The sequence below is a fragment of the Gammaproteobacteria bacterium genome, from assembly GCA_016195665.1.
In the GTDB taxonomy this organism is placed as follows: Bacteria; Pseudomonadota; Gammaproteobacteria; order SURF-13; family SURF-13; genus JACPZD01.
The window spans coordinates 286,298-343,082 of record JACPZD010000001.1; the positions used below are offsets into that span (position 1 = coordinate 286,298).

The 56,785-nt window shown below is 58.5% G+C and carries 60 protein-coding genes, 1 tRNA gene and 1 pseudogene (1 of these 62 only partly in view); 25 read left to right on the forward strand and 37 right to left on the reverse strand.

From position 1 onward, the window contains the following. Positions 1-115 precede the first annotated feature (115 nt). The 5 genes from HY028_01455 to HY028_01475 all read left to right on the forward strand — a co-directional run bounded on the left by HY028_01455 (position 116) and on the right by HY028_01475 (position 5,991). A complete protein-coding gene (locus HY028_01455) occupies positions 116-2,602 on the forward strand; it encodes an esterase-like activity of phytase family protein (protein MBI3343538.1) in 2,487 nt (828 codons plus the stop codon). A gap of 115 nt (positions 2,603-2,717) precedes the next feature. Beyond that, positions 2,718-2,858, forward strand: a complete 141-nt coding sequence (locus HY028_01460) for a hypothetical protein (protein MBI3343539.1) — start codon at positions 2,718-2,720, stop codon at positions 2,856-2,858. A 53-nt stretch (positions 2,859-2,911) separates the two neighbouring features. Further along, the gene (locus HY028_01465; protein ID MBI3343540.1) at positions 2,912-3,094 is read left to right on the forward strand and encodes a hypothetical protein; all 183 of its coding nucleotides are present in this window, start codon (positions 2,912-2,914) and stop codon (positions 3,092-3,094) included. Between the two features lie 31 nt (positions 3,095-3,125). After that, on the forward strand, positions 3,126-4,994 hold the full coding sequence (locus tag HY028_01470) for a bifunctional metallophosphatase/5'-nucleotidase (protein MBI3343541.1): 1,869 nt from the start codon (positions 3,126-3,128) through the stop codon (positions 4,992-4,994). Positions 4,995-5,019: 25 nt separating this feature from the next. After that, positions 5,020-5,991, forward strand: a complete 972-nt coding sequence (locus HY028_01475; GenBank protein MBI3343542.1) for a metallophosphoesterase — start codon at positions 5,020-5,022, stop codon at positions 5,989-5,991. A gap of 115 nt (positions 5,992-6,106) precedes the next feature. Here the strand turns inward: HY028_01475 and HY028_01480 are convergent, their stop codons facing one another. Both HY028_01480 and HY028_01485 read right to left on the reverse strand, forming a co-directional pair. After that, on the reverse strand, positions 6,107-6,790 hold the full coding sequence (locus HY028_01480; GenBank protein MBI3343543.1) for a phosphatidylserine decarboxylase: 684 nt from the start codon (positions 6,788-6,790) through the stop codon (positions 6,107-6,109). Further along, a complete protein-coding gene (locus tag HY028_01485; protein MBI3343544.1) occupies positions 6,790-7,506 on the reverse strand; it encodes a class I SAM-dependent methyltransferase in 717 nt (238 codons plus the stop codon). Before HY028_01485 ends, HY028_01480 begins: the two co-directional genes overlap by 1 nt. Before the next feature lie 227 nt (positions 7,507-7,733). Between HY028_01485 and HY028_01490 the strand changes: the two genes are divergently transcribed. Continuing rightward, positions 7,734-8,063, forward strand: coding sequence for a hypothetical protein (locus HY028_01490; protein ID MBI3343545.1), 330 nt, complete (start codon positions 7,734-7,736; stop codon positions 8,061-8,063). Positions 8,064-8,127: 64 nt separating this feature from the next. Beyond that, the gene (locus HY028_01495) at positions 8,128-9,921 is read left to right on the forward strand and encodes a GGDEF domain-containing protein (GenBank protein MBI3343546.1); all 1,794 of its coding nucleotides are present in this window, start codon (positions 8,128-8,130) and stop codon (positions 9,919-9,921) included. Positions 9,922-10,059: 138 nt separating this feature from the next. On the opposite strand, the gene phoB is transcribed toward HY028_01495, so the two are convergent. The 5 genes from phoB to HY028_01520 form a co-directional block, all read right to left on the reverse strand. Next, a complete protein-coding gene (gene phoB / locus HY028_01500) occupies positions 10,060-10,806 on the reverse strand; it encodes a phosphate regulon transcriptional regulator PhoB (protein MBI3343547.1) in 747 nt (248 codons plus the stop codon). A gap of 364 nt (positions 10,807-11,170) precedes the next feature. Continuing rightward, positions 11,171-11,671: a histidine phosphatase family protein gene (locus tag HY028_01505; protein ID MBI3343548.1), complete on the reverse strand. Its 501-nt coding sequence runs from the start codon at positions 11,669-11,671 to the stop codon at positions 11,171-11,173. Beyond that, positions 11,668-12,486 carry a sterol desaturase family protein gene (locus HY028_01510; GenBank protein ID MBI3343549.1) on the reverse strand — a complete coding sequence of 273 codons (819 nt, stop codon included), beginning with the start codon at positions 12,484-12,486 and terminating at the stop codon, positions 11,668-11,670. Before HY028_01510 ends, HY028_01505 begins: the two co-directional genes overlap by 4 nt. Before the next feature lie 108 nt (positions 12,487-12,594). Beyond that, positions 12,595-12,668, reverse strand: a tRNA-Gly gene (locus tag HY028_01515). 37 nt (positions 12,669-12,705) lie between these two features. Then, entirely contained in the window at positions 12,706-14,514 is a 1,809-nt protein-coding gene (locus HY028_01520) for a long-chain fatty acid--CoA ligase (GenBank protein ID MBI3343550.1), read from the reverse strand. A 74-nt stretch (positions 14,515-14,588) separates the two neighbouring features. Here HY028_01520 and thiS point away from each other — a divergent pair, with 74 nt between their 5' ends. Continuing rightward, positions 14,589-14,789 carry a sulfur carrier protein ThiS gene (gene thiS, locus HY028_01525; GenBank protein ID MBI3343551.1) on the forward strand — a complete coding sequence of 67 codons (201 nt, stop codon included), beginning with the start codon at positions 14,589-14,591 and terminating at the stop codon, positions 14,787-14,789. 3 nt (positions 14,790-14,792) lie between these two features. Beyond that, positions 14,793-15,602 carry a thiazole synthase gene (locus HY028_01530; GenBank protein ID MBI3343552.1) on the forward strand — a complete coding sequence of 270 codons (810 nt, stop codon included), beginning with the start codon at positions 14,793-14,795 and terminating at the stop codon, positions 15,600-15,602. A 14-nt stretch (positions 15,603-15,616) separates the two neighbouring features. Here the strand turns inward: HY028_01530 and HY028_01535 are convergent, their stop codons facing one another. Then, positions 15,617-15,955, reverse strand: coding sequence for a type II toxin-antitoxin system PemK/MazF family toxin (locus tag HY028_01535; protein MBI3343553.1), 339 nt, complete (start codon positions 15,953-15,955; stop codon positions 15,617-15,619). Next, positions 15,955-16,197, reverse strand: coding sequence for a hypothetical protein (locus tag HY028_01540; GenBank protein MBI3343554.1), 243 nt, complete (start codon positions 16,195-16,197; stop codon positions 15,955-15,957). Before HY028_01540 ends, HY028_01535 begins: the two co-directional genes overlap by 1 nt. Positions 16,198-16,249: 52 nt before the next feature. Here HY028_01540 and trmB point away from each other — a divergent pair, with 52 nt between their 5' ends. Then, the gene (gene trmB / locus HY028_01545; protein ID MBI3343555.1) at positions 16,250-16,942 is read left to right on the forward strand and encodes a tRNA (guanosine(46)-N7)-methyltransferase TrmB; all 693 of its coding nucleotides are present in this window, start codon (positions 16,250-16,252) and stop codon (positions 16,940-16,942) included. Positions 16,943-16,966: 24 nt separating this feature from the next. Here trmB and HY028_01550 read toward each other — a convergent pair whose 3' ends face one another. From HY028_01550 to HY028_01560, 3 genes are all read right to left on the reverse strand, one after another. Next, entirely contained in the window at positions 16,967-17,737 is a 771-nt protein-coding gene (locus HY028_01550) for a hypothetical protein (GenBank protein ID MBI3343556.1), read from the reverse strand. Between the two features lie 98 nt (positions 17,738-17,835). Next, complete coding sequence (locus HY028_01555; GenBank protein ID MBI3343557.1) at positions 17,836-19,698, reverse strand: S8 family serine peptidase; 1,863 nt, start codon at positions 19,696-19,698, stop codon at positions 17,836-17,838. A 403-nt stretch (positions 19,699-20,101) separates the two neighbouring features. Continuing rightward, positions 20,102-20,815, reverse strand: coding sequence for a ComF family protein (locus HY028_01560; protein ID MBI3343558.1), 714 nt, complete (start codon positions 20,813-20,815; stop codon positions 20,102-20,104). A gap of 43 nt (positions 20,816-20,858) precedes the next feature. Between HY028_01560 and bioB the strand changes: the two genes are divergently transcribed. The 5 genes from bioB (at position 20,859) to bioD (ending at position 25,492) form a co-directional block, all read left to right on the forward strand. Next, entirely contained in the window at positions 20,859-21,899 is a 1,041-nt protein-coding gene (gene bioB, locus HY028_01565; protein ID MBI3343559.1) for a biotin synthase BioB, read from the forward strand. A 99-nt stretch (positions 21,900-21,998) separates the two neighbouring features. Next, entirely contained in the window at positions 21,999-23,159 is a 1,161-nt protein-coding gene (gene bioF, locus HY028_01570) for an 8-amino-7-oxononanoate synthase (protein MBI3343560.1), read from the forward strand. Then, complete coding sequence (gene bioH / locus HY028_01575; protein ID MBI3343561.1) at positions 23,156-23,923, forward strand: pimeloyl-ACP methyl ester esterase BioH; 768 nt, start codon at positions 23,156-23,158, stop codon at positions 23,921-23,923. Before bioF ends, bioH begins: the two co-directional genes overlap by 4 nt. Continuing rightward, a complete protein-coding gene (gene bioC, locus HY028_01580) occupies positions 23,916-24,818 on the forward strand; it encodes a malonyl-ACP O-methyltransferase BioC (protein ID MBI3343562.1) in 903 nt (300 codons plus the stop codon). Before bioH ends, bioC begins: the two co-directional genes overlap by 8 nt. After that, positions 24,815-25,492, forward strand: coding sequence for a dethiobiotin synthase (gene bioD / locus HY028_01585; GenBank protein MBI3343563.1), 678 nt, complete (start codon positions 24,815-24,817; stop codon positions 25,490-25,492). The genes bioC and bioD overlap by 4 nt, the downstream gene beginning before the upstream one ends. A 171-nt stretch (positions 25,493-25,663) precedes the next feature. Here the strand turns inward: bioD and rpoH are convergent, their stop codons facing one another. The 5 genes from rpoH to ftsY form a co-directional block, all read right to left on the reverse strand. Then, positions 25,664-26,518, reverse strand: a complete 855-nt coding sequence (gene rpoH, locus HY028_01590; protein ID MBI3343564.1) for an RNA polymerase sigma factor RpoH — start codon at positions 26,516-26,518, stop codon at positions 25,664-25,666. 146 nt (positions 26,519-26,664) lie between these two features. Further along, positions 26,665-28,101 (reverse strand): response regulator, encoded by a 1,437-nt coding sequence (locus HY028_01595; GenBank protein MBI3343565.1) that lies wholly within the window; start codon positions 28,099-28,101, stop codon positions 26,665-26,667. Positions 28,102-28,172: 71 nt separating this feature from the next. Then, positions 28,173-29,219 (reverse strand): ABC transporter permease, encoded by a 1,047-nt coding sequence (locus tag HY028_01600; protein ID MBI3343566.1) that lies wholly within the window; start codon positions 29,217-29,219, stop codon positions 28,173-28,175. Then, positions 29,194-29,883: a cell division ATP-binding protein FtsE gene (gene ftsE, locus HY028_01605; GenBank protein MBI3343567.1), complete on the reverse strand. Its 690-nt coding sequence runs from the start codon at positions 29,881-29,883 to the stop codon at positions 29,194-29,196. Before ftsE ends, HY028_01600 begins: the two co-directional genes overlap by 26 nt. Before the next feature lie 47 nt (positions 29,884-29,930). Further along, a complete protein-coding gene (gene ftsY, locus HY028_01610) occupies positions 29,931-31,013 on the reverse strand; it encodes a signal recognition particle-docking protein FtsY (GenBank protein ID MBI3343568.1) in 1,083 nt (360 codons plus the stop codon). 81 nt (positions 31,014-31,094) lie between these two features. On the opposite strand from ftsY, the gene HY028_01615 reads away from it, so the two are divergent. The 7 genes from HY028_01615 to HY028_01645 all read left to right on the forward strand — a co-directional run bounded on the left by HY028_01615 (position 31,095) and on the right by HY028_01645 (position 37,938). Beyond that, entirely contained in the window at positions 31,095-32,477 is a 1,383-nt protein-coding gene (locus HY028_01615; GenBank protein MBI3343569.1) for an insulinase family protein, read from the forward strand. Next, positions 32,467-33,864, forward strand: a complete 1,398-nt coding sequence (locus tag HY028_01620; GenBank protein ID MBI3343570.1) for an insulinase family protein — start codon at positions 32,467-32,469, stop codon at positions 33,862-33,864. Before HY028_01615 ends, HY028_01620 begins: the two co-directional genes overlap by 11 nt. Before the next feature lie 13 nt (positions 33,865-33,877). Beyond that, entirely contained in the window at positions 33,878-34,438 is a 561-nt protein-coding gene (gene rsmD, locus HY028_01625; protein MBI3343571.1) for a 16S rRNA (guanine(966)-N(2))-methyltransferase RsmD, read from the forward strand. After that, a complete protein-coding gene (gene coaD / locus HY028_01630; GenBank protein ID MBI3343572.1) occupies positions 34,435-34,914 on the forward strand; it encodes a pantetheine-phosphate adenylyltransferase in 480 nt (159 codons plus the stop codon). The genes rsmD and coaD overlap by 4 nt, the downstream gene beginning before the upstream one ends. A 1-nt stretch (position 34,915) precedes the next feature. Continuing rightward, positions 34,916-36,586 (forward strand): gamma-glutamyltransferase, encoded by a 1,671-nt coding sequence (gene ggt, locus HY028_01635; GenBank protein MBI3343573.1) that lies wholly within the window; start codon positions 34,916-34,918, stop codon positions 36,584-36,586. A 324-nt stretch (positions 36,587-36,910) separates the two neighbouring features. Next, positions 36,911-37,423 (forward strand): cytochrome oxidase, encoded by a 513-nt coding sequence (locus HY028_01640; protein ID MBI3343574.1) that lies wholly within the window; start codon positions 36,911-36,913, stop codon positions 37,421-37,423. Next, complete coding sequence (locus tag HY028_01645) at positions 37,420-37,938, forward strand: hypothetical protein (protein MBI3343575.1); 519 nt, start codon at positions 37,420-37,422, stop codon at positions 37,936-37,938. Before HY028_01640 ends, HY028_01645 begins: the two co-directional genes overlap by 4 nt. Before the next feature lie 112 nt (positions 37,939-38,050). Here the strand turns inward: HY028_01645 and HY028_01650 are convergent, their stop codons facing one another. The 15 genes and pseudogenes from HY028_01650 to HY028_01720 form a co-directional block, all read right to left on the reverse strand. After that, on the reverse strand, positions 38,051-38,416 hold the full coding sequence (locus HY028_01650) for a hypothetical protein (GenBank protein ID MBI3343576.1): 366 nt from the start codon (positions 38,414-38,416) through the stop codon (positions 38,051-38,053). 97 nt (positions 38,417-38,513) lie between these two features. Beyond that, on the reverse strand, positions 38,514-38,921 hold the full coding sequence (locus HY028_01655; protein ID MBI3343577.1) for a hypothetical protein: 408 nt from the start codon (positions 38,919-38,921) through the stop codon (positions 38,514-38,516). A 2-nt stretch (positions 38,922-38,923) separates the two neighbouring features. Beyond that, positions 38,924-40,273, reverse strand: a complete 1,350-nt coding sequence (locus tag HY028_01660) for a 4Fe-4S binding protein (protein ID MBI3343578.1) — start codon at positions 40,271-40,273, stop codon at positions 38,924-38,926. A gap of 117 nt (positions 40,274-40,390) precedes the next feature. Further along, a complete protein-coding gene (locus HY028_01665; protein MBI3343579.1) occupies positions 40,391-43,141 on the reverse strand; it encodes a spermine synthase in 2,751 nt (916 codons plus the stop codon). Between the two features lie 95 nt (positions 43,142-43,236). Then, on the reverse strand, positions 43,237-43,599 hold the full coding sequence (locus HY028_01670; protein ID MBI3343580.1) for a hypothetical protein: 363 nt from the start codon (positions 43,597-43,599) through the stop codon (positions 43,237-43,239). A gap of 9 nt (positions 43,600-43,608) precedes the next feature. Then, a complete protein-coding gene (locus tag HY028_01675) occupies positions 43,609-43,821 on the reverse strand; it encodes a hypothetical protein (protein ID MBI3343581.1) in 213 nt (70 codons plus the stop codon). A gap of 9 nt (positions 43,822-43,830) precedes the next feature. After that, positions 43,831-44,883, reverse strand: coding sequence for a formylglycine-generating enzyme family protein (locus tag HY028_01680; GenBank protein ID MBI3343582.1), 1,053 nt, complete (start codon positions 44,881-44,883; stop codon positions 43,831-43,833). 13 nt (positions 44,884-44,896) lie between these two features. Next, complete coding sequence (locus tag HY028_01685; protein ID MBI3343583.1) at positions 44,897-45,385, reverse strand: cytochrome c; 489 nt, start codon at positions 45,383-45,385, stop codon at positions 44,897-44,899. Positions 45,386-45,401: 16 nt separating this feature from the next. Beyond that, complete coding sequence (locus HY028_01690; protein ID MBI3343584.1) at positions 45,402-45,650, reverse strand: hypothetical protein; 249 nt, start codon at positions 45,648-45,650, stop codon at positions 45,402-45,404. A gap of 80 nt (positions 45,651-45,730) precedes the next feature. Then, positions 45,731-45,991, reverse strand: coding sequence for a hypothetical protein (locus tag HY028_01695; protein ID MBI3343585.1), 261 nt, complete (start codon positions 45,989-45,991; stop codon positions 45,731-45,733). Between the two features lie 450 nt (positions 45,992-46,441). Further along, a pseudogene (locus HY028_01700) lies at positions 46,442-47,053 on the reverse strand (hypothetical protein). Between the two features lie 11 nt (positions 47,054-47,064). Beyond that, a complete protein-coding gene (locus tag HY028_01705; GenBank protein ID MBI3343586.1) occupies positions 47,065-47,955 on the reverse strand; it encodes a cbb3-type cytochrome c oxidase subunit II in 891 nt (296 codons plus the stop codon). 203 nt (positions 47,956-48,158) lie between these two features. Further along, positions 48,159-49,565, reverse strand: coding sequence for a cbb3-type cytochrome c oxidase subunit I (locus HY028_01710; protein ID MBI3343587.1), 1,407 nt, complete (start codon positions 49,563-49,565; stop codon positions 48,159-48,161). 99 nt (positions 49,566-49,664) lie between these two features. Continuing rightward, a complete protein-coding gene (locus HY028_01715) occupies positions 49,665-49,823 on the reverse strand; it encodes a hypothetical protein (protein MBI3343588.1) in 159 nt (52 codons plus the stop codon). 66 nt (positions 49,824-49,889) lie between these two features. After that, the gene (locus HY028_01720) at positions 49,890-50,162 is read right to left on the reverse strand and encodes a hypothetical protein (protein MBI3343589.1); all 273 of its coding nucleotides are present in this window, start codon (positions 50,160-50,162) and stop codon (positions 49,890-49,892) included. 133 nt (positions 50,163-50,295) lie between these two features. Here HY028_01720 and HY028_01725 point away from each other — a divergent pair, with 133 nt between their 5' ends. Further along, positions 50,296-50,496, forward strand: coding sequence for a hypothetical protein (locus HY028_01725; GenBank protein ID MBI3343590.1), 201 nt, complete (start codon positions 50,296-50,298; stop codon positions 50,494-50,496). Positions 50,497-50,597: 101 nt separating this feature from the next. On the opposite strand, the gene HY028_01730 is transcribed toward HY028_01725, so the two are convergent. The 5 genes from HY028_01730 to HY028_01750 form a co-directional block, all read right to left on the reverse strand. After that, on the reverse strand, positions 50,598-51,053 hold the full coding sequence (locus tag HY028_01730) for a hypothetical protein (GenBank protein MBI3343591.1): 456 nt from the start codon (positions 51,051-51,053) through the stop codon (positions 50,598-50,600). Continuing rightward, positions 51,050-51,556 carry a thioredoxin family protein gene (locus HY028_01735; GenBank protein MBI3343592.1) on the reverse strand — a complete coding sequence of 169 codons (507 nt, stop codon included), beginning with the start codon at positions 51,554-51,556 and terminating at the stop codon, positions 51,050-51,052. Before HY028_01735 ends, HY028_01730 begins: the two co-directional genes overlap by 4 nt. Next, on the reverse strand, positions 51,553-52,080 hold the full coding sequence (locus HY028_01740) for a cbb3-type cytochrome c oxidase subunit I (protein MBI3343593.1): 528 nt from the start codon (positions 52,078-52,080) through the stop codon (positions 51,553-51,555). Before HY028_01740 ends, HY028_01735 begins: the two co-directional genes overlap by 4 nt. Beyond that, the gene (locus tag HY028_01745; GenBank protein MBI3343594.1) at positions 52,077-52,685 is read right to left on the reverse strand and encodes a cytochrome c; all 609 of its coding nucleotides are present in this window, start codon (positions 52,683-52,685) and stop codon (positions 52,077-52,079) included. Before HY028_01745 ends, HY028_01740 begins: the two co-directional genes overlap by 4 nt. A 131-nt stretch (positions 52,686-52,816) precedes the next feature. Further along, positions 52,817-53,785, reverse strand: a complete 969-nt coding sequence (locus HY028_01750) for a c-type cytochrome (protein ID MBI3343595.1) — start codon at positions 53,783-53,785, stop codon at positions 52,817-52,819. Positions 53,786-54,275: 490 nt separating this feature from the next. Here HY028_01750 and HY028_01755 point away from each other — a divergent pair, with 490 nt between their 5' ends. Together HY028_01755 and recQ are read left to right on the forward strand one after the other, a co-directional pair. Beyond that, positions 54,276-55,055: a hypothetical protein gene (locus HY028_01755; GenBank protein MBI3343596.1), complete on the forward strand. Its 780-nt coding sequence runs from the start codon at positions 54,276-54,278 to the stop codon at positions 55,053-55,055. Between the two features lie 94 nt (positions 55,056-55,149). After that, positions 55,150-56,785: the 5' portion of a DNA helicase RecQ gene (gene recQ, locus HY028_01760; GenBank protein MBI3343597.1), read on the forward strand. It continues 497 nt past the right edge of the window; 1,636 of the gene's 2,133 nt are visible here — the first part of the coding sequence; it begins with the start codon at positions 55,150-55,152; its stop codon lies beyond the right edge, outside the window.

Genomic DNA, 56,785 nt, shown 5'->3' on the forward strand with positions numbered 1-56,785 from the left:
ACTTCACAAGACCTTCATGAGACGGCCATCTTTCGCAGTTAACCTGCCGCAGTATTACTCGCCCGGCATTGGGGCGAATCTAATCTACGATACCTATTCCATCACAGGAGGCAACATGAAACCCAGACTGCTTACGTTAGCGATTTCGCTCTCGGTGGCGAGCGCAGCCGCCCAGGCCGACGTCACCTTGCAAGGCCGGGCCATACTCCCCGCCGACACCTTTGCGGCAGGCCCGACTTCCGGCGCCCATATCGGCGGCGGCGCCAATGGCCGAGCGGCCCCCTTTATCAACAAGCAGCCGGTGCAGGGCTTTTCCGCCGTGCTGAAAAATAACGACGGCACGTTTTACGTCATGTCCGACAATGGCTTCGGCAGCCTGGAGAACTCCGCCGATTATAATTTGCGCGTGTATCACATCCGCCCGCAATTCAAGACCAAGGAAGGCGGCTCGGGTGAGATTCAGGTCATGCACCATTTTGAATTGCGCGATCCTGACCACAAGATTCCGTTCGCCATCACCCACCATTTCAGCAGTGCGCGCGTTCTCACCGGCTCGGATTTTGATATCGAGTCCATGCAGCGCACGGCGGACGGCACATTCTGGTTTGGCGATGAGTTCGGCCCGTTTTTGATCCACACCGATGCGACCGGCAAGGTGCTGGAAGCACCGGTTGCCTTACCCGATTATGCTAATGACGTACAGGGACGTACTAATGTCGCGGGAGGCAGGATGCCGGGAGCGACCTCCGGCAAGGAAATACGCTCGCCGCAAAATCCCTACAATGAGGAATCAAGCGCGGTGCGGGTGATGAACGCGGTGCGCGCGCATGCTCAGGCAAATGGCGCGAACAGTGCGGTGGTGTTCTCGCCCTGGCACGTGATGCTGGATGACGCCAACTCCAATACCTTTGTCGACAACCGCAAGACACCGCCTCTGGGCTCCGGTTTAGCCGCGGCATCGAGTGACATTTTTAATGTGAAATCCATCAAGTCGGCGGGGTACCCCGTGGTCACCTGGACGGTGAATGACAAGCCGCGCATGCTGGAGCTGATGAAGCTCGGTGTGAACGGCATCATCTCGGACCGTCCCGATGTGCTGATACAGGCCGCTCAGGAATTCGACGCCAACGGCGACGGCGCGCCTGGCGATTTCATTGGCGCCGATGGGCTGATTGACATCAGCAAATTCGACGCGCAAGGCCATCGCGGCGGGCGCAACCTGCGCCCGGAGAATACCCTGCCCGCAATGGAGGCGGCGCTCGATAATCTGATGACCACGCTGGAAACCGATAACGGCGTGAGCCAGGACGGTGTGCCGGTACTCAATCACGACCCGCACATCCAGGCGCAAAAATGCCGCCGCGCGGATGGCACGGCTTACACGGAGGCCGATGAGGTGCTGGTGAAAGACCTGACGCTGGCCGAAATACAGACCCAATTCATCTGCGACAAGGTGTTCCGCGGCCCCGATCAGCAGAACAATCCTGCTCTTTCGCCGGTGGCGGTAGCCTTCGCCGCCTCGCACGGCCTCACGCATCCCTACGTCATGCCGTCCACACAGCAACTGTTCGATTTTGTGAACACCTATGTGGATTACTATCGCAGCGGTATAGGCAGTGCACACCCCAACGCCGCGAAACGCTGGAAGAATGCGCTCAAGGTGCGTTACAACATCGAGACCAAGATCAACCCGCGCGCCGAGTTCGCAGCCCGCACCATCGGGCACGAACCGTTTGCCGCCACGGTCGCGACTGTGATCGCCGACAACGGTTTGCAAACCCGTGCCGACATTCAATCGTTCGATTTCCGCACCCTGCTCGACGTGCACAAGACCTATCCCGGCATCCGCACGGTGTTTCTGTTCGGCGATTTTCCGATCTACGCCGATTCGGCCATCGCCGGTTCCGATGACGGCACCAACTTGCAGGACGAACACGGCGCCAACACACCGTGGCTGGCCGGTCTGCAATGGCCGTATCGCGTCACCAAAGACAGCGCGCCGTTCCGCGCGCAACAGAGCGGCGGATTTGAAGGCATGGCGCTGTCCAGCGACGGGAGCAAACTCTACCCGCTATTGGAACGCCCGCTCGCCGGTGACGACGCCAAGACCTTGCTGATTCACGAGTACGACATCGCCGGCAAGTCCTACACCGGTAAGCAACATAAATACCGTCTGGATACGCGCGGCACCAATATCGGCGACTTCATCCTTTATAACAAGGAAGAAGGCCTGGTGATTGAACGCGACGGCACACAGGGAGACCTCAACGGCTTTAAAAAGCTGTTCAAGATCGAGCTGGAGGATCACGGCGAGTATGTGGAGAAGAAAGAGGCTGCCGACTTGCTGCGCATCAAGGATCCGCATCGCATCAGTGAACCGGTGCAGACGGGCGATGTCGGAACCGGCTTTAACTTCGCCTTCCCGTTCGTGACCATCGAGGACGTGGTGGTGCTCGACAGCAAGACACTCGGTGTACTGAACGATAACAACTATCCGTTCAGCGTGGGTCGCCATGTCGGCACAAGCCAGCCGGATGACAACGAATTCATCCTCATCAAGCTGGAGCAGGCCCTGGATAGCAAGGAAAAGGACAAGAAGTAACGCTGACTAACGGCACGGCCGCGCCGAAGGCGCGGCCGGAGCCCTTCGATTTCGCCACTACGAGCGGTCCTTGTGTTGGGCCTGTGGCAGTACCGGACTCAATGGGAGGTTGATGATGATTAAATTGACGATGATTAAACCCGTTTGGCTGTTTTATCTCTTCTTGGGTGTCATTTATATCCTGGGCGCTGCTTACGTCGCCATCGCTGGTGACATAACTCCGGTCGTAACCCATGGAACCGCGCCGGAGATGTGACTCCCAGCAGCGGGGTCATTTGGGCGCGAGGAAGCAGTGCGGGATTTATGCACGTGAGCATATCGCGAAATCCTAACGGGCTGGGTTCCGCCCGGCAGAGTGTGCGCGTTCACAGCACGGACGATTACACCGGCAAGGTATTGTTGAGCGGTCTGGAGGCCGATACGGCGGCTATCCGCGATATCAACGGCACAATCAAGTATCAAACCACGCTGGCGCCCGTCATACAGCATTAACCTAAACCACAACTTTTAGAGAGAGGTCATCATGAAGACAAGCATTGTTATCAAATCCTGGCTGGTTGCCCTGCTCCTCACCGCAACAACAGGTGCGCAGGCCCTGGACAACATCAACGCCATCGAGGCTCACCAAGAACACCCCGATCTGCACGGTGATGACGATGATGCCGCACTTCGCGAAATCGCCGCGCAGCGTGTGCACTGGCTGCGTGCGGGACCGATTGCCAACCCGGAGTCGTGGCTGCACGTCAAAATCCTCGGCATCAACGACTTCCACGGCCAATTGTCCACCGGACGGCGCGTGGCTAACCGTCCGGTGGGCGGCGCTGCGATACTCGCGTCGTATCTCCATGCCGCACAACAGGGTGTCAACGACCGCGCCGTGATCGTGCATGCGGGCGATCATGTCGGCGCCTCGCCGCCCGCCTCCGCCTTGCTGCAAGACGAACCCTCCATTCAGTTTTTGAATTTGCTCGCCAACGAGGATTGTGAGTTCAGCGAGAATGACGATAGACCAGAAAAGGACGACGTGAAAAAGATTCATGAAGAGCAGCATGAACACGAACGGGATGATTTTGACCCGCGCTGCAATCTGGTGGGCACGCTCGGCAATCACGAGTTCGACGAAGGCGTGACCGAATTGCAGCGCCTGCTGCACGGCGGCAACCACGTAAATGGCCCGTATCTCGAAGACCCGTATCGCGGCGCCAGCTTTCCGTACGTGTCGGCCAACGTGGTGGACGCGGTAACCGGCAAACCCATTCTGCCGCCCTACGTCATCAAAAAAGTGCGCGGCATGCCCATCGCCTTCATCGGCGCGGTACTGAAGGAGACGCCGACCATCGTTACTCCGACAGGCGTTGCGGGCTTGCGCTTCCTCGATGAGGCGGACAGTATCAACGCCTATATCCCCGAACTGCGCGCGCAGAAGGTACGCGCCATGGTGGTGTTGATCCATCAGGGCGGGCGTCAGACCAGCTATCAAGGCCCGACGCTGCCCAACGGCATGGTGAGCGGCGAGATTGTGAACATCGTGTCGCGCCTGGACGATGAAGTGGACGTGGTGATGTCCGGCCACTCGCATTCCTTCACCAATGCAATTCTTAAGAATAATCGCGGTAAAGACATTCTCGTTACTCAAGCCTTCTCGGCGAGCACCGCTTATGCGGACATTGATGTGGAGATTGATCCGGCGACCAAGGATATCGTGAAAAAATCCGCCCGGATCGTCACAACCTACGGCGACTCCGGGCCGGGCCTCACGCCGGACAGCCAAGTCGCCGAGCTGGTCGCCCAGGCCGAGCAAAAGGTCGCCCCGCTCGTCAACCGCGTGATCGGCACGGCACAAGCCGACATCACCCGTACCCAAACCAGCGCGGGCGAATCCGCGCTGGGTAATTTAATCGCCGACGCCCAGCGCACCGCGATGCAAACGGACTTCGCCTTCATGAATCCGGGCGGCATCCGCGCCGATCTCGATGCCGGACCGGTTACTTGGGGTGAACTATTCACCATACAACCGTTCGGCAATAGCTTGGTCAGGATGGAACTCACCGGTCAGCAGATCTACGACCTGCTCAATCAACAATGGCTCAATCAGCCCTTCCCGCGCATCCTGCAAATTTCCGGCCTGACCTATACGTGGGATAACGCACGACCCGTCGGCAATCGCATTGTCGAGGTGCGCAGGAACGGCGCGCCGATCAATCTCGTGCAGTACTACAGCGTCACCGCCAACAGCTTCATCGCCGCAGGCGGCGACAATTTCACCGTCTTTAACCAGGGTCTCACCCGGGTGGGTGGGCCGCTCGATCTCGACGCATTGATTGTCTACATCAGTGCCCTGCCGCAGCCGTTCAGCGCCACGCTGGAAGGCCGCATCGCGCGAATCAATTAACCACTCTCTCACACAGGAGCAGATCATGCACAAGCTGATATTTCTTATACTCACCGCTGTTGCGGCCGTTCAAACGGTATATGCCGACCCCACCGAAAAAGAGGGCCTGAATACACCACGGTTCGCATTCGCCCTGATTGGCGACCTGCCATATAACCAGCGTCAACTGCAAACTTTTCCGGACTTTCTGCGCACCCTGGATGCCGAGAAATTGGCCTTTGTGGTGCACGACGGCGATTTCAAAAACGGCAGATCGCTGTGCGACGACGCCACCTTTTATCAGCGCAAGACCTTGTTTGACGCCTCCGCCCATCCGTTCATTTTTATCCCCGGCGACAATGAATGGACGGATTGCCACCGCGCCAACAACGGCGCCTACGATCCGCTGGAGCGCCTCAATAAACTGCGTGAATTGTTTTTTGCAGGCGATTACAGCCTAGGGCAGCGCACCTTGCAACTCACCCGCCAGAGCGCCGATCCCCATTATGCCAAATTCCGCGAGAACGTGATGTGGAGCTACGGTGACGCGATCTTCGCCGGATTGAATGTCCCCGGCAGCAACAACAACCTGGGACGCACCCCGGCGATGGATGCCGAATATCAGGAACGCAACGCCGCCAACCTGGCTTGGCTGAAGCAAGCCTTCAGCACCGCCAGGCAACACAGCAGCCTGGGCGTGATGATCATCATCCAGGCTGATCCGGGCTTCGAGCTTGCGTCCACCGACCCGCAGCGCACCGGTTATAACGATTTTCTAAAGGCACTGGAACAAGAAACTCTCGCCTACGGCAAACCGGTGGTGCTGGTACACGGCGACAGCCATTATTTCCGCATAGATAAACCGCTGCTTGACAGCCGTGCTCAACAGCGCATCGCGCGCTTCACGCGCGTAGAAACCTTTGGCGAAGCGGATACCGGCTGGCTGCGGGTTGAGGTGGATCCCAGGGATGCGAACCTGTTTGTGTTTAAACCCTATTTACTGGAATCCGGGGAATAGGAGAATTGCAATGGATCGCCGCGCATTTCTAAAGTACTCGATTAGCACCAGTATTATCCGGGATATGCCCGGCAAGCTGGGTATGGGCTAGGCAGAAGCGGGGACGCTGTTCGCCTCACCGGATCAGGATGGTTTCCCCGGCACGGACCCGGTCGCCCGGCCGCACGCGCAGCGTAAGCCCGGACTGCCACGGGACGATCAGGTCCACTTGCGAGCCGATGCGGATCATGCCAAAGACGGCGCCTCGCTCCACGCGCTCGCCTTCCCGGTAGTAGCTGTCGATGCCGTTTACGGTGCGCGCCCCGATCTGCACCACATAGTAGGAAAGCGGCGCACCCCGATACTCGCCGACGAAGCGTGTTACCGTGCGCTCGTTCTGCACGATGTGCCCACTGCCGGCGTAGCGCGGCGCGAGATCGAAAACGGTGCGCCAGTGCATGGCGCCCATGTACGCGTTCTCTCCGATTGCCGGATGCCGGCGGATGAAACCGACGATGGCGGTGAGCGGCGCGCGGTTGTAATGTACGTCGAAGGGGCTCATGAAGACCCCGATGACGAGCATGGGCTGGTCCACGTCCTGGCGCAGGATGTCCTGCACCGTGGCGCGTAGGCCTTGCTTGATCACCACGACATCCTCGCCCGGCTCGACCTTGCGCACGTAGACCACGGTACCGTCTGCCGGGCTCAGAAACCCTTCCTCGGCCGGCGGCGTGCGCGGCGGATCGCGGAAAAACCACACGTAGCGCCAGAACAGGAAACCGCCGGTGAGGACTGTGACGGCCACCAGCGCGGCGACGATTACTCGACGTGTTGCCACGGTCCTTCGCGCAGTACGCGCACCAGTGCCACGCCCGAGGAGAACGGAAAGTCAACGACCTCGAAGCGCTCCTGCTCGCGGGCAATCACCTTAAGCCAGCGCTTGACCCCGGCGTGACGCACGAGCTCGCGCACGTAGATGTGGGTGTCGTGCAGCAGGATATAGCTGTTGCGGTGTGCATGATGCAGGGTGGCGAGGAAGTCGTGGCGCACGTCGGCGTAGGCGTGGTTGCCGTCAATGAACGCGAGATCAATCTCCGGCAGCCCGCGCTCAGCATAGCCGGCGAAGAACTCCGCGCTCGTGAGCTTGTAGTGCGTGATCAACCGCTCGACGCCGAAGCGCCGGAAGTGCGCCTGCACCTTTTGGACGTCGTCCCACTGTGAGGTCCCGCCGATGGTGCGGAAGGGGCCGTGCTTGAGCATGGAGTACGACGGGTCCACGAAGCTGAGACGACCGCAGGCGTTGTCCTTGAGCCCGAGGGCGAGGCAAGCGACGCTGAAACCGTAGCCCGAACCGATAACCAGCACGTGGCGCGGGCGCAGCGCGCGTACCAGGCCATAGTAAAGAAAGCCGAAGCCGAGGTTGAGATTGTCCGGCTCCTCGTTATGTCCGAGCGGCTTGGCGTGATCGAGAACCGCGCGCAGTATCGCGGGATTGAGGCTGAACTGGGCTTCATCGGTCCAATCAAGCTTTAGCATGTCGTGATTGCTTCTTATGACCAGCGGTCGCGCCGGATTTTTTCTTCATCTCATTACATTACACATGTACTGTTTCAGTTCGGTTACATACAGATGACAGCGCTGTGACCGCCGCGCTATTTCCAGTACCGGTAATTTTTGTCATAAATATTTAATAAATCTTTAATAATTTTTTCCCTCTCGGTACCGATAATGTTTCGGCAATCTAGGATTTTAAGGAACACATCATGAGCAACGAGCGTTTTTTTATGGAGATCTCCGGGCCTGCCGGCAGGCTGGTCAGGCTGGGCGACACTTTCGTGAACCGCCAGGGCATCGAACTGGTGGTATCGAGCATCTGCCGCCCGCTCGACTGTGAAGATATTTTGCTGGGACTCGCGCCCGTGAATACCCTGCTCAATGGTGGAAATTGGTATAACGAAATCCTGATGGACTGCGAAGAACCCGGCGTCCTTGCCAACAGGATTTACAGCGAACACCCCAGTATCCGTCTTGACCACCTGGACAAGATGAGGGCAGTGGAAGATTTTCCCCTTGACCGACGGATCGTGGCTTAAGAAACAAGCCTCCTTTGAGTTGACCACCATGACTGCCTGTACTCAGGGTTTAACCCAACATGCCATGAATGAAGGTCCGGGGGCCTATCTCAAGTCGCTGCAAGAGATTTTAGAGCACCGCCGCCTCACACCGCTTTTCCAACCCATTATTTCACTTCATACCCAACGTATCTACGGTTATGAGGCGTTGATCCGCGGCCCGTCCAACAGCCCCCTGCATGCGCCACTCAAGCTGTTTGACGCCGCCGGCCGTGCGGGCCTGCTGGCGGAACTGGATATGCTTTGCCGGGAGGTGATCTTAGAAGGCTTCCGGCGCCTTGATCTGCCCGGCAAGCTGTTTGTCAACGTCTCGCCGGAATGCCTGCTACAGCCCGGTTTCAGACCAGGAAAGACTCTAGAACTACTGCGCGCGCATAATCTTACCCCTGAGCGTGTCGTCATAGAGTTAACCGAACACAACCCGGCCAATAATTACACCGTGTTGCGCGACGCCGCCGAGCACTACCGCCAGATGGGTTTCGAAATCGCCATTGACGATCTCGGGGCCGGGTATTCGGGTTTGCGGCTGTGGTCGGAATTGCGCCCTGAATATGTCAAAATTGACATGCATTTCATCCAGGGTATACACGAAGACCACGTCAAGCAGCAATTCGTGAAATCTATCCAGGAAATTTCCGGCAGCCTCAACTGCCGTATCATCGCCGAGGGTGTGGAGTGTCGAGAAGAGTTTCTCGCCGTCCGCGAGATGGGCGCCCCTTTGGCGCAGGGCTATTACTTCGCCAAGCCGCGTCCCCAGCCTCCGGTATTATTGCCGCGTGAATTATTTCTTACCCGCCAGGAAGGCCCGGGCAGCCCTTATCTCAAAAGCTCGTCGCGCTACGGCACGGCTGCGAGCTTGATACGCGCGAGGATCACCGTCACGCCCGATGCCACTTTTCAACAGGTAGGCGAGATGTTTTGTAACGCCCCGGAACTGACTTCCATCCCGGTAGTTCAGGATGCGGTCCCCATAGGGCTGGTGAAGCGCCATCAATTCATGAATATGTTCGCCAGCCATTTCGGGCGTGATTTACACGGCAAAAAGCCGATCTCGCGCTTTATGGACAATAATCCGGTGGTGGTGGATAAGAATATGCCGTTTGAGAACCTGAGTAAACTGTTGGTGGGTTCGACCCAGGTCTCCGCCGCCGATGAGTTCCTCATCACCGCGCGCGGACGTTATGTGGGGGTGGGAACCATCGCCCAACTACTGCAGAAGCTCACTGAACTACAACTGCGCAACGCACGCTATTCCAACCCGCTCACTTTGTTGCCCGGCAGCGTACCGATCAATGAGTGTGTGGATGGCTTATTGCACAAACGCAGACCGTTCACCCTGTGCTATTTTGACCTCGACAACTTCAAGCCCTTTAACGATGTGTACGGCTACAGCGCGGGTGATGAAGCCATCAAGTTACTTGCCGAAATCATTACCGAAGTCTGTGGCAAGCGCGGCGATTTTGTCGGCCATATCGGCGGCGATGACTTCGTGGTGGTGTTTCTGAGCGAGAGTTGGCGTGAGCGCTGCCAGACTATCCTTAATATTCTGGCCGACAAAATTGTCCGGCTTTACCAGGGACCGCATATCGAACTGGGTGGGATCTCAACCAAGGATCGGCGTGGCCAACCCTGTTTTTATCCGATCATGACGCTTTCCATAGCCGCTGTGGAGGCGCTACCCGGCCGTTTCCTGACTCACCACGACATCTCCATGCGTCTCAGCCAGGTGAAGCAGCAAGCCAAGAGCGTCCCCGGCAATGTGCTGTTCGTGGACCGACGCGAGTCCGAAGCGGACGGCCGGCTTAGAGCATATCCATAAATAGTTCCCCTGCGCCCCTTGCGGTGAAAAAGCTTCACCGCGGAGGACGCGGAGGAGAAACAAATCCTTCTTGATTCCTCTGCGCCCTCTGCGGTAAATTATTTATGGATAAGTTCTTAATCTGCTCAAGTAACCCCGTCAGGGCGAAATTGAGGTTTCGGCCTCGATCTGGACCCTGATGTCGGGGAGTTTCATGCCGCGGGTCGAAAAGCGATAACCCGAGCCGCGCACGGTCTGAACACACTGCTCATAACCGTACTCTTGCAAGACCTTGCGCAAGCGGCGGATGTGCACATCTACGGTGCGCTCTTCCACGTAGACGTTACTTCCCCATACCTGATCGAGCACTTGCGCACGGCTGTAGACGCGCTCGGTGTGCGTCATGAAGAAGTGCAGCAGGCGAAACTCGGTGGGGCCCATTGGCACCATTTGATCCCCCACGCTGATCAGGCGGTTAGCCGGATCGAGTTGCAGACCGAACAGGTTTATCACCTCGTCGGTCGCCTGCGGCGTGGTGCGGCGCAACACCGCCTTGATGCGCGCCAGGAGTTCTTTGGGTGAAAACGGTTTGGTGATGTAGTCATCCGCGCCGCTGTCCAGGCCCCTGATCTTGTCGCCTTCCTCGCCGCGCGCGGTGAGCATGATGACGGGGAGTTGGCTGGTCGCGGGGTCGCGCTTAAGGTTGCGCGCAAACTCCAAACCGCTTACACCGGGCAGCATCCAGTCCAGCAACAGCAGCAGCGGGATCTCTTTGTTAATGCTCGCGCGCGCAGCCTCGGCGCTGTGCACCGCTTCGCATTGATAACCCGCGCGCGTCAGGGCAAAGCACAGCATCTCGCAGATGGCGGGCTCGTCGTCTATTACTAATACCTTATTCATCTTCATAATTGAAACCTAAAAATGTGACATCTATGTTACAAAGGATAGTATATATCCAATATAGCCCTTGACATTTATAGGTAATGATTTTCATTTGCTAAAATTTGGCTTAACCTTGCCGCCAGCGCCGGGGCTTCTAGCACTTACCACACCATAGATTTATTATCATAAATATCAAGGAGATATTTGTATCATGTCTGCCCGGTGTTTGGCCTTTATGCCGTCACCCATAACGACAGCCAGGCCGCCTACCACATCCGGCACGAACGGGGTAACGGCGCAAAGCGCGGCCGGACAGGATGTCTCCTCTTTTTCCGTAGGCATCAATCACAACTTCTGATTTGTGGCCAAGGGGGCCAATACGGCCTCCTCAGTCCAGCGCAATAAGGTCCTGGGGGCGGTAAAAATAAATCAGGGTGGCTGTTCCCGGCTGGGGAGGCCCGTCAAATTTGACAGCCATCACCCCGCTCTTCACGAATTTGATACCGAGGCCGTGGCCGGGGCTCAGTAATGCCCCGCACAGTTCGCTCAAATCCGGCTCATGCCCCACGCACAGCACCGTTTCCTCCGCTCCGCAGCCGGCCAATAGCTTGAGCACCGCCTTTACGGAATACTCCTTGCCGAGCGCCGGGCTCTCCATCAAGACCGTCTGTAACCCCAGTGTCTCCGCGGTGATCTCAGCGGTTTGACGCGCCCGCAGACGCGGACTGGTAAAGATGCGGGCGGGCTTTAGGCCAATGCGCTTCAACGCCTTGGCAACCTTGCCCTGAATCTTGACGCCGTCCTTGCTGAGCGGACGCAGACTGTCATCGGGATAATGCAGCGGGTCAAACTCTCCGGCGTCCGCGTGTCGCATCAAGATGAGTTTCACCGGCCCTCCTCTTTCTTGAAACTATACTGACCGAACCGGCCGCGTAGCGGCAACAAGAGCAACCCCCAAAAACCCAACTGTTGCGGGTCACGAAATTCTTTGAGGCCGATCTCAAATCCCAGTTGACCCAGCGCCGGCTGCGCGCGATAGGTGCCGCACAGGCGATCCCACAGCGAGACGGAAAATCCAAAATTGGAATTGGTTTCGTTAACGACGCTGGAATGATGCACCCGATGCATGTCGGGCGTGACGATAATCAACCTGAGCCAGCGGTCTATTTTCTCCGGCAGATGCACGTTGCCGTGATTGAACACCGAGGCGCCGTTCAGCACTACCTCGAAGATCAGCACCGCCCAAGGCGGCGCACCCAGCGCGGCGACGGCGGCCATCTTGTACAGCATGGACAAAAAAATCTCCACGGGGTGAAAGCGCACGCCGGTGGTGAGATCGAAGTCCAAATCGCTGTGATGCACGCGATGCAGCCGCCAGAAGATGGGGAGCGCATGTGATAGCACATGTTGTAAATAGAGCGCGAAGTCGAGCAACAGCCAGGCGAGCAGGAATTCCAGCCAGTAGGGCCAAGACGTTAGATTAAACAAACCCCAGCCATGCTGCCCGGCGTAGAGTGCCGTGGCAAATGCCCCCACGCCCAACAGCAGGCGCAGCGCCAGCACATTCACAGCGAGCAGCGAGAGGTTGGTAAGCCAGTGCCGGCTCTTGGGCTGCGTAGATGAGCGGCGCGGGCGCCTGGCCTCCCACAGCGCCATGACGATGAATACGGCGATAAAACTGCCAAAGCGGATTGCGGTTTCCATATTAGAATCAGATACAAGAGAAAAGATACAGTAAAATCAAAATCACACGCTAAGGAGAGGGGTTCTACTTGTATCTTGTATCTTGCATCTTTTCTCTGCCTTAAAATTTGGAGCGGGTGATGGGAATCGAACCCACGCTATCAGCTTGGGAAGCTGAAGTTCTACCATTGAACTACACCCGCGTGATGTGAATTTTATCATAGCCCGAGCAGCGGGGGCTCAGGCTTTGTCAAACAACCCCCGGATAAGCTCGGCGTGGCGCTCGATGACTTGGCTGCGCTTGAGTTTCAGGGTGAGAGACAACAAGCCGTTTTCAACCGTCCACGGATCCAGCAACAAGGCGGCACGCCTTACCTTGGCATAGGCCGGAAAACTGCGCAATTGTTCCGCCACGCGCGCCAGCACGGCGCTCTGGGTGCGGCTGTCCGTGAGGCTGGCGCGATCCAGCGGGTCGAGCTTGAGATGTTTGGCGAATCCGTCCCATTGCTCCGGGTTCAGCACCAACAACGCGCCGAGCCAGGCCTGGCCTTCGCCGACGATGAGCGCCTGCTCGAACAGGGGGTCGAGGGTAATGGTTGCCTCCATGTCGGTGGGCGGTACCTTTTCGCCATTGGACAGCACCAGGATATCCTTGATCCGCCCGGTAAGATAAATATGGTTGTTCTCGATGCGTGCCTGATCGCCGGTGTGCAGCCAGCCGTCGGCGTCTATCATCTGATAGGTCGCCGTGTGATTGTTCCAGTAGCCCTGCATTACACCGGGGCCGCGCGCCAGCAGCTCACTCTGCTCGCCGATGCGCACCTCCATGCCCGGGATGGGCACGCCGACGCTGGCGGGATCGTTGTCGTCCAACCGGTTGCCGCTGATGAGCGGGCTCGTTTCAGTGAGTCCGTAGCCCTGCGCGATGGGTAATCCCAAACCGATAAACATGCGCGCAACCGGGGCCGGCAGCCCAGCGCCGCCGCTCGCGGCCCAGCGCATGCGCCCGCCCAGCCGGGCCAGAAACTTGCGCGCCACCAGCCTCTCCAGCAGCGGCCAAAGCAGCAGGCCGGGGGTGCGCGATGCGCGTCCTTGCGCCACCTCGAAGCGCCGCCAGCCGATGTCTATCGTCAGGCAAAACAAGCGGCGGCCCAGCCAGGAACGTTTTTGCAACTGACTCTGAACCCGGGTATAGATCCGCTCGAACACCCGCGGCACACAAATCATTACCGTGGGACGCACCGCCAGCAGATCCTCGGCTAATTGCGGGATAGAGCGGCAATACGCCACCGTGGCGCCCGCCATCATCGGCGAGTAATAACCCAGCGTGCGCTCGAAGGTGTGCGATACGGGCAACATGGACAAAAACACATCTTGCGGATAGACCTCCAGCACCCACAATCCCCCTGCGGCGCTGGTCAGTACATTATGGTGACTCAACATCACACCCTTGGGCCGCCCCGTCGTGCCGGAGGTATACACGATGTAGGCAAGCTGTTGCGGACCGTGGTCGTGCGACTCCACCGCGGCCTCGGCTGCTTGCGTAAGCCAGTCCGACAGGTTCTGTATCCTCGCGTCATTGTCGAACTGCTGCCCACTGCCGCCGATGAGAATACGGCTGAGGCCGGCCAACGGCTGTACAGTCGCCTGCAGACGCCGCCATTGCGTGGCATCCTGCACCAATAGCAACCTGGCTGCGCTATCGTCCAACATATAGGCGGTATTGTCGGGCCGGTCATCGGTATAGAGCGACACCACGACCAGGCCCAACGATAGCGCAGCCTGCTCGAAGATCACCCACTCCCTGCTGTTGCGCATCAAGATCGCCACCCGGTCGCCCGGCTGGAGATCCTCGGACGCCAGCGCCGTACGCCAGCGCGCTACCTCACCGGCTGTCTCCGCCCAGGTACTGTCTACCCAAGCGCCGGTGGCCTTGTCATAGCTGCGGTAGGCAGGTGCCTGAGGGCTGCGGCGCACCCGCTCAAGGAACAGGCCATCGAGGGTGCTCGCCTGTTCCAGGGGAATGATGTCCTTTATCCATTGCGTCATGAGGCGGATACCTTCAAAATAACGTGTGTCATGGAATGTGGCCGAACCGCGCGAGGAGCAGAAAGGTGGGTTTTATCGAAATCTTTGTCAATGGTCAAGCGCGCCAAGTGCCCGAGGGCTGTAACGTCTCGCGCCTGCTCGACGAATTGGACCTCACCGGCCAGCGCATCGCCGCCGAGGTCAACCGCGAGATCGTGCCACGCAGCCATTACCCCTTGCACACCCTGCACTCCGGCGATCGGTTGGAGATCGTGCGTGCTATTGGGGGCGGGTAAACCATGAGCGCTGTTTTGGTTACTGAAATCACCGGCAGTGACCCGCTGGTTATCGCGGGCAAGCACTATCACTCGCGGTTACTGGTCGGCACCGGCAAATACCGCGACCTGGACGAAACGCGCCACGCCATCAAGGCCAGTGGCGCGGAAATCGTCACCATCGCGATCCGCCGCACCAACATCGGTCAAAATCCCAACGAGCCCAACCTGCTCGACGTGCTGCCGCCTGACAAATATACCATACTCCCCAACACTGCCGGCTGTTACACCGCCGAGGACGCGATCCGCACCTGCCGTCTCGCGCGTGAACTGCTCGACGGCCATGACCTGGTCAAACTCGAAGTGCTCGGCGATCCGAAGACGCTGTTTCCCGACATCACGGAGACCCTCAAGGCCACCGAGACCCTGGTTAAGGACGGCTTCAAAGTCATGGTCTACACGACCGACGATGTGCTCATCGCCAAGCGTTTAGAGGAGATGGGCTGCGTTGCAGTCATGCCGCTCGCCGCGCCAATCGGTTCAGGACTCGGCATACGCAATCCCTACAACATCCGCATGATCGTCGAAAACGCCAAGGTACCGATTCTGGTGGACGCAGGCGTCGGCACCGCCTCGGACGCGGCGATTGCCATGGAACTCGGCTGCGACGGCGTGCTCATGAACACCGCTATCGCCGCGGCGAAGAACCCGGTGCTGATGGCCTCTGCGATGAAGAAGGCCATCGAGGCCGGCCGCGAGGCCTATCGCGCCGGTCGCATGCCGCGCAAGCTGTACGCCAGCGCCTCGTCGCCGATTGATGGTACGTTTTTCTAGTTCAAGCACGCGCGTTAAAGCGCGAGAACCAGCCGTAAACCTTCCTCCAACTCTTGCAAGAGCTTAGCCGGTAACTTACCGGTCTTCTCGGTTAAATAGGACTTATCAACGGTGATGAGTTGGGAGACATTGATGACCGAATCCTTCTTCAGCCCGGCAATTTTGGCGGAAACCAGCACATTAGCGGGCGCATCAGCCAGCCTGAGATTGGAAGTAATCACCGCCGCAATAATAGTGCTGATGCGGCTTCGGTTAAAGCTGTCCGACTGGAGGACAACCAACGGGCGGCGAAACCCCGGAGCAGAACCGCTGGGCTCGGGAAGTGACGCCCACCATATCTCTCCCCGTTTGATCAACGCTTTTTCTTGGTCAAGGTCTTGAATTGCAGCCGCTCCACAACCTTGTCCAGCCCGGCTGATTGTATATCCGCGTCATAGATCTGATTAAGCCGCTCCGTCACACCATCAGTGGAATATCGTTTAATAAGAGCCAGCACCGCAGTGGAATACAGCTCACTGCGCGACACCCCCAGGCGGCGGGCCAGTCGCTCGGCGGATTGAAAAACAGGTTCTGGAATTGAAATAGCGGTTTTCATAAACCTAGTATAACAATAGTTATACCCGAGTCAACAGGGTGGGAACGTCACTATGCAAGACACCGAAAAACCACTGCGTACCGTCCGCAGCTACGTGCTGCGCCAGGGGCGCATGACGTCCGCTCAGCGCGAGGCGCTGGACACGCTTTGGGGGTGTTACGGCGTAAATCCGATGAATACAGATCTTGATCTTGATGTCTTGTTCGGAAGGTGCGCTCCGCGCGCTGTGGAGATCGGCTTTGGCATGGGCGATGCGCTGGCGGCGATGGCCGAAGCCCATCCCGAGCAGGATTATCTTGGCATCGAGGTACATCGTCCCGGCGTAGGCAGTCTATTGCGGCAGATCGAATGGCGGGGCTTAAGCAATGTGCGCGTGATGTGCGCCGATGCGGTACAGGTGCTGGAACAGCAAATTCCTGACAACAGTCTTGACGCCGTGCATTTATTCTTTCCCGATCCGTGGCCCAAGCGCCGCCATCATAAACGGCGCCTGGTGCAAGAACAATTTGTGGAGCTGATCGCGCAAAAGCTTAAGCCGAACAGGGTATTCCATTTCGCCACCGACTGGCAAGAGTACGCCGAACAGGCGCTGGACGTTATGAGCAACGCGCCCGGGTTCGTCAACGCCGCCGGCGCCGGCAATTACTCACCCCGCCCGGATTATCGTCCGCTCACCAAATTCGAACGACGTGGCCAACGGTTGGGTCATGAGGTGTGGGATCTGATCTTTTCAAAACAGCCGTGATTATCCAACCGGGGTAGTTTGATCTCAAAACTCAAACCGTATTATGTTCTTGGAGCCGGTGATGCCTTCGATGGTGTAGTCAAACTTGGCCTGGTTGTAACTGGTGAAGGTCAGCTTGCCCGTACCTACTTGGGTGGTACTCACTGACGAGGGGTTGAATGGGTTGGCCCAGTAAGGGCCGGTGGTTTTGTAAACTTTACCGCTGTAAGCGAATTTTGAAGTGCTCGAGGTAAAAGTCTCCGCGATTTCCCAGGATCCAGGCTGTAGGGTGTACCAAGTGGCTCTGCCCGCCGGATCATAGACATACCAGGCGGCAAACAATTTATCGTTCATCTGAGTGATGCTGAGACCCCAACCGGATTCAGCCGTGTTCCACCATAATCCTGTGTAATCAAGCAGCGGAAAGGACGCGGGACGGTTGATATTTTCATCGCTAACAGTGAACTGGCGGGTTCCCACCACGGTGAAGAAATTCGCATTCCCTGATCGTAACTCTACTTGATAGCTTCCGGCGGGAAATCGTCCCAGAGTGACATCGAGTGGTAATGGAGCCTGGCCGAGAAACTGAACCTCTACTTCATAATATACAATGATTTTATTGGCCACCATAGACACCCGTACAGTAGACGAGGCTACGCTACCAATTTCTGCAGCTAATGCTTGCAAGTAAACAGTATCCTGCCCCTTAGGATTGGCCGGAAGTATGGTTAAATTTGCCGCCGAGGCTGGGAACATGCTACCTAACAACAGCACGAGCAGCAGGCAACGCGATAGCGATATCCGTGACGTGTTCATAGATTCTCCATAATGAAGTCGCGCACCGGGCATAAGCCATTGTTCATGAGTAAATAGCTCTTGGCCGTGCTTGAGGCAAGCCCTGATGGGGCATCAAATCAATAACTTGGGCGATAGCCATTGTTGCGATACACATAACCCAAGTAGCCGATGTAAGAGGTATAACCTTGGGCCGCCATGTTGGCCTGTTCACTTTGGGGGAAGATCGCATGGTCATCTATGCTAGTTTTATAGGCCCGGATTAAAAGCTCCGTGCCCGGCGGCTGTGCATAGCCATACGGGTACACATAGCCCTCGATGCCGTCGTATTTGTAGCCGGCGGCGATATAATTTTTGGCTTCGTTGTAATCCGTGCTGTAAACGTGATCCACATGGTAGGGGTATTGGCTACAAACTGTTGCCCCCTGTACCGGATCGCCGCACTTGTAGCTCAGGCGGTACAGCGGCCTTAACTCAACACTGGAATTATACGGATTGCGGTGAGTGGTAAACACCCATGCCTGGGCGCGCGCTGGTCCGGAGTTTGGAAAATTTGGATACTCCGAAATGGTGTTGCCGATATTACTGTAAAGGTTTACTGGTGAGAATGAGGTAACGTAAGGAGGCAGCGTCCCCGACATTGCCGCCAAGGCCATCTGCGGCACGGTGGTGTAGAAATAGTCATACACATTGACGCCATAGAAGGCGAATAGCGGGGTAAGCCGGTTAGTAGTCGACAGCACCGAGGTTACGGCGGAATAAGCATTAGGAAGGCCGTAGCCGATCTGTTGATTGGGTGCATAGGCATTATTTGAGGCCCCCAATAAACGACTGCGAATATCGGTGGCCGATAAGAGTGGGTTGACCGAGCGCATCAAGCCCACCAGCCCGGTGATATGCGGCGTCGCCATGGAGGTGCCGGTGCAGTTGCCATAGCCCGATTGATCGTTCGACCAGCTCCACGAACCGTAGTCCGCGCAGCGTAACCCTGAACTCCACGTAGCTCCCTGATAAAAGGTTGAAAGGATATCGCGGCCAGGCGCCACCACGCCACGAGTGTCCATGCCCGGACCCTTGGTTGAGCCACTTTCACCACTTGGAGCCGGCGGATTTTCAACCCATAGTGCGCCATTGCTTTGAGTTGCTCCGACTGCGATGGTTCGACTGTCATTCGCAGGAAACTGGAGTATGGTATCTTCCTTAAAATTTCCAGCCGCAGCCGCGATAACCACGCTGCGGTTCGCTGCAAATTGCAGGGCCTGACAGTAAGCTTCATAGGGGTTAGCTGGGCAATTTTTGTTGAGGTTTCTCTGTCCGAAACTCATGTTCAGTATTTGAGCGCCTGAGTTAACCGTCCAGTAAATACCATTGATGATCGCTGTTTCGGTCAGATTATTGTTACCAGCAGGGGAAACCCTGGTAATGATCAGGGTACAGTTCCAACACATGCCCGCAACGCCTCGGGCCGTCGGATTGGGGTGGCCGTACTGTGCGTTGGGATAGGCTGTCTCCGCTGCAATAATCCCCGCAGTATGAGTGCCGTGGCCTGCTGCATTAAAGAAAAACGGATACTCATCCACCGACGCCCCAGGGGTGGCCGCATTGTAGGCAAATTGCGGACGGTATTTTCCAACGAGATCGGGGTGATTGATTTGAATACCAGAATCAATATGCCCGATGTAGGCGCTGCCGCGCACGACATCCCAGGCGGGGAACATGTTGAGAACATAAAGACCCCATTGGTAGCCCAACGGGGAGGTGACAGGTTGCACGTAGGGGTCGCTGGGGGTGACCGAGAACTCCACAGAACCATTCTCACCTACCCAGAGGATGTTGGGATCCTGCGCCAATCTGCCCTTGGTTTGCCCGGCTTCCGCTGCACTCGGGAAATTGAGGACAATGTATTGTTGGAGTTTAACCTCCGGCGGCTCTTCGCGTGGTCCCGGTAGTATGGGCGGAAATTCGATGCGTTGGTGAATCAAATAGCGGGCGTCTTTGGGATTGCCCAGGCGGTTGTATAGACTTTGATTGCGCGCATTGGCAGTCGGGTTCTTAACAGCGGCAATCAGTTCATCGGGGGTAGCAGGATCGTCTGCGGCGTTTTTATTGTAGAGCAGAATAAGCTCAGTGACTTCTGGCTTTAGTTGCGGGGGGGGGGGGCAGCGGCATAGAGGCCGGCCGAGGCCAACGCAGTGACCAGATACAGCGCTATGTTAAGCTTGCTTGAAAGACGCATGTTTCTCTCCTCTTGATTCGGGGGGTTAGAACACCAGTCATTAAGCTACGAGATAACTGTTACAGCACGATCACCGTTTTGTTACAGATCTATGAAGTTCAGGCTACTGCTCTTTGAATCGCCCGTCAAGGCCTTCATCGGGGAGTCTGTCACTGATCCCATGCCGCCCGCGCCAGTACCCACACATCAATTCTTTCCACGCCCGCTTTGCGCAGTGTCGCGGCCAATTCCTGCACGGTGTGACCGGTAGTCATCACGTCATCCAGAATCGCCACATGCCGGGCTGCTATGGGCCGTGTAACGCGAAACGCACCTTTGATATTTTTGCGCCGCTCGGCGGCGGGCAGTAGCGATTGCGCCGAGGTCTTGCGCACCCGTTCGCAGCTTTTATAGTCCACCGGAATGCTCAAACCACGCGCGATGGGCCGGGCGATTTCCAGGGCCTGATTAAAGCCGCGCTCGCGCAGCCGGGAGCGATGCAGCGGCACGGGAATGATGATCTCCGGCATCGCTTGCATCTGGTCCTTGAGATGTTCAGCCAGCAGTTCGCCCAGTGCGCGCGCAAGGTGAAGTTGCGCCTGGAACTTCAAGCGCAAAATCAGATGATCGGCCGGATAGGCGTAGCGGAACAGGCTTACCGCGCTGTCATAGCTGGGCGGGTCTTGCAGACATTGGCCGCAGAGTTCTGCCGCGCTAGTCAGCGGCAAGGCGCAGCGTGTGCACGCTGCGGCATTGTAAGGAAGCTCAACTGCACAGCCGCTACACAAATCACCCTCTTTAACTGCGTTACCGCACAGGACGCAGGCGGGAGGATAAAGCCAGTGTTGTAGTTTTTTTGCCCAATCGTTAACCGAAAGGTTCATATCAGGTTGACAGCCCTGCTGGAGCCGTTATCATGCCCAGATTATGAACTATCCCAATGCGACCTTCGAGCCCCCTGAGACCGGCGCTCAAAATATCCTTAAGAAATTCAGCCTTGCGGAAATTGAGGCGCTGTTTGAATTACCGTTTAACGATTTACTGTTTCGCGCCCAATCCGTTCACCGCCTGCATTTCAATCCCAATGAGGTGCAGCTTTCCACCTTGATTTCCATCAAGACCGGCGGCTGCCCGGAGGATTGCGGCTATTGTCCGCAGGCCGCACGCTATCACACCGGCGTAGAAAATCAGGCTTTGCTGCCGCTTGAAACGGTATTGGAAGCCGCCCGCGCCGCCAAGGCCAACGGCGCAACGCGTTTCTGCATGGGTGCGGCCTGGCGCGGACCGAAGCAAAAAGACCTGACGCCGGTCATAGCGATGGTCAAGGCCGTGGGCGAACTGGGCCTGGAGACCTGCGCCACACTCGGCATGCTGCAAGAGAATCAGGCAAATCAGCTCAAAGAGGCCGGGCTTGATTACTACAACCACAACCTCGACACTTCACCTGAATTTTACGGCGAAATTATTTCCACGCGCGGCTATGAAGACCGCCTCAATACGCTGGAGCAGGTGCGTACGGCGGGGATTAAAGTCTGCTGTGGTGGCATCATTGGTATGGGCGAGACGCGCCGCGAACGCGCGGGGTTGATCGCGCAATTGGCCCATATGGACCCGCAACCGGAGAGCGTGCCGATCAATAATTTAGTGCAAATCGAGGGCACACCGTTGCACGGCACAGAGGCGCTCGATCCTTTTGAATTCATACGCACCATCGCGGTCGCGCGCATCACTCTGCCCAAGAGCCGGGTCCGCCTCTCCGCGGGCCGCCAGCAGATGCCGGAAACGATGCAGGCCTTGTGCTTCCTCGCCGGGGCCAACTCGATCTTTTACGGCGACAAGCTGCTCACCACCGGCAATCCAGAGGCGCAGCAGGACAAGGTCTTGCTGGAAAAGTTGGGCATATCGCCAATGGGAACCTCTAAAAATTGCGTCCCTGCAATTTTTAGAGACGAAAAGCAAAAGACGTGACTTTTGCTTTTCTCCATTTTTCAAACACTAACGTGTTTGAAAAATGAACGGTACGTCCCTGTACCGCGAGGCGCCTCTAATTTTTAGAGGTGCCTCGACGTGAATCTGGATCAACGTCTTGCCGATGAACTAGAACTCCGCCGCCGGCAACACCTCTGCCGCAAGCGCCGCATTCTGCAAAGTCCGCAAGGCGCAGAAATTGTCATAGAGGGACGACACTGTCTTTCGTTCTGTAGCAACGATTATCTCGGCCTCGCCAATCATCCTCAGGTAATCAAGGCGCTACAAGACGGCGCGGCGCGTTACGGCGTCGGCAGCGGTGCCTCGCATTTGATCACCGGCCACAGCGCGGCGCACCACGCCCTCGAAGAAGAACTGGCCGAGTTCACCGGGCGACCCCGCGCCTTGTTGTTCTCCACCGGCTACATGGCCAACCTCGGTGCCATCGGCGCGCTGACGGCTCCACGCGACACGGTGTACGAAGACCGCCTCAATCACGCCTCACTCGTTGATGCGGCGGTTTTATCCCGCGCCCGGCTGCGGCGTTATCCGCATGGCGACATGAGTACGTTAAGGAATCAGCTTGTACGCGCCGACAAACTTGCACTCATTGTCAGCGATGGCGTATTCAGCATGGATGGCGATCTTGCGCCGGTATCTGCGCTTGCGGAGTTGGCGCGCGACTACAACGCCCGTCTCATGATAGACGACGCGCACGGCTTGGGCGTGCTTGGGAAAACCGGCAGGGGAACCCTGGAGCATCTCGCAATAAACCCGGACGATGTTCCTGTTCTTATGGGTACGCTGGGCAAGGCCTTCGGCGTCTTTGGCGCGTTTGTCGCGGGAAGTGAAGAGTTGATCGAGACACTTATTCAACAGGCGCGCAGCTATATTTACACCACCGCGCTGCCGCCCGCACTCGCCGAGGCCGCGCGAGCAAGTCTCAAGCTAGTACAAAGCGAGGGCTGGCGGCGTGAACATCTGTTTTCACTCATCACGCGCTTTCGTAGCGGTGCTGCCCAACTTGGCTTACCCCTTTTACCCTCTGCAACCCCCATCCAGCCGCTCATCGTTGGCGAGAGTGAGCGGGCGCTCGCGCTCAGCGAAAAACTCTATGCGCGCGGGATAGTGATTACCGCCATCCACCCGCCGACCATACCCAAAGGCCAGGCGCGTCTGCGCATCACCCTTTCCGCCGCGCACACGGAACAGCATATAGACCGTCTGCTGGAAACCTTGGCTGACGTCGTTGACGCATGAGTCTGTATAGTGAAGCGCTGGGCAACGGACCGGATATAGTGCTACTACACGGCTGGGGATTGCATGGTGGTGTATGGGAGGAAACGGCCGCGCACCTTGCAAAAGATTTCCGCGTCACCTGCGTAGACCTCCCGGGTCATGGACGCAGCGCAGCGATCCCCGAATCTTACACGCTGCAAATTCTCGCCGAACGGATCTTGTCCGTTGTCCCTCAACCAGCAATATGGCTCGGCTGGTCGCTCGGCGGGATGCTGGCCATGCAATTCGCCGCGATCCACCCTGAACGTGTGACAAAACTGATCTTGGTTGCGAGTACCCCAAAGTTCACATGTTCTGTCGATTGGTCTCACGGCATCAGCTCAGAGGTGTTGGAACAATTTGCGCAAGAGCTGGAACACGACGCCAAAAAAACGATAAGGCGATTTCTCGCATTGCAATTGCGCGGCAGCGAACGGGCACAGGCAAGCCTTGCCGCCCTAAACCATGCCGTATTTCGCCACGGCCTGCCCGCAACGGCGGCTTTGCGGGGAGGATTAAACATTCTGCGCGACGCCGATCTCCGCACTCAACTGGCGCGCATCACCTCACCGGCGCTGGTGATCGCCGGGGAACGTGACCCGTTGATTCCATTACAGGCCGGTGACTATCTGGCGGCGAATTTGCCTAATGGAAAATTGTTCACCCTGCCGAAGTCGGGACATGCGCCGTTCCTTTCACATCCCCCTGAGTTTTTGCTAGCCCTCAACGAATTTTTATATGACTGAACTTCCTGAACTCTACCGGCTCGATAAAAGGCTCATGCGGCGCGCCTTCGAAAGAGCCGCGCGCGAATATGATAAAAACGCAGTGCTGCAACACGAAGTCGGACGGCGGATGCTGGAACGCCTCGACCTCATGCACATCCACCCGTCAGTGATACTCGACGCCGGCGCCGGCGCCGGCGCACCCGGCAAGGCGCTCGCCCAGCGTTATAACGGCGCCACAATCATCTCCCTGGACATCGCCCGCGGCATGCTGCTTGAGGCGTGCAAGCGGGTTTCGTTTTTAAGCAAATGGTTTACTCGTCGCCAGACCTTTGTTTGTGGCGACATTGAATCGCTGCCGCTGCTGACCGGCAGTGTGGACATGATCTTTTCCAATCTCAGTTTGCAGTGGTGCAACGACCTGGATCAAGCGTTGAGCGAATTTTACCGGGTGCTCAGGCCCGGTGGCCTGCTGATGTTTTCTACCTTCGGCCCCGACACACTCAAAGAACTGCGCGCGAGTTGGAGCAAAGTGGACCAGTACAGTCACGTGAATGCCTTCATGGATATGCACGACATCGGCGACGCCCTTGTGCGCGCGCGCTTCGCCAATCCGGTGATGGATGTGGAGCGTTATACGCTGACCTATCCTGACCTCAATACATTGATGCGCGATCTGAAAAACATCGGCGCGCACAACGTCATGGCGGGCCGCCCGCACGGACTCACCGGCAAGGGACGCCTGCACCGGCTTACAACCGCTTACGAGACTTATCGCAAGGACGGGGTCTTACCGGCGAGTTATGAAGTTGTCTACGGTCACGCCTGGGCGCCGGAAACTATGCCTCAACTAACCTCCCGCGACGGAGTGGTCAGCATTCCTCTCAGCAGCCTGCGCGGTCGCAAAGCAGCATGACACGCGGTTTTTTCGTCACCGGCACCGACACGGATGTCGGTAAGACCTGGGTGACGCTGGGCCTGCTGCAGGCGTTCGCCGTTGCAGGCTATCGCACGGCGGCCATGAAACCCGTAGCTTGTGGGGTGGTCGAGACTGGTGAAGGCTTACGCAATGAAGACGCCTTACTGTTGCAACGGCAGGCCACCTTGCCGCTCGGCTACGAAGAAGTAAATCCCTATCTGTTTCATCCGCCGATCGCCCCGCACCTTGCCGCGCAAGACGCCGGGATACGCATTGATCTCTCGCATATCAAAGCGCTGTACGACATTGTCGTACAGCGCGCGGACGTTGTGGTTGTGGAAGGCGTGGGCGGCTGGCTGGTGCCGCTCAATGAGAGTGAGACCAGCGCAGACTTGGTTGAGCAATTGGGTTTGCTCGTGATCCTGGTCGTGGGATTGCGCTTAGGTTGTCTGAATCATGCTTTACTCACGGTCGAGAGCATCGCCCGGCATAACGTGCGTCTGGCGGGCTGGGTGGCGAATTGCATCACTGCGAATATGCCCCAACAGGCGCGGAACATCGAGGCCTTGCAGGCACGGATTTCAGCGCCCTTGTTGGGCACTATCCCTTATCTTGCAGCGTTAGATCCAAACAGGATCGCCACACTGCTTACGCTTCCTGACTCAGCGTAGTCACCTTCAAGATAGGCATCAAGCGACCAGCAGGATGTTGAAAAAGCCCTTCCATGGGCTTTTTCAACACGTAAAGCGAAAAATGTCATTTTCGCTTTACTCCATTTTTCAAACACATACAGCGTGTTTGAAAAATGGCAGCCCATCCGTGGGCTGCACGCAGGCTGTTTTTCAACAGCCTGCTAGCGCCGCCTTCAGCTTTTTGATGGCGTTGTTTTCAAGCTGGCGGATGCGCTCGGCAGAAACCTTGTGGCGCTTGGCGAGGTCCTGCAGGGTGGATTTCTTTTCGGCCAGCCAGCGCCGGGCGAGGATGTCGCGGCTGCGTGGATCGAGGTTGGCGAGGGCGCGGTTGAGCTGTTCGCTGCCGCTTTCAGTGGTATCTTGCTGCTCCACTTGCCGCGCGGGTTCCATACGCAAGTCTTGCAGATAGGCGGCGGGCGCGAAGTTGGGCGCCTCGTCTTCATCGTCCTCATCGGCATCGAACGAGATGTCTTGACCGCTGAGACGCATCTCCATCTCGCGCACGGCCTCGGGGCTCACGCCGAGGTCTTTCGCCACGGCATTGACCTCTTCCTGGTTGAACCAGCCCAGGCGTTTCTTGGCGCCGCGCAGATTAAAGAACAGTTTGCGTTGCGCCTTGGTGGTCGCCATCTTGACGATGCGCCAGTTGCGCAGGACGAATTCGTGGATTTCGGCGCGGATCCAGTGCACGGCAAACGACACCAAACGGACCTTCATGCGGGGGTCGAAGCGCCGCACCGCCTTCATGAGGCCGATGTTGCCTTCCTGAATGAGGTCACCCAGCGCCAAGCCATAGCCTGAATAGCCGCGCGCGATGTGCACCACAAAACGCAGGTGGGCCATGATGAGACGCTGCGCCGCACTGAGATCGTTGTGTTCTTGCAGGCTGACCGCAAGAGCGAATTCTTCCTCGGCACTCAGCACCGGTATCGTTTTCACCGCCCGGATATAGGTATCCAGACTGCCTATAGGTGTAGCCAACTGGAGATTAAAGGTCTGTCTCATCGTCTTACCTCAAGTAGCGGTTCAATTTTACCATGCCGCGGCGAATTTGCAGCGGATCTAGCTATTAGCTAACCCCAGGAATGATAAAAACCACTGATATTTCAACTATCTTACAGTTACTTAAGAGTGATACAAGGCCGGAAAGTTCAGTTTTGGCCGGTAGCCCGCCTGGCTTCGTCATTAACGGCCACCAGCCCTTGCTGGTTACACACATACGTACAGTTCCTCCCCGCCTTTTTGGCGGCATAGAGCGCCTGGTCTGCGTGGCTGAACAACCGGGTCAGCGAGACCTCCGGGTGATACAAGGTGGAGGCGACCCCTACGCTGATCGTCAAGGGAATATTTATAGGGTTCAGGGACTCAATACGTCGCCGCAGTTCCTCGGCCTGGGCCAGGGCTTCACTTTCTCCACAGTGTGGTACCAGGATGGCAAACTCCTCCCCGCCAAACCTTGCGACGATAGGGTCGCCCTCGGTGTGCCGGTAAGCTACTTCCCCCAGCCGCCTGCCGGTCTCCATTGCTTCCGCAGATTTAGTCCCTTCTATAAAATGCTGGCTGAGCGCCTGCGCGATCAAGACTAGTACACGATCTCCTGCGATATGGCCATAATTGTCGTTTATTTTCTTGAAATGGTCTATATCTATCAAATATACGCATAGCGGGCGGCTGGACTCTTTTTCGAGGCTGCGACTACCGTGGTCGAACAGGTAACGCCGGTTATGCGCCCCTGTCAGACTGTCCGTGGTGGCCAGACGGCTCATCTCCTCGGCCTGATGCTTAAGGGCGGTGAATTGCTGCTTGATGAGCAGCAGTGAACGTACCCGGGCCATGAGCACCTCGGCCACAATGGGCTTGGTGACAAAATCGTTCGCCCCGGCATGGAACACCTCAGCCTGCTTTTTCTCATTGCTGATGGAGGTGACCACCAACACCGGCAGCTCTTGCTGGGAGTAACGTAGCTTGGTGCGGATGGCGTGCAGCAAATCGCCACCCGTCATTTTGCCCTTGAGGAAAAAGTCGGTGATGACGATGTCCACCTCCGGCTCGTCCTCCGGCGCGTTCCGCTCCAGCAGACTCAAGGCCTGTTCCGCGGTGCTGACCCGCTCCACCTGCAAACCGTGCGTTTCCATCACACGGCGTGTGATCTCCGCGGCGGTGGGGCTGTCCTCCACATAAAGTACCCTGCCCACCAAACCGAGATTCCGCTGAGTGAAGGCCTTGATGAAGCTTACAAACTCGGCATAACCCTGTGATTTATCAAAATAGTCCGTGACGCCGGCGGCAAAGCCTTCGCGCAGCAACCGGTCGTCCGCATTGCCTGAGACGACAATAATGGGGGTATAGCGCTGGATGGCGGTCTCACGGATACGCCGGCTGAGGTCGAGGCCATCCATGTCGGGAAGCAACAGGGCGGTGGTGATGAGATCGAACTTGATGGTGGTAAGATAGCCCAAGGCCTCGCTTGCGGTGGCGCAGGCGGTGATGCGGGCATTGCCCATCTCCGCCCGCAGGCTGCGCGCAATCAGCGTGCGCGAGACCTCGGAGTCATCCACGATCATGATGCTTGTTGTTCGTTTTTCCACCCCAGTCTTACCCCTTCTTAAGTCAGCCAATACAACATCTGATAGGGCTCTGCATAATTCATACCAGGGTGTTACGTCGGCTCAATGGCGGCCAAGTGCCTGTGTACGGCCAGCAAAGCACCGAACAGGCCAAGCGCCCCTCCCAGGCTCAGCAACACGAGACTGCCTTTAAGGCTTAAGTGGATCAGTTGGAAATCGCTGCTATAAAGCCTCGCGAGCTGTTCTATTGGGCCGCGCAGCAGTCCCAGGGCAAGCGTCACCAGCGCCCAGGCGATGACCCCGCCGAGCAGCCCATAGCCGAGGCCAAGGTAGAGAAACGGGCGGCGGATAAAGGCATCGGTCGCGCCTATCAGCTTGATGATCTCGATCTCCTCGCGGCGGTTTAGTATCGCCAGGCGGAGGGTGTTACTCACGATCAGCAACACGCCGAGCGCCAACAGACCGGCCAGCAGCGTCACGCCGCGCTCGACGACCCGCAGAATCGCCTCCAAACGCTGTAGCCATTGCATATCAAACTGCACGGCGTCGGCCTCGGGGAGCGCCCGTAGCGTGGTGAGCAGTTCCGTGACTGCCTGAGCCGGCGAAGTTCCTGCGGGAGGCGGCGTGGGATAGACCACTAGCAGAGCCGGCAGGGGATTCTCATCCAACATCGCCAAGGCCTCGGCAAAACCGCTCTGTTTGCGCATCTCCTCGAACCCTTGAGAGCGGCTAATCAGCTTGACCTGCGACACACCCGGCAGCGTGCGCAATCGCCCGGCGAGCGCGCTTGCCTGAGCGTCGCCGACCCCGGGCTTGAGAAAGACCGAAATCTGCCGCTCGTCGTGCCATTGTGTGCTATGCGCCTGAATAGGGCTCAATACCGCATACAGCCCGGCGGGCAAGGCGAGCGCGATGCCGATGACGGCGGCCGTCATTAAGGTGGCGATAGGGGAGCGGCTCAACTGTCCGAGCGTGGCGACAAACGCCTGCAGGTGTAACAGGATAAAGGCGCCAAAGCGGCGCCGGGGTGCGGGCGCAGAAAGTCTGGCTTCCGGTTGTTCCAACGGCCGTTGCAGCTTCTCGCGCGCAACGGGTGTCGCCCCCGTGCGGCGCCTACCGCTGCCGAAGAGATTCTTCATGCGCCTTACTATCGCCGGTCAGCCGGCCGTTTTTGAGGGTGAGCGTGCGCTGCGACAGGCTCTCGATGAGGCTCACATCGTGGCTTGCAATCAGCACCGTTACACCGAACTGATTGAATTGCTGAAACAGCTTCATGATCTCGCGCGACAGCTCCGGGTCGAGATTGCCGGTCGGCTCGTCGGCGAGCAACAGCGGCGGCTTGTTGACCACGGCGCGGGCGATACCGACGCGCTGCTGCTCGCCGCCCGACAGGACCAGGGGATAGAACCGCTCCTTGCCGAGCAATCCCACCTTGTCCAGCGCGGCGCGCACCCGCCGGCCGGTCTCCGCTGCACCGAGGCCGGCGATCATCAGCGGCAGCGCGACATTGTCGAACACCGTGTGGTCATTGAGCAGCCTATGACTCTGGAAGACCATGCCGATGCTGCGGCGCAGATAAGGGATGCGCCGATTGCCGAGCGCCGACAGGTTTTGTCCGTTGACGATGATCTGACCGCTGCTCGCGCGCTCCAGCAGGGTGATGAGCTTCAGCACCGTGCTTTTGCCGGCGCCGGAGTGGCCGGTGAGGAAGGCCATCTCGCCGCGCTGGAGTTCAAAATCCAGTCGGTTCAGCGCCTCATAACCGCCGGGATAGCGCTTGGAGACCTGGTGGAAGTGGATCATAACTGTAGGTGCGAATTCATTCGCATATCGGCCGAATAAATTCGGCCCTACCCATTTTCAAACAACGCCTCCACGAATTCCGCGGCGTTGAATTCACGTAGATCTTCTATCCCTTCGCCGACGCCGATGTAGCGTATAGGCAAACCGAGTTTCTTGGCGATGGCGAAGATGACGCCGCCCTTGGCGGTACCGTCGAGTTTGGTGAGGATGACGCCGGTCACGCCCACCGCCTGGTGAAATTGACTTGCCTGGGTCAGGGCGTTCTGGCCGGTGCCGGCATCCAGCACCAGCAGCACCTCATGGGGCGCGCCGGGGTCGGCCTTGGCGATCACCCGTTTGACCTTTTTCAGTTCCTCCATCAGATTGCCTTGGGTGTGCAGGCGGCCCGCAGTGTCGGCGATCAGCACGTCCGTACCGCGCGCCTTGGCGGCCTGTATAGCGTCGTAGATCACCGAGGCGGAATCCGCGCCGCTGTGCTGAGCGATCACCGGAATGGCGTTGCGCTCACCCCAGACCTGCAACTGTTCGATGGCTGCGGCGCGAAAGGTGTCGCCGGCGGCCAGCAGCACCGAGTGGCCCTGGCCTTGCAACCGCTTGGCGAGTTTGCCGATGCTGGTGGTCTTGCCCGCGCCGTTGATGCCAACCATCAGTATCACAAACGGCCGCACGCCTGGGATTATCTCTAGGGGACGGCTGCACGGCTCCAGGATGGCAAACAGGTCTGCGCGCAGCGCGGCAAATAGGGCCGCCGCATCGCTTAATTGACGCCGCGCCACGCGCGCAGTCAGATCCTCGATGATCGCCTGCGTCGCCTCCACGCCAAGATCGGCGCTCAACAACTGCGTCTCGATCTCCTCCAACAGCGCCCCGTCAATCTGCCGCTTACCGAGCACCAGCCGGGAGAGGCCCTCGCCCAGGTTGCTGCGGGTGCGGCCGAGCGAGGTCTTGAGACGCGAGAACAGGCCCCGCCCCGTTGCGGCGGGAGACTCGACGCCGGCGGTCGCTCCCGGCATCCTGCCTCCCGCGACATTAGTAGGACCCTTCGCTGGCGCTCTTCCCTGTACGTCAGAGCTTGCGTCACCCGTCGCGGCGGCCGAGGGTGGCGATTTGTCTTTTCTGAAACTGAACATGGCTTTTTAGGTCATAGGATGCGCTGGATACGTTATCCTATCACTCAGGCCAGGGTTAGACGAACCATAAGGATTTATCAGATGCCCAGATTATTTCTCATCATACTGCTCTGCGCCGCTTGGACGGCCGCCGCCTCGCCTGGCGAGGTCCATGAATTCAAACTGGACAACGGTCTTAAATTGATCGTCAAGGAGGATCACCGCGCGCCGGTGGTCGTCTCACAGGTCTGGTACAAGGTCGGCTCCAGCTACGAGCACAGCGGCGTCACCGGGCTATCGCATGTACTGGAACACATGATGTTCAAGGGCACCCGCAAACACGGTCCCAATGAGGCCTCGCGCATCATCTCCGCCAACGGCGGCCGGGAAAACGCCTTCACCGGCCGCGACTACACGGCGTATTACCAGCAACTGGAAAAATCGCGCCTGCCGGTGAGCTTCGAACTGGAGTCCGACCGCATGCGCAACCTGCTGCTCAAGCAGGAGGAGTTCGTCAAGGAGGTCCAAGTGGTGATGGAGGAGCGCCGGCTGCGCACCGACGACGACCCCGAATCGCTCACCTATGAGCATTTCGCCGCCACGGCGTTTCATAACGGCCCTTACCAGAACCCGGTGATCGGCTGGATGGACGATCTCGAGAATATGACTCTCGATGATTTGAAGCAGTGGTACAAAACCTGGTATGCGCCCAACAACGCCACCGTGGTGGTGGTAGGCGATGTGCAGCCCGAGGAGGTGTTTGCTCTCGCCAAGAAATATTTTGGGCCGCTCAAACCCAGTAAATTGATGCCGCTTAAACCGCGCCGCGAGGTCGAGCAAAAGGGCCTACGGCGGGCGATAGTGAAGGCCCCGGCCGAGCTGCCATATCTCATCATGGGTTACCAGACGCCGTCGCTGACTGCTGCGCAAGACACGGACTGGGAACCCTATGCCCTGGAGGTGTTGTCGGGAATTCTGTCCGGCGGCAACAGCGCGCGACTCGCCAAGCACCTGGTGCGCGAAGAACGCATCGCCGCGAGCGCCGGTGCGGGGTATAACCTGTATTCCCGCGTCCCTGATCTGTTCACGATCGAGGGCACGCCCGCACAGGGCCGCAGCGTCGCCGAGCTTGAGCAGGCGCTGCGTGACCAGATCAAACGCCTGCAGGACGAGCCAGTGAGCGAGGCGGAGCTTGCCCGCATCAAGGCGCAGGTCGTGGCCGGCAAGGTCTATGAGCAGGACTCCACCTTCGGCCAGGCGATGCAGATCGGAACCTTGGTGACCGTCGGCCTCGACTGGCGGTTGCAGGATAGCTATCTCGATCGCATCAACGCGGTCACCGCACAACAGATCCAACAGGTCGCGCGTAATTATCTGAACGACGACCGGCTCACCGTCGCAGTGCTGGAACCGCTCCCCCTCGACCCCAACAAGAAACCGCGCGGGCCGTCGGACGGTCACTTAGGAGGCGGCAATGTACGTTAGGTTATGGAACCCCCTCACCCCTCACCCCTCACGCCTCACGCCTGACTCTGCCGTAAGCAGTACGGTTACGCGATGGATTCTGTTTTTGTTCTTGCTGCTGCCCCTGGCAGCCCAAGCCGGGCCGCAGATTGAACAGTGGCAAACCCAAAACGGCGCGCGCGTCTACTTTGTCGCAGCGCCGGAATTACCCATGGTGGACGTGCGGATGGTGTTTGATGCGGGCAGCGCACGCGACGGCGGCAAGCCCGGGCTCGCCGCGCTGACCAACGGCCTGCTCGACGACGGCGCCAAGACGGCTGACGGCGAGCTTAACGCCGATCAGATTGCTGAGCGCTTCGCCGATCTCGGCGCGCAATTCGGCACCGGCGCGGACCGTGACATGGCGAGCATCAGCCTGCGCAGCCTGACCAAATCCGAGCTGCTGCAGCCGGCCTTGCAGACCGTCGCGACGATCCTGACGCAGCCGAGCTTTCCGCAAAATGGCTTCGAGCGCGAGCAGAGCCGGGTGCTTACCCATCTCCAGGCGCAAGAACAATCCCCCGGCGAGATAGCCGGCAAGACCTTCTTTAAGGCCGTGTACGGCGAACATCCGTATGCCACGCAGGCGCTCGGCAATCCGGACAGCATAAAGCAACTCACCCGCGATGACCTGATCGCCTTTCACAACCGCTATTACGTGGCGCGCAATGCCGTGGTCGCCATCGTCGGCGCGGTCACGCGCAAGGAGGCGGAGGCTATTGCCGGGACGCTGGCAGGCAAGCTGCCCGAAGGCGAGGCCGCCCCGGCACTGCCAAAGGTGGCCGGCCTGGAGAGCGCCCAGAACGTGCAGATTCCGTACAGCTCCGCACAGACCCACATCCTGGTCGGCCAGCCCGGCATCAGCCGCAACGACCCCGACTATTTCCCGCTGGTCGTCGGCAATCACATCCTCGGCGGCAACGGCCTGGTCGCACGGCTTGCCGAGGAAATCCGCGAAAAGCGCGGACTCTCCTACAGCACCTATAGTTACTTCCAGCCGATGCGTGAACCGGGGCCATACACCCTCGGCCTGCAAACCCGCAACGAACAGACCGAAGCGGCCCTCAAGGTGTTACGAGATACGCTGAAAAACTACGTCGAGAATGGCCCGACTCCCGCCGAGCTCAAAGCCGCCAAGCAGAATATCACCGGCGGCTTTGCGCTGCGCATAGACAGCAACGCCAATCTGCTCGACTATCTTGCGCTGATCGGTTTTTACCAGTTGCCGCTCGACTACCTGGACGGCTACAACCGCAAGGTCGAGCAGGTTACCCTGGAACAGATCCGCGACGCCTTTAAGCGCCGCATCAAACCTGAACAGATGGTCACGGTCATCGTCGGTGGCGGCGCGCAAGCCAACCAAAACTAAACGCCCCAATCAACTGCGCATCATCGGCGGTCGCTGGCGTAGTCGCCGGCTGGGCTTCCCCGATGTCGAGGGGCTACGTCCGACGCCGGATCGGGTGCGCGAGACCTTGTTCAATTGGCTGGCGCCTATCATCGAAGGCGCTCGCTGTCTGGATCTGTTCGCCGGCAGCGGCGCTCTGGGCTTAGAGGCGCTATCGCGCGGCGCCACCGAGGTCGTCATGGTAGACCGTGACCCACAAGTCATCGCCCGCCTTAAGGAAAATGTTGCGACCCTCGGTGCGCCGGGCGCAACCCTGGTAGCGGCCGACGCCTTGACCTGGCTCCAGTCGCCGCACCGGAAATCAACCTTTGACATTGTATTTCTCGACCCGCCGTTCGGCCAAGGCTTGCTGGAACCCTGCTGTAAATTGTTAGAAGAGCATGGCTGGCTCGCCCCCTCGGCCCACATCTATCTGGAATCCGAGTCGGCCCTCGGCCCACCCGCCTTACCCGCTAATTGGCAGCTAAAACGCAGCCAAAAAGCCGGTCAAGTAGGGTATCATTTAGCGACTAGAGAGCTAGCCGCGACAACATGAACATCACCGCAATCTATCCCGGCACCTTCGACCCGATCACCAAGGGGCACAGTGATTTGGTACAGCGCGCGGCGAAATTATTTGATCGGGTAATCGTGGCGATCGCGGCGAATCCCACCAAGGTCCCGGCGCTATCGCTGGCCAAGCGCGTGGAACTGGCGCACACGGTGCTGGCCGAATTAAAAAATGTCGAGGTCGTCAGCTTCGATACCCTGCTCGCCGATTTCGTTAAGGCGCGCGGGGCGCAGGTGATACTTCGCGGTCTGCGCGCGGTGTCGGACTTCGAGCATGAATTTCAACTGGCTGGCATGAATCGCAGGCTTGCGCCTCGAGTCGAAACCTTGTTTTTAACACCCGCTGAACAATATGCCTATATCTCATCGAGTCTGGTGCGCGAGATCGCTGCGCTCGGTGGCGATGTCTCGGAGTTTGTACACCCGGCGGTCAGCGCCGCGCTCGCCGTCCATAGACGTTAAGATGCAGTGGCGAGCGCGGCTACTGCTACTCCTGATCGTTACGATCGGGACCCAGGCACTCGCCGACCAACCATCCGCCGCCGCCATCGCCAGCGCCCATCCGCTCGCCACCCGGGCCGGCCATGAAGTCCTCTCCGCGGGCGGCAATGCCTTTGATGCAGCGGTCGCGGTGACGGCGGCGCTCGCCGTCGTCGAGCCGATGAGCTCCGGTCTGGGCGGCGGTGGTTTCTGGCTGCTGCACCGTGTCAGGGATGGCTTTGAAACCATGCTGGACGGGCGCGAAAAGGCCCCGCTCGCCGCGCGGCGCGACATGTACCTCGATGACAGTGGAGAAGTCGTCTCGAATCTCTCCGTGGACGGCGCGCTGGCCGCCGGCATTCCCGGCACACCTGCGGCCATCGTGCATCTCGCCCAACATTATGGAAGGCTGCCGCTCAAAAAGAGTCTCGCTCCCGCCATTAAATTTGCGCGCGCCGGCTTTGCCGTCAATGAATCGTATCGGGGCATGGCCGGTTTTCGTCTCAATGCGCTGCGTGCATCACCTGCGGCAGCCGCCGTGTTCTTGCACAACAACGAAGTCCCGGAACCCGGTTATCTCATTAAACAGCCCGACCTGGCAAAAACATTGGAGAACATCGCAGTGCATGGCGTAAACGGATTTTACGGCGGAACTGTTGCGCAACGCTTGGTGGACGGCGTGCGCAGCGCGGGCGGCATCTGGTCACTCGATGATTTCGCCAACTATAGCGTAATGGAGCGTAAACCTGTACGCGGCAACTATCATGGGATAAAAATAACCACCGCCGCCCCGCCTTCCTCGGGCGGTGTCGCGCTGCTCACTACGCTTAATATCCTGGCAGGCTATAAATTCGACGAACTACCGGCTCTCACCCGCACGCACCTCACCCTAGAAGCCATGCGCCGCGCCTACCGTGACCGCGCCGAGTATTTGGGTGACCCGGACTACGTCAAGGTGGACGTGGCGCAACTCACCCATCCGTTCTACGCCGCGGGCCTGCGCGCCTCCATCCGCAGCGACCGAGCCATGCCCAGCGCCAGCCTGCCGGGACAAAATCCCCTGATCCCGGCGGTTGGAGACACTACGCATTTCTCGGTGCTCGACAAAGAAGGCAATCGCGTCGCCGCGACGATGAGTATCAACTTCCCCTTCGGTTCGGGTTTTATGGCCCCCGGCACGGGTGTATTGCTAAACGATGAGATGGACGACTTTTCCGCCAAGCCGGGGGCGCCGAATGTCTACGGCCTGGTGGGCGGGGAGGCCAATGCCATTGCGCCCGGCAAACGACCGCTCTCGAGTATGACACCGACCTTTCTGGAGGATAAGCGTGGCGTGGCGATCCTCGGCACGCCCGGCGGCAGCCGGATTATCTCGATGGTTTTACTCGCCACGCTGGACCATGCAGCCGGTCATGAACCGGAGTCCTGGGTAACTTTGCCACGGTATCACCACCAGTTTCTGCCCGATGCGGTGCAATATGAACCTGGCGCGTTTTCCAGGGAACTGGTTACGGGTCTTGAAAAGATGGGCCACACGTTAGAGCCCCTGGAACGGCCCTACGGCAACATGCAGGCGGTGTTCTGGGACCGGCGAAACAGGACCGTCAAGGCCGCCAGCGACCCGCGCGGGATAGGGCAGGCAGAGGTCCGCTAGCTGCCTCGGACCACCTTGCGCCGTACCGGCGGGTTGACTATAATGGCTTTCATTTTTAGCACTTTTAACTCACATAACCGTAGGAGCCCTCCATGCCTGCATCCATGATTATTCCGATCATTATTTTCGGCGGCTTTATCTTGCTTGCTATCGCGATCACCAACGTCGCGCTGAAGAATCTCACCCCGCCCAGAAAGTAAATCGCGTAGGTCAGGCTGCGCAAGCCCAACCCCGCCCGTCGCGTTGCTTCGCAACGCGGCTTATCCCTGAGCTACCGGCAGGCTAGAGCACCCCTGTCCGGTAGCTGTTGCCAACATGTCCGTAATGCACAAATCGCCCCCCCATCCACTTATAAAGTTCGTCGTGATGTCGGCCGTGTTCTTTCTTGTCGGCACCGTACACGGCGTGCTGCAGGTGATACACCCGATTCGCGTCTGGCTGGACTCCATCGGCAGCCCCTACGGCGGACCCGGCCACATGATAGACCCGCTCGCCCACGCCCATATCAACATGGTCGGCGGCGTGGTGCTGCTGGTGATGGCTGCAAGCTATTATTTACTCCCCGTGTTGTCCAACCGTCCGCTCTATTCCCTGCGGCTGGTGAATCACACCTTCTGGTGGGTCAGCCTCGGGGTGACCGGTTTTTACAGCACGCTGCTGTTCTTCGGCATCTGGGAAGGTTTTTTGTATCTCGAGCATCCCGCAAAGGTGGAAGAGGCCCATCGTTATTACCCGCCCGTCATCGCGGCGGTTTCCACCGTGATGGGTATTGGTTTTTGGTGTTATTTCGCCAATATCTTCTTGACGGCCAGGGATATCTATAAAAGCCGTCCATGAGGCTTGAGTGCAACTGCCCCGGGAGCTTCCCCGGCTGGCACGATCAGGACATCAATCTAGCCGGACAACTAGTGCATACGGTGTCCGCACCGATGTTTCTACACATGCCGATGGGTTACGAACTGCAGGTAAAGCGGCAGCAGCAGACGCTGGAACGCCTCAACCTCACCGAACGCTGGCCCGGCTTGGTGCTGATGCGCACCGGCCTGTTGCGCGGAAAGCTCCTGCGGCTGCTGGAACCCGCGACCTCACCCGCGCGCGGACTGGAGTATCTTCCCAACCCTTTTCAGGTGCGCGGATTTTTACATGAGGGCGGTATCGGCAGCCTTGCACTAAGCGTGCGCCGGATGCAAAGTGCCCTGGTGCAATCGGGGAAACGGCCGCTGGAGTTGTACCTCAGTCATCTCACCTGCCCGCGCTGCGCGGCGGCGCGAGGCGGCGAAAAGATTTTATTGCTGCGCCACTGGGTGGAAAGCCCGGCGTTGCTAAAGCGGGTGAACCGGAAGGCGCGCTAGGCGTTAGCCGTAACCCGCCGAAGACGCTTCACCGCAGAGGACACGGAGGGGAAGCAAACCAGTATTTTATCGTATTCCTCCGCGTCCTCTGCGGTAAAAATGGCTTCTATGCTCAGTTTGACGTTGCCGCAGCTCGCGGCAACGGATAGCGCAACACCGTTTCATCCGCACCATGCTTAAGCCGTACCTGCAGGGTCTGCGGCCCATCCCCCACGTTCAGCGCACGGCGGTATACCCCGGTATGGCCGTCCTGGATGGACTGCACCCACGGATCTGCGTCACTCATGCGGATAGACACCAACAGATCGTGCGCGGCGCGGCGCGGCGGGCGCGTCCCCGACACCAGAAATTCATTCATCCCCACCACCACCGGAGCTGGGCGCGTCTCCACCCCGATCACGACATCTTGCCAGCGTTGTACAGGTAACCGTGATTCATCAGTCCCGCAGGCCACGGCGCACACGGATAATAGCGCCATGACTAACGATCTTACAGCCATAGGGCGCGGCTAATAGTTTGTTGAAAAAGGCCATCCTGGGCCTTTTTCAACACGCAAGCTGTTTTTCAACAGCCTGCTAATCGTTTTTCTCATCGTCGTCCTTGGATTTATCACTATCCAGTTTACCCGCACGCTTGGAGCCGTACATGTTGACCATGTAGTATACAAATGCAAATCCCGCCGCAATGTACACCAGGGCCGCGGCGAAGCCCCAGTCGAACCACGGGCGCGGATGTCCGGGACGGTCTCCCCAAAACGGAAAACTCAAACCCACGGCAATCAGCGTAACGACAACGACCACCGCGACAAACCAATACGGGAGATTGCGCTGCGACTCGGGGATTTTCTCGACCAGCTCCCAGTCTTCCAGGCCACGCTTCATGCGGCGTTCCTCGTCCGAGGCATAACCGTAATGATCCGGCTTCTCGACGCCCCAATCGGGGGTCCCCGGTTCACTCCCGTTTTTTTCCTCATCCTGCTGCATAGTCATCGTCCATCGCTACTGACAAAATGCTGTACTCGATAGCTCGCGCGCCAGCCATCTTGAGCCTCTACTTTTACGACAACGGGATACAGCCCCTTGGGTAGCACTTTACCAATGTGCAGATTGAGGTCCTTGCGTCCGACCGTAGTAAAACCCATTTCACTTCCAGACAATTGATAGCTCGCCGCGGGCAGGCCTTCTACCCGCACCTTCAACAGCGCTTCTTTATACAGTTTGTTGGCAAGACCGATACGGTAGTCCTGTATCGTTCCCTGATTGGTGTCCGCGCGGTAAACGCTGAGGTGGTAGGGCTGATAGCTCAGCAGCCCCCACGCGAACATCGCTGCGCCCATCACCGTGAGCGGCAGGCTCCACGAAAAACGCCCGAGCAGCGTGCCGAGATTGCTCTTGAGATTACTGCCCTGTTGAATTGCGAGTCCTACCAGCTTTGACACCTTGCGTTCGCCAAACTCGAAACTCAACAGCCCGGGCTCACCGTTGCGATATTGCAGCGAGTCGCAGGCGCTGATACACGCACCGCAGTTGATGCAACTGTCGTAGGTGCTGGTATTGCGCGGGTCTATCTCCACGGGACACACGGTAAGACAAAAGTTGCAACTCGCGCAGCGTTCGCCGCGCGCGTCGTCACAGGCGATATGCAGCGTTTGACGGGTCTTGAAGGAGTGCTGCCAAACCCGGTAGATGCACATGAAGCGGCAAAAGAAGTAGCGCACCACGGCGATGTCCACCAGAATAATCAGCACAAACACCGTGTAAATCCAGTGCAGCGAAGAGGCGAGGCGCGCATCGTCACGCAAGGTGATGAACGACAAAACCACGTCGGGCGGATAAAAATACAGCAGAGGGATCAAGGCGAGCAGCAGCGACCCCGCCAGAAACAGGCCGCCCAGCATCAGCCAGTTAATCCATTTTTTCTTGCCGGCGGAAACGTGCATCAACTCGCCGGTGAGACTCACCTCGGCGCGTTTGCCCAAAAACCTCTGGGTCATGCGGTTGGCCCACTCGGAGAAGGTGTTTTGCGGACACACCCAGCCGCAGAAGGCGGTCCCAAGCGTGGAATAGGTCATAACCAGCATACTCGAAACCGCCAGCCAAAACCCCACCACGATGAAAAAATCTGAAAACCAGATCTGCCGGTCCAGCACCACAAAGGCGCCGGCGGCGGGGTCTATGCGAAACAGACCGGTGACGGGGATCAATATGGCGGCCAGCAGCGCCCCCCACTGCACGGCGCGCCGGTAACGGCGCAAACGCACACCGTCGGAGGCGGGACGCCCTGTCTCGACCGTCACCTTGATGCGGTTTAATGCCTGGTTGGCGCTTACACTCATAGCAATGCTATTTTAACATACGCCTTAACTGCCAGTGAGGCGTAAGGCGTGAGGAGTGAGGTGTATAAAACCGCTTCCCTCACGCCTCACTCCTCACCCCTCACTTGTTGTAACGCCTCACTCCTCACCGGTTTTCACCCTCACTCCCCTGTCGAGCGGGCTGACGGCGGTCAGTTGCGAGCGGTAGCGCTCCGCCTCGGCCGCGTTACCCGCCTCTCGTTCGAGCCGCCACAAGGCGCGCAGCGTCTCGACATGATCGGGACGCAGCTTGAGTATCGCCTGCAAGGCGGCACGCCTGTCTCTGCCCTTGGCAAGGACCTGCGGCAGCGAGGCATACATCGCATCGGCCAGCGCAAAGGCAATCCAGCGGTCACGGGGATTCGCCTCATAAGCAAGACGCAGCAACCGCGCACCCTCGTCACTGCCGCGTAGCGTCGCAAGCCAGCCGCGCGTGGCCAACTCATTTCCCGCGTAGCTGCGCTCAAACTCGGCCATATCTGACATCGCGATATGCATCTCACTCGCGGCCTGTTCCAGTGTCGGGCGTTGTCGCAGCAATTCCTCTATAATGTTTACAAGATCCATTTCTCCGCTGTAACGGGCACGGGGCAGGCTATACTCAATGCGTGGAGCCCATTCGTCTTGCACCGGGCCGGTTTCGGCGTTTATTCGCCCCCAGTAACGGCCCAGCCAGGTCCACGCGCCTTCACCGCCGGTCACCCGCGACTGTGTTTCGGTATTCATACGGTTGAGGTTGGCGAGCATGGCCGGCGCACCACCTATCGCCTCTGTTGCGCCAACCAGCGCCAGGCGAAATCCGTCCATGAAGATCACGGCGTCCGGATACACGCGCGCGAAGCTGCGCAGCACCACGGCAAGCGACCCGGCGTCGAACTGATTGAGCGCGATCCATTGTACAAACAGACCGCCCTCATTGAGGCGTGCCTTGGCACGGGCGAACTGCTGTACCGAGAGCAGCGTGCTGTGACCGACCAGATCGGGGTGAAACAAGTCGCCGACGATGACATCGTAATGCCCGCTGCCGGCGCGCAAAAAACGCCGCGCATCATCGCGCACGATGCGGGTAGCGGCAGCGACGCCTTGATTGAGAGGCGCAAACCAGGGCATGGCCTCTATCACCCCCTGAGACACTTCCACGGCGGTGCGTTGCAGATCCGGAAACGGCAGGGAACCGGACGCCGAGATACCCGTGCCCAAACCGAGAAACAGCACGCTGCGCGGCGCGGGGTGCAGCAACAGCGGCAGCCGCGCCTGGTTTTGCTGCACGATCACAGCGGCCTGATCGGTCGCCGCATCCATGCGCTGCATGTCGGTCAGCAAGACGCGCTGACCATCGGCGCGTTCCACGACCTGAGTGATGGAGAGCGCATCCTCGTGACGATACACGTCATGACTCCCCGCCTGCGCCTTGGGCAACAGTTTTGCAATCTCCGGTAACTCCCGCACCGGCCAACCCAATACTGCGAGTGTGAAAAATCCCGTTGCTACTACAACAGCTTTTAGAGCAGAGCCTCTGACCCACACCAGGCCGCACACCAGCAGCACCGATGCAGCGATCAGCAGCGTGCCGGGCGCGCCGAACGCCGGGATCAACACCCCGCCTGCGAGCAGCGCGCCCAGCGCCCCGCCCAGTGCGTTGACGCCATACAACCACGCGCCGCTTTGTACTACCCACGAATCTGCGACCGAAGGGCGCTCTGACTCCCCTTCTCCCGCTGGGAGAAGGTGGCCCGAAGGGCCGGATGAGGGAGAGACCGCACAGTTCATGGACATCGTTCGCGACATCGAGGTCGTGCGGTCTCGTCCGGCGCGCGCGCTGATGAGCGGCAGCCACGCGCCCAACGCAAGGGTTACCGGCAGGGTGAGTGCGGTCAACGCGAGCCCTTGCAGGGTAAGCGCCTGGAGTAGTGAGTCAAACCGACCCTGCTCCGCCCAAGCCGAGATGATGGGCACTCCCCATAAACTGGTGACTGAAAACAGCACGGCGATGACGGGTAGGGAACTCAACCAGAACCTGTCCCTCATATACCTTGCGAGCAGGCTGCCCAAACCTATGCCGAGCAAAAATATAGCGAGGATCAGCGCCATAACATACTCGGTGCGCAGCAGAATCATGCCGAACAAGCGTATCCAAGCGATTTCCAGCATCAGAGCCGCAGCGCCCACACCTGAATAGGCCAACAAGGTTAATAAATCGGGGCGGGCGTCTGTTGTCACACCTTGCGGCGAGCTACGCGCCGGTGCGACGGTGGAGAGTAGCCCTGCTCCCAGCGCAATCAGCAGTCCTATCGACGCAACGACGTCTATCGCCTGAGCCCAGCCCCAAGCCGGTAACAGCCAAAGCGGTAACAAGGCGCCCGCGACACCGCCGCAGGTGTTCGCCCCGTAGATCTCGGCGAGTGTCAGCGGAGTGGGCGCCAAGACCTTGAGCATCAGCGGGAAGGTAACGCCCATCGCCAGAGCAGGAAGCGCCAGCACCAGCAGCGTCACCGCACCCTGCAGCAGGTACCAGCCGTTCAGGTCTAGCTGCACGGCGAGACTGCCGGCTGTGCCGTCTAGCAGACGCAGTAATTGCGGCAAGGCGAGCGCGAACAGCGCGACGCCCCCTTCCAGCACGGCAACCACGCGGAGTGGATTGCGCAACCTCAAGGATAACCGCTCGCCCAGCACGCTCCCAAAACCGAGCCCCAGCATGAACGCCGCCACCGTAACGACGACGCCGAAGATGCTCACCCCGAATTGCACCGTCAACATGCGCGCCCACAACACTTCGTAAGCGATGCCTGTCATGCCGGAGAAGGCGTAAAGGATCAGTAAGGCCCAAGGCCAGACGCGAGTAGCACGCATTTATATTTGGAGACCGAGTTGGCCAGGAAGGGTGTGAATTTGTCTCACCTACTTACGACCGAATTCATTCGGCCTGCAGCTCTCGCTCACAAAACTCAAAACGGATAAAACCACACAATCGCCACCACCGCATGCACGATCGCCAGCGTCACGCTGATACCCGCCATCACCATGTGAGGGATAAAAACCTGCTTTCCATACAACGCCATGGCGATGCCCAGACCCGCCGTCGTCAATATACTGATAAGCAGCGCCAGCCCCATCAAGAACAGGATCTGGTGTTTCTTTCTCGTCTCCGCCTGCTGCTTTTCTAGCTGGCCTAGTTTGGCCCGATCCTCTTGCTGCACAAACTCCTGAATTACTGCCTCATTACTTCGATCTGCGGCCAATGCCCGGTCGAGCGGGGATAGCGGACATAACAACGCTGCAATCAACGGCAACGACCAAGTGCTCCTCATGCGCTCAGATCACTCGTCACGGTCGGACTCTGCACTCGACGCGCGCTTCGCGTTGCGCCAATACAACCATGCAGCAAGGCCGATGGGCGCGAGCACGCCGGGAACCAAAAACAAGAAGATGTACCATAAGGTATCAATCGTAACATGCAGATAGCGGTAACTATCGAGGGCATAGGCCGCTCCCGGCGTGAGCAGCCCGCAGTATAAGGCAAACTTTTTCATGGATCCTGTCTAGGGCGCGCTTTGCACGCAACGAAAACCATAAAAATCCGAGGCGTAATTCGGCAGTGAGTAGTTGCGGTGGTAGGCCGCCGTAGAAAACGGATCACTCTTCCACGACCCGCCGCGCATAACCTTGTAGCGCTGATCCGTCACTACCAGGTCTACTACCTTAAGGCTGCGGTCTTCCGCTGAGGTCGCCTTACCGCGCTTGGCCTTGAACAAATCCTCCGGCGCGGTGCTCCCGGGATACGGCACAAAATCATCCGCCGTCCACTCACTGATATTGCCGGCGAGATCCATCACCCCAAACGGGCTCGCGCCCCGCGGATATGCAGTGACCGGCGTGGTCGCCCCCACGTTGTAGTAAGTATTAAGCCGTGTCCCGTCCATTTCGTTACCCCAGGGCCAGCGCCGTCCGTCCGCCCCGCGCGCGGCCTTTTCCCACTCCGCTTCGGTCGGCAGGCGCTTGCCCGCCCACTGCGCGTATTTTTCGGCATCATGCCACGACACCATCGTCACCGGGTGCAACTCCTTACCCTTGGGGATCATCCCCCCCACCCAGTTTTCCGGTGGGCGATGCCCGGTCGCGACTACAAAGCGGGCATATTGCGCATTCGTCACCGGGTACTTGTCAATGCGATAGGCAGGCAGCGTCACGCTGTGTTGCGGCCGGTTTTGCTCGTCGGCGCGCTCGTTGTCGGTACCCATGATGAACGGCCCTGCCGGAATGAGCAGCGTCGTATCCACTTCAGCCCATTGCGCCGGAGTAAGCAATTGCTCGACTTGTTCAGGCGTGTACAGCCCGACCGCCACTTTCGCCTCACCGGTGCGCCGCATGGCGTCCTCACCCGCCGCGCGAATGCGCGTGGCTTCTTGCTTCAAGTCGTACGTCGCCTTGCCTCGCATCTCGGCCATGCGGTTGGCGCCGAGCTGGATTACATGAATACTCCCGCCTATCATGGCCAGCGCCACGCAGGTCACTAAGGTGGCTATCAGATAACGCTTGCGCTTCGCGCGCTCCGCCGCTGTCAGCGCGGGTCTGCCGGGTAATGTCGTACTCATAACGCCAACCCAATCAAGGCTGGTAGGGCTTGCCGGTCAGCTTTTCGTACTCGGCCTTACGGGTTTCCACCAGATACCAGTCCTTCACCTTCAGGCTCGCCATATAAGCGGCGAGCGTACGCCTGTCCTGTTCAGGCAGGTGCGCGTAGGAGGGCATACGGTATTGTTTTTTGAGGCGAGAGGGCAAGATCGTCTGCGGGTCGGGCGCGGAGAAATAGACGTAAAACCACGCTTCATCGCGCAGCGAGCCTATCCCATCCAACGCCGGCGCGGGCACCGACTCGAACATGTTGCGCACCGTCCAGAGCGTATGGCAATTCTTGCAGCTCAGGCTGCGGTATAAATCTGAGCCCTTGCGTGCAAGTTCGGGAGTAGCGGTACTGTAAAACGGGATGCCGGGGTCCTGCTGCGCGGGCAGACCTAATTGCCACAAACCCCTGCCAACCGCATACAGTACCAGCGCGGCGATGATCCCGAGCACCCATTTCTCACCTCCGCGCATCGCCTGCCAGCGTCCTCTAGTGATGCCCGCTTAACTCCTCGCGCCGCTTAATCTGCTGCGCGATCACTTCCCGGCTCTTGGCGTATTCCTCCGGGCTCATCCGCTCCCTGTCATCCTCCGTGAACATCACGTATTTGATGTCCTCATCGAATTGCTCATTGCGCATCGCCCAGCGTATCCCGAACACCACAGCGATCAGAATCAGCCCGCCGACCACCAGCCACAAGTAAATCGTCCAGCCATCAACTAAAAAATCCGTATTCATAGTTCCATCCTCCTATCGTGAAGCCATCCCTGGCGTTACCTCAAGCTCTTCTATAAGCACCGGCCGCTTCGCGGCTCACCCTAAAACAGATAACCACCCAACAACTGCAACGAACCCATGATCACCGCGACCACAATACCCAGAAATATCCAGGCAAACAGCCACTTCTCACCGGTCTTCAACCCTTTGACATTTTTCCCCGCCATAAATCCAATCACAATGGTGGAAAAAAATATGATCGCGAGCAGCATGAAGAAAAACACCCCGATGCTGAATTCCTGACTGTAAACACTATCCACCCCCCTGTCCATGGCAAGCGGATTTTGTGTCTGTACAATCATGGTCCGATTTACTGATAAATCCATAAGTAAGGCCACACTTACCGATACGTCCCCCCCTATGTAGGGGGCGGGACAGGGTGGGGGTAGATAAAAACGCGGTGTTTACTCAGAAGTCACAAAGACGACCTGTCGTCTTTGTGACTTCTGAGTAACGACATAGAGCTGATAACACGCATCTCAGTGAATCTAAACCCCTAAAAAGACAATGCCGCTACTGAGAGCGGCATTGTTGTTCTTGGTTTGCGGCTGCGTGTTATTTTTTCTTCTTATACAGGTTAGGTGCGTAACGGTCTACGATAAAGCTGTAGAGCACTGGCACCAGCAAGGCCACTAACGTTACTCCGGCCAGAACCAGCGGCGGATTGTCCAGATCTATCATGCTACTCTCCTCTTTTGACCATGCACGCTCAACTCGGCAATCTCGGCGTCGCTCAACATGCGCTCGTTACCATGACGCGGTTGCACCGTATAGGGTGGCAGCCGCTTTACTACTATCATTACCGCCAGGCAGAAATAGATCACGTAAAAGATGTCGATAGTATATCCCTTATCCCACCAGGGCTGTTGACGCACAATGCTGCCGTCGGGACGGACATTCCCTTCAAAGTTGGCAAGGACGAGCCTATCGCCCAGAACGGTATAGTCTTCCAGAATGGCGTTTTTCGCCTGCAGGTCCTGGATGAGCGGCTTCAATACACGCAGGTCATCCATTTCTACGGGGTGTTGTATCAGTTGAGTCTTGTGCTTTGATTTACTACCCACCTCTTTGACAAGATAGTCCATGCGGGCCTGATCATTCGGCAGGGCCTGCACTTCGGGGCTATCCATCGCAGCGATATACTCCTGATAGATCGCTGCGGTAGGGCGCTGGCCCCACAAGGGAAAGGTAATAAGGTATGCGGATATGATGGTCAGCACCAGCAGATACACCACCGGCTGAGGCAGACGGTTGTTGTTCTCGGTGATGCCGCCCAGGCTTTCGGACTCCCATATCTCCATGGCGGTCTTGTTGCTTTCATCATCCGTGAGGGTACGCAGCGGGTTGTCAAATCTCCAGGCCATGACACATCCTCCTACTTTAAGTTCAAGACAAAGTCTATCAAGTAACGAATCTCGCTGTTGCTCGCATAGGCGGGCACCTCGGGCGGCGTCACGCGCTCGCCACGGCGATATTCCAGAAACTCCCTGCGCCAGCCCGCATAGTTAATCTTGTTGCCGTTGGCGTCGGTCTCGCCCCACAGGTAATCAAAGCGCGGCATGATGGAGTGCGGCTGCACCAGGCGTGGATTGAAGAAGTGCATCATCATCCACTCCTTGGAGGAGTTGCGCGAACCGACATGCAGCAGGTCGGGCGCCTTGCGGTCGGAGCCAAATGCGGTGGGTGACTCACCGTTGAAGTCGCCCAGATAAGGCGGTGCGCCGAAGTATTGGAAGTCCTGAGTCTGCTCGGGCAGTAAAGTGTGGCACCACCAGCAGCCCTCCCGCACGAAGATGACCTTGCCCGAACCGGCATAGTGGGCGTTGGCGTCACCGGCCGCGGTGAGCACCGCATCAGGCGTCCAGCCGTGGGTGACGCTGGCGTTCTCTATATAGGGGTAAGATTTACCCTCGTAGTCGCCGTTCTTAACCAGGAACACGGCGCCCTGCGTCTCGCTTGCCTCATGGATTTTACCCTGTTCAACGCTCAACTCCGCACTGCCGGCACCGAGCACCTTCGGATGCTTGATGCCGCTGGGGAAGGGTGCGCCGGGACGGAATACGTAAGCGTACACCGGGTCCATGTCCGCGCCCGAGGCCGGGTCCTTATTCAACAAAACCTTGGTGGGTGCGGCGTGACCCCTGAGGCGCGGATCGCTGAAGCTAAAGCCGCTGTTGGCCCCGTAGGTCAATTGCTTGTCGAGCGCGAGCGCCGTAGAGCCCACCGAGAAGATGTTGAAGCTCGGCATCACCAGCGTGATGAACATGGACAAGCTGAGTGCTGCACCGAACATCACGGCGCCGATTCTATACTCTCTAAAGGCCACGTCTATACTCCCTTAAGCAAATTAATTCATCTCCGCAGCTTGCTGCGGGCGCAAAGCGATGGGGTTTCCACAGGGAAGAGGCGCAGATCTTCCCTTTGGTCGCCCGCGCGTTTTTCAGACCGCGCGGAGCGAAATCCAATTGGCTATCGTTCGTAGGCCAGCTCATGCACCATGCGGCCGGCCGGCACTATGGTGCCCTCACGCGCCGTCATATACATGTTATACAGCCACACGCAGTTACCGAGGAATACCAAGGTACCGCCAAACCAGCGCGCGATCATGTACGGGTGCTCGGCGACCACGATATCAATGTACGGCACCTCGTAAATCTTGCCCGCGCCCTGAATCAGGCCCGCGATGGTCATTGAGATCCAGTAGATCGAAAAGCCGATCAAAAGCATCCAGAAGTGGAAGTTGGCGAGGGCCAGGGAATAGAGCTTACGCTTCATGATCATCTGCAGGCCGTAGTACACGGCGGCCACCTCAATGAAGGTGGAGAAGCCGAGCAGTGCGAGGTGCGCGTGCGCCACGATCCAGCCGGTGCCGTGGATGTACCAGTTGATCGAGCGTGTCTGCTGGAAGCCGCCCTGCATGTTGAGCGGAATGGCGAGCAGCACGCCGGTCACCGTGAAGCGCACCTCGATGTTCTCCACGAACATGTTCCACTTGCCCTGCATGGTAAGCAGGATATTGGATACGAAGGCGATCGCAGGCACCAGGATCAGCACGCCCTCCACCGAGGCGAATGACTTCAGCCACTCGGGCAACGGCGCGGACATCAGGTGATGCGCGGCGGGCGTGGAGTAGAAGATCACGATGGACCAGAAGTGCAAGTGGCCGATACGATGCGAGTACAGCGGGTTGCCGGTGATTTTGGGGATGGTGTAGTAGGCAATGGCCGCGGCCACGGGGGTGATCCACAAACCGAGAATGTTGTGTGCATTCCACCAGGTGAGGTAGGCCTCGGTCAGGCCGGTGAGGTGGAAGTACTCCGGCAGGTTGCCTACCAGCAACACGATCATGAGCATGAAGATTGAACCGGCGAAGAACCAGTTGGTGGTGTATATGCCCTGGGTACGGCGTTTGGCGATGGTCATCCAGACATTGAGCGACACGGGGATCAGCACGCCAAACAGCAGGATGAGATCTATGGGATAGATAAAGTCGGAGTATTCACGCCCGGAGGTCATTCCCATCCACATGGTGATCAGGCCCACAGCCAGGCCGATATTCCAGTTCATGCAGCTCCACAGCGCGAGCTTTTCCGACCACAACTTGGTATTGCCAAGCGCCGGGGTGATGTACATCATCGCGGCGGCGAAGGCCATCGAGATCCAGCCGAAGATCACCGCCATTACGTGCACCTGGCGCATCTTGCCGAAGGCGAAGTACTCATAGCCGGTTACCCAGTCGGGGAAGGCCAGCTTGGCGGCATTGAAAGAGCCCAAACCCGTGCCTATGATAAACCAGACGATGGCCGAAAAAGAAAAGAACAGCGTCGCGGTGCCCGGCGGGATGTCTTCGCTCTTGGAAAACAGATATTTGGTCAACATGCTAATACCTCATCAAACTCGAAATCTGTAGCGTGCGCCGCGCGCGCGCCCCGTAAAATAATTTTAGTTATATTTAGGCCTAATTAAGACCGGCGCTTACTTTTTTGCCGGCATCGCGCAGCACGGCTTGATCAGCCCGCGGTTACCGACCTTGCCGCACACCTTGCAGGGGATCATCAGATACCATGCTAGCCACATGCTGGAGAAGGCGGCGACCATGCTAAAAACTGCGGCGATTATTGCTAAAAGACCCATTTGCTAGCTCCGTGCGCTGTTAGTTTCGACTGCATAAATTTAGGGGTACCTTGCTGCAAGACAGCCTTAGTGATGACCGCCGCCCTGGCTCACTTTGGACATCTTATCATGACCATATATGGCGGACAATAAGATCCATATAAAGGCGAAACCGAACACCAACATGGTCCAGGTCATAAAGCCGTTGAAGTAACCGAACGGATTGTAAGAGTTCCAGCCGCCCCAGTCGCCAAAGGCGCCACGGCCCAGATTGGCCATGAGATAAATACCGAACACGCTGCCGTTACCCATCCCCACCACCATGCCGACCACCAGGCTAAGTATCAGGGATTTTCTCACCATGCTGACCGACTTCGCCATATCTCTCTCCGCTCTTGGACTTGAATTAAATGTTCACAAAGCGCCCAAACCAGGGGCTTGCCGTTAATTTGTATAATTTACATCAGGTCGCGTTATAATTTCAACACCTGATATGAAAGAAATTGTCGTTTATTTAATCGCGGCCATCGCCGGGCTGACCATACTGGGGTATTCGGTGCATATGCTGATCGGCGGGCTGGTCAGCAGGGCCACGGAATACACTGTGATTGCGCTCGCCGTTTTAATTGGGGTAGCTGTGCTTGGCTTTCTCGCCTGGGATGTGGTGAAGAGGCGGGTGAGAAGTGAGGAGTGAGGGGTGAGGGGTGAGGGGTGAGGGGTGATAGCTTTTTACTCCTTACTCCTCACTCCTTACGCCTAACTCCTCACCTTTTTCTAACTCCTCGCCCCTCACAGCTACTTGTAAACCGTCAAGGCCTCTCGCACCTCTTTGAATGTCGCGGCATCTTGAAACTGTCCGCGGTGGAAGATGAATTGCCTCGGTTGGCCCAAGACGTCCTTGCCGGAAAGCCCGATGGATTTCCCTTGGGTGTCGCTGTAATAACGGACGTCTTTGACCAGTTGCACTCTCTCGCCGTTACGCAACTCCAGGCGCACCTGCTCGCGGCTGATTTCGATCGCCACCGGGGAGGTGGGCAGCCACATCAGGCGGGTTTTAAGAATACGGTTGGCGCCCGCGATGAAGAAAAACGAGGCCATAAAAAAAAGGATATAGGCCACGGACGGGTTCTCGCCATACCCCAGCTTGAGACCGAGCAGCCCGAGCACGACGACGGTGGGCACATATAACAGCAAATCCCACAACACTCCCTGCCGGTCCTGCCGCAGGACGTAGCGGGTGACGCCGCTCATCGCTTAGCGGTTGCCGCGGGGAGCACGCGGCTGAGCTGCGCCTCGAGTTCGCCATACATGACCCGTCCGGCCTGTACATAACGCACCGTCTGTTTTTGATCTATCACGTAGGTCCAGGGGTCGCCCATTATGCCGAAGGCCTTGAAGGCCTGCGGGTTTTGGTACTGGTCTATGTGCATAAACAGCACCCGCGGCTCATACTTGCTCATCATGGCCTTGAGCATCTGGAGCTGCTGATCACAGGGCGTGCAGTGACCGGGGGTGGCGAAGGCGAGCACGATGGGCTTGCCGGTCTTGAGCGCCTGATCGAGCGAGTATTGATACATGCGCGCGTCGGGATAGCGGTAGGTGGTGATCTTGCTAAAGTCGCCGCCCACGTCGGCCAGGGTCTTGGTGGCGATCGGCGGGGCCTGCATGCCGACGCCCACCCTCGGCCCAAAGTCGCAGGCCGTCAAAAGAACTACGAGGCAGAGCGTGAAGGCTCCGTAGCGCGCGCGCATCATGGCTTTGCGCTCTGCGGCTCGCTCCAGCCGCGCGCGGTGCGGAACAGGTTGTAGGCCCAGATGAGGTTGGAGAGCAGCACCAAACTGCCGAACATCCCCACCGAGATCATAAACGGACGCACGATTTTATTGACCTCGTCAATGTCCATGGTTTCGCTGGCCAGACCGCCCAAACTCCCCGCCATGACAAAGGACAGGACCATGCCGAGCAGGCCGAAGTTGTGGACCCAAAAATGAATGTTGACCAGGCGCAGGCTATAGATGTTGCGCCGGACGATGCGCGGCACGATGTAATACACCGCCGCGAATATCGCCATCTCGACCCAGCCCAGCAGGTTCAGGTGGCCGTGGCCGAGCATGATGAGATGGGCGTGCGGCCTGTGGTTGATGAAGTCGCGCAGTTTGGGGAGCATGCCGACCACTACGCCCCAGGAGAAGCCGATGATGCTGTAAATCACGCAGGCCGCAATAAACCATAAAATGTAACGGCGGTACTGTGTGTCCTGGCCGAAATTCTCATTCACGGGGAGGGCGCCTTTTCTGTCGCGTCTCCCTGTTGCCCGGGGGGTTTGGTGCGGATGTCCTGGTATTTATCCTTCCAGCCTTCAGGGGCCCACATCTTGACCATGCTGTCTATGAATCCTGAGCTTTCCGGCGGCGGCTCGCGCGCCATAGACGAACCTTGTTCCGCCTTGAGTTCGGAGAGAAACATGGCGATGTCGTGGATGTCTGCGGAGGGAAGGGCAGTAGTGTAGCCCGCTTCTCTGCCGGGGGCGTGATCCATGGTCGTCGTTCCATAAGTCAACTCCGGCCGCCTCAGGAAATTCTCTATCCACTCCGCGCTGCGGCGCGAACCGATACCGTCCAGTACGAGGCCGTTGTTGGTGCCGTTGCGCATCGCGCGGTGGCAGGCGGTGCAATTGGCTTCGCGGAATAATTTTGAGCCGCGCAGGCCTTCCGCGGTGGAATCAAAGGAGCTGCGCGAGGTGAACATCGGCTCCTTCATGTGGCTGCGCACGGTCTCGAGCACGATGTAACCGATCACCGCCAACACCAGAAACGCACCGAATACGGCAAACAGCACGCGTTCGCCGGGTTTGAGGGATTGTTTAGGCTTCGTCGTAGGCAGTGTCACGGTTAACCTTGCACATCGGCAGGTAGAAAAACAAAAGGGCGGGGATGTTTCCCCCGCCCTTATGGGACTTGCGTCCCTACAACAAGTTCAAAAACTCAACTCTAAGGCGAACGCGCTTTCAGCGGCTATTCGTGCGCGGCGCCGGCGGTATTCGGCGGTATTTGGTGAGGCTGACGCGAATTGCCCATGGAGATAGGCGGCGCGCTGGTCAGGTAGGCGGCGACATTGTAAATGTCTTCATCCTTGAGCTTGCTCGCCACGGCGCGCATCTGCGCCAGCGGGTCGTTGGCGCGGCTGCCATCCTTCCATTTCTTCAACTGATTTACCAGATAGACGTAACGCTGTCCGCCGATGACGGGGTAGATCGGCAGGGCACCGCGCCCGTTGAACTGGTGGCAGCTGCTGCAGGCCGGTACGCCTTGGGCCGGAATACCATAGAGCACGATGCCCTTTCCGAGATGACGCTCACCGACCGGTACGGTGCCGGCCGTCTTGATCTCGTCCAGATTAGAGGCCGAGGCGAGCGCATCGTGATGCACGCTGGACTCATAGGCGGCGATGTCGGCCTTGTCCTGATCGGAGAGGGCCTTGGCGACACCGTTCATGACACCCATGGTGGTGTCGGTCCGGAGGTCTGCGGCGAACTCATAGAGCTGCTTTCTGATGTAAGTAAAGCCTTGGCCGGCCAACCGGGGGGTACCCATATTGTCATCGCCCAGACCTTGCTCACCGTGGCAGGACATGCAGGGCGGGGCCTCGCCTTTCCCTTCGTTGAAGATCTTTTTCCCGGCCTCGAAATTACCGACCAGCCTGAGCGCCTCGCCCGGCATGGGCATAGGAGGCGGAGTGGCGGGGGCTACGACCTCCGGTGGGGTGGGGGTTGCCATGGCCTCCGGATTTTCCGCGGGGACGGGGGGGGCTACTACCGCCGGAGCGGGCGCAATTTCACCCGCCGGGGCCGAACCGGCGGATTCCGGGGCTGCCGGTGCTTGCTCAACGGCCGGGGCAGACGTGACGCCCGGATCTTCTGACCAAGCTTGATTTGCCGCGACCAAGGCCAAGGCCGCAAGCGATGCCTTAATTAACCGACGCATAATGAATCCTTCCTCCATATCACGATATTATAAAAGCTTCTCCGCAGAAACCCCGCCGCATCGCTTACCGGGCCTTAACCCCTCGGCAGCGCTAAGGTTACTTAGAGGAGTTTTTCTTGGCCGTCTTGTATGCAGCGAAGAGCACGACGAGTACGACTGTTATGATAATGCCGTACAAGCTCAGTACGTCACCCGTGCTGTATTCCACGGAATCTTTGGCCAAATCAACAGATAAGTCGAACAAACTACACCTCCCTCTATGCGCCCCACCGGGCATGCCATGGCTGGTAATTCAGAGTCTATAGTTAGATATTATGCCATGAGATTTTGGCGACATGCAATAAGCCCGCAGACAAGAATCCGTATGTCTGCGTTACCGGGCAGGAATAGAGTATTATTTAATCTTAGATCCAGCTAAACCGACTTAGCCATTGCCTAATCATCACAGCGGCTATCTGGAAAGCAAACCCTCACGATCAACTATACTCGGATGGATATTAGAGATTTCGTCGTCGTCATCATCCTGTTCATCTTTGCCGACATCATTTTTTATGTCGTGGTGATGAAGGGTTTGATGGTCAAAAGCATTGTCAGCAAGACTCCGGCCGAGGAGCGGCGCGACAACCCGCGCCAGGAGGGCCCGGCTTACACGGTCGAACTGCGCCATGCGACGCCCGCGCGGCTGGAGAGGCCTATCAGTCTGTTCTCGGTAGGCGGCCAGGTGAGCCCGGCTGAAACAGTGCAGGATTTGGGTGTGGTGATGCGTCACGAGTTGGCGTACCTCAGCGTGCAGAACTTTCGCTTTGTCCCGCCGCACGACTTGATGGTGGGTGAGCCCGCGCGGCTGGAGCTTCAGCTTACCCAGAATATCGTCGAGCCGATCACCCGGGCGATCAATCACGCCTCCCCCGCCAAACTCACTACCCTGAAGATCGGCGCGCACCTGATCGCCGGGCTACGCGGCGACGGCTTTCGGATCACCCCGGTCGCCCACGAGGAGCAGGGGCTCGGCGTTCAGTCCACCCTGCAATGGGCGTGGAACGTGCTGCCTCTTAAGTCCGGTGACAGGAGTCTCGATCTCGACCTCACTTTACGGCTCAAGATCCCGAGCGGTGAGGAAACGAGGGTTTATTCCTGGCCGGAGTGTAAGGTCAGGGTCGAGCCCAATGCCTATTTTGTCGCCAAAACCTTTATAAAAGGCCGCTGGAAGGCGTTATTCGCAGTTACGGCCTTGCTGGCGGCGGGCTTCTATGTCTGGCTGCGCGGGTAATTGTCTCTTTATCGTGTGTGAGGCGTAAGGCGTAAAATGCTGTTCCCCTTACTCCTCACCCCTCACGCCTCACACCTTACTGCGTAGCCCCTACGTGCAACACCAACCCCTCCACATCCTCCGCACCGTGTTCGGCTACGAACACTTCCGCGCGCCGCAGGACGAGGTCATCCGCGCCCTCATGGCGGGCAGCGATGCACTGGTGCTCATGCCCACCGGCGGCGGCAAGTCGCTCTGTTTCCAGATTCCGTCTATCGTGCGTCCGGGCACAGGCGTTGTCGTCTCGCCGTTGATTTCGCTCATGCAGGACCAGGTGGCGGCGCTCAAACAGGCCGGCGTGCGTGCGGCATTTCTCAACTCCACGCTCGATGCCGCCACAGCGCGCGCGGTCGAGCAACAGCTCCTGCGCGGCGAGCTCGACCTGCTTTACGTCGCGCCCGAGCGCCTGATGACCGAGCGCACGCTCGACCTGCTGGCGCGGTCGAACATTGCACTGTTCGCCATCGACGAGGCGCACTGCGTCTCGCAGTGGGGCCATGACTTCCGCCCCGAGTACATTCAGCTCTCGGTGCTGCACGAGCGCTTCCCCGGCATCCCGCGCATCGCCCTCACCGCCACGGCCGACGAGCCCACGCGGCGCGAGATCATCGCGCGCCTGGGACTCGAAAACGCGCGCATCTTCATCAGCGGCTTCGACCGCCCCAACATCCGCTACCGTATCGCCCAGGCGGATAGTGGCGGCGGCAGCGCGCGCGAACAACTGCTGCGCTTCATCCGCACCGAACACGCGGGCGAGGCCGGCATCGTCTATTGTTTATCGCGCAAGCGTGTGGACGAAATCGCCGCCTGGCTCGAAGCCCAAGGCCTGGACGCGCTGCCCTATCACGCCGGGCTTTCCGCCGAGGTGCGCGAGCGCAACCAGTCGCGCTTCATCAACGAGGAAGGCGTCATCATCGTCGCCACCATCGCTTTCGGCATGGGCATAGACAAGCCCAACGTGCGCTTCGTCGCGCACCTGAATCTGCCCAAGAGCATCGAGGCCTATTACCAGGAAACCGGCCGCGCCGGGCGCGATGGCCTGCCCGCTGATGCATGGATGATCTACGGCCTGCAGGACGTCATCACCCTGCGCCAGATGCTGGAGACCGGCGCTGCGGACGACACACACAAGCGCGTCGAACGCCACAAGCTCGACGCCATGCTGGGATTATGTGAGATCACGACCTGCCGCCGCCAGGCTCTGCTCGCGTATTTCAGCGACCCGCTGCCCAAACCCTGCGGCAACTGCGACACCTGCCTGGAACCGCCCGAAACCTGGGACGCCAGCGTGCCCGCGCAGAAGGCGCTCTCCTGCATCCACCGCACCGGACAAAGATTCGGCGTGAACTATCTGGTAGACGTGCTGCTGGGCAAAGCCGATGAGCGCATCCAGCGCTTTGGCCATGACCAGATCAGCACTTTCGGCATCGGCAAGGATTTGGGCCAGCAAGAATGGCGCGGCGTGTTCCGCCAGCTCATCGCGCGCGGTCTGCTCGCCGTGGACCTCGAAGGCCACGGCGCACTTAAACTCGGCGACGCCTGCCGCCCCGTGTTGCGTGGCGAAAAGCGCGTCATGCTGCGCCGCGAAACCAAGCCCGAAAAGACCAAGAAAACCAAAACCACGCGCGCAGCGCGCGGCCCCTTCAGCCAGGAAACCGACCAGCGTCTGTGGGAAGCGTTACGCGCCCGCC

Excerpts from the sequence above, each read along its gene's own strand:
- bioD (MBI3343563.1), top strand. The coding sequence starts at position 24,815 with ATGACACGCGGTTTTTTCGTCACCGGCACCGACACGGATGTCGGTAAG.
- HY028_01750 (MBI3343595.1), bottom strand. The coding sequence starts at position 53,785 with ATGCGTCGGTTAATTAAGGCATCGCTTGCGGCCTTGGCCTTGGTCGCG.
- HY028_01530 (MBI3343552.1), top strand. The coding sequence starts at position 14,793 with ATGAGCGCTGTTTTGGTTACTGAAATCACCGGCAGTGACCCGCTGGTT.
- phoB (MBI3343547.1), bottom strand. The coding sequence starts at position 10,806 with ATGAAGATGAATAAGGTATTAGTAATAGACGACGAGCCCGCCATCTGC.
- HY028_01695 (MBI3343585.1), bottom strand. The coding sequence starts at position 45,991 with ATGATTGTACAGACACAAAATCCGCTTGCCATGGACAGGGGGGTGGAT.
- HY028_01620 (MBI3343570.1), top strand. The coding sequence starts at position 32,467 with ATGTACGTTAGGTTATGGAACCCCCTCACCCCTCACCCCTCACGCCTC.
- HY028_01730 (MBI3343591.1), bottom strand. The coding sequence starts at position 51,053 with ATGAGCGGCGTCACCCGCTACGTCCTGCGGCAGGACCGGCAGGGAGTG.
- HY028_01495 (MBI3343546.1), top strand. The coding sequence starts at position 8,128 with ATGAATGAAGGTCCGGGGGCCTATCTCAAGTCGCTGCAAGAGATTTTA.
- ftsY (MBI3343568.1), bottom strand. The coding sequence starts at position 31,013 with ATGTTCAGTTTCAGAAAAGACAAATCGCCACCCTCGGCCGCCGCGACG.
- trmB (MBI3343555.1), top strand. The coding sequence starts at position 16,250 with ATGCAAGACACCGAAAAACCACTGCGTACCGTCCGCAGCTACGTGCTG.
- ftsE (MBI3343567.1), bottom strand. The coding sequence starts at position 29,883 with ATGATCCACTTCCACCAGGTCTCCAAGCGCTATCCCGGCGGTTATGAG.
- HY028_01735 (MBI3343592.1), bottom strand. The coding sequence starts at position 51,556 with ATGATGCGCGCGCGCTACGGAGCCTTCACGCTCTGCCTCGTAGTTCTT.
- HY028_01705 (MBI3343586.1), bottom strand. The coding sequence starts at position 47,955 with ATGTTCATCACGCTGGTGATGCCGAGCTTCAACATCTTCTCGGTGGGC.
- HY028_01660 (MBI3343578.1), bottom strand. The coding sequence starts at position 40,273 with ATGAGTGTAAGCGCCAACCAGGCATTAAACCGCATCAAGGTGACGGTC.
- HY028_01475 (MBI3343542.1), top strand. The coding sequence starts at position 5,020 with ATGCACAAGCTGATATTTCTTATACTCACCGCTGTTGCGGCCGTTCAA.
- HY028_01490 (MBI3343545.1), top strand. The coding sequence starts at position 7,734 with ATGAGCAACGAGCGTTTTTTTATGGAGATCTCCGGGCCTGCCGGCAGG.
- HY028_01520 (MBI3343550.1), bottom strand. The coding sequence starts at position 14,514 with ATGACGCAATGGATAAAGGACATCATTCCCCTGGAACAGGCGAGCACC.
- HY028_01650 (MBI3343576.1), bottom strand. The coding sequence starts at position 38,416 with ATGGCGCTATTATCCGTGTGCGCCGTGGCCTGCGGGACTGATGAATCA.
- HY028_01670 (MBI3343580.1), bottom strand. The coding sequence starts at position 43,599 with ATGAGGAGCACTTGGTCGTTGCCGTTGATTGCAGCGTTGTTATGTCCG.
- HY028_01600 (MBI3343566.1), bottom strand. The coding sequence starts at position 29,219 with ATGAAGAATCTCTTCGGCAGCGGTAGGCGCCGCACGGGGGCGACACCC.
- HY028_01640 (MBI3343574.1), top strand. The coding sequence starts at position 36,911 with ATGCACAAATCGCCCCCCCATCCACTTATAAAGTTCGTCGTGATGTCG.
- HY028_01680 (MBI3343582.1), bottom strand. The coding sequence starts at position 44,883 with ATGAGTACGACATTACCCGGCAGACCCGCGCTGACAGCGGCGGAGCGC.
- HY028_01715 (MBI3343588.1), bottom strand. The coding sequence starts at position 49,823 with ATGGGTCTTTTAGCAATAATCGCCGCAGTTTTTAGCATGGTCGCCGCC.
- HY028_01485 (MBI3343544.1), bottom strand. The coding sequence starts at position 7,506 with ATGCTAAAGCTTGATTGGACCGATGAAGCCCAGTTCAGCCTCAATCCC.
- HY028_01655 (MBI3343577.1), bottom strand. The coding sequence starts at position 38,921 with ATGCAGCAGGATGAGGAAAAAAACGGGAGTGAACCGGGGACCCCCGAT.
- HY028_01615 (MBI3343569.1), top strand. The coding sequence starts at position 31,095 with ATGCCCAGATTATTTCTCATCATACTGCTCTGCGCCGCTTGGACGGCC.
- HY028_01690 (MBI3343584.1), bottom strand. The coding sequence starts at position 45,650 with ATGAATACGGATTTTTTAGTTGATGGCTGGACGATTTACTTGTGGCTG.
- HY028_01755 (MBI3343596.1), top strand. The coding sequence starts at position 54,276 with ATGGATATTAGAGATTTCGTCGTCGTCATCATCCTGTTCATCTTTGCC.
- HY028_01460 (MBI3343539.1), top strand. The coding sequence starts at position 2,718 with ATGATTAAATTGACGATGATTAAACCCGTTTGGCTGTTTTATCTCTTC.
- HY028_01665 (MBI3343579.1), bottom strand. The coding sequence starts at position 43,141 with ATGCGTGCTACTCGCGTCTGGCCTTGGGCCTTACTGATCCTTTACGCC.
- HY028_01560 (MBI3343558.1), bottom strand. The coding sequence starts at position 20,815 with ATGAACCTTTCGGTTAACGATTGGGCAAAAAAACTACAACACTGGCTT.
- HY028_01455 (MBI3343538.1), top strand. The coding sequence starts at position 116 with ATGAAACCCAGACTGCTTACGTTAGCGATTTCGCTCTCGGTGGCGAGC.
- HY028_01675 (MBI3343581.1), bottom strand. The coding sequence starts at position 43,821 with ATGAAAAAGTTTGCCTTATACTGCGGGCTGCTCACGCCGGGAGCGGCC.
- bioB (MBI3343559.1), top strand. The coding sequence starts at position 20,859 with ATGAACTATCCCAATGCGACCTTCGAGCCCCCTGAGACCGGCGCTCAA.
- HY028_01685 (MBI3343583.1), bottom strand. The coding sequence starts at position 45,385 with ATGCGCGGAGGTGAGAAATGGGTGCTCGGGATCATCGCCGCGCTGGTA.
- bioH (MBI3343561.1), top strand. The coding sequence starts at position 23,156 with ATGAGTCTGTATAGTGAAGCGCTGGGCAACGGACCGGATATAGTGCTA.
- ggt (MBI3343573.1), top strand. The coding sequence starts at position 34,916 with ATGCAGTGGCGAGCGCGGCTACTGCTACTCCTGATCGTTACGATCGGG.
- HY028_01725 (MBI3343590.1), top strand. The coding sequence starts at position 50,296 with ATGAAAGAAATTGTCGTTTATTTAATCGCGGCCATCGCCGGGCTGACC.
- HY028_01540 (MBI3343554.1), bottom strand. The coding sequence starts at position 16,197 with ATGAAAACCGCTATTTCAATTCCAGAACCTGTTTTTCAATCCGCCGAG.
- rpoH (MBI3343564.1), bottom strand. The coding sequence starts at position 26,518 with ATGAGACAGACCTTTAATCTCCAGTTGGCTACACCTATAGGCAGTCTG.
- coaD (MBI3343572.1), top strand. The coding sequence starts at position 34,435 with ATGAACATCACCGCAATCTATCCCGGCACCTTCGACCCGATCACCAAG.
- bioC (MBI3343562.1), top strand. The coding sequence starts at position 23,916 with ATGACTGAACTTCCTGAACTCTACCGGCTCGATAAAAGGCTCATGCGG.
- HY028_01470 (MBI3343541.1), top strand. The coding sequence starts at position 3,126 with ATGAAGACAAGCATTGTTATCAAATCCTGGCTGGTTGCCCTGCTCCTC.
- HY028_01645 (MBI3343575.1), top strand. The coding sequence starts at position 37,420 with ATGAGGCTTGAGTGCAACTGCCCCGGGAGCTTCCCCGGCTGGCACGAT.
- HY028_01550 (MBI3343556.1), bottom strand. The coding sequence starts at position 17,737 with ATGAACACGTCACGGATATCGCTATCGCGTTGCCTGCTGCTCGTGCTG.
- HY028_01510 (MBI3343549.1), bottom strand. The coding sequence starts at position 12,486 with ATGGAAACCGCAATCCGCTTTGGCAGTTTTATCGCCGTATTCATCGTC.